Source organism: Amycolatopsis decaplanina DSM 44594, assembly GCF_000342005.1.
In the GTDB taxonomy this organism is placed as follows: domain Bacteria; phylum Actinomycetota; class Actinomycetes; order Mycobacteriales; family Pseudonocardiaceae; genus Amycolatopsis; species Amycolatopsis decaplanina.
This window is the reverse complement of the sequence record NZ_AOHO01000081.1, coordinates 1-47,073: the sequence shown is the minus strand read 5'-3', so window position 1 is coordinate 47,073 and position 47,073 is coordinate 1. Positions and strand designations below refer to the sequence as shown.

Sequence of the window (47,073 nt, the reverse complement as noted above, 5' to 3'; positions counted from 1 at the left end):
CAACTCCTCAAAACCCACGATCCCCGCAACCCCCGAAATCCAGGGTGTTGCGGGGATCGCTAGAACCCGCCCACCGGCGACGGGCCCCTCACCATGCCCACCCAGCGGACAGCGCTGTAAGGCAAAGGTGGCTTCATGGTGCGAAAGAGGCTTTCGCGATGTCGGCGGAGGCGGCGTGGAGGGTAGGTCCAGGTGGTCGGCGCGTGGTGGGCCTCGTGAGTGGTTAGGACGGTTAGAACCGCCCTTACCACTCACGACCTCCGGGACCCACCATTCACCGCGGGGACAATGAGCGAACCCGCACCAAATCCACTCGGTCGGCGCCACGGGCCTGGCGGCGCACAAGTCCCTGATCAACCCTCGCATTCAACCTGCCTGCGAACGCCAGATCCCGAAGCAGGCCTCCATCAGAACCTCGAGAACACACAACCAAGTACATGAAGCACGCCGTCGACATGCTCTCTGGTGTCACTGAAGCGAACGTGACGCGGCGCCTGTCTTGTCCCTCACGAGAACTCGTGATTCGCGCGCGCCAGGAATCGTCACCCGACACGCCGGACGTTGACGTCTTTCCCGAAACCGGCACGGTTGACGGGAACACCTACGCCAAAGACGGAGCCAAAAGACAAGAGCCCGCCACCGAACCGGCGACAGGCTCCCCCACAGCGAAGAAAAGGTCCCGCTTCCGCTCAGCGAAGGCTGGGGGTTCCTGCGAGCAGGAAGCGGGAGTTTGTGGCCGGTACGGGGGCCGCCTCTCGGCGAGTGGCTCAACACGGCTCCGGCCGAACCGGTGTTCCGTGAAGGCAAGGGTTGAGGCCCGGGGGCACCATCCGTACCGACACTCTCTACAACGCACCACTTTTCGAAATGTTCCCCGGCACCGAGCCCGAATCGCTGTGACCCGCGTCTACACCCGAATGCGGGAAAAAGACCCGCTCCCGCTCAGCGAAGGCCTGGGGTCGCCCGCGAGCGGAAGCGAGAGCCAACAATCCGTCCAACGCATCGGCACGCGAAAATGTTCCCGAACAAGCGTAGTGACCTACCTCAACCCACGGCCGCAGCGATCTCGATCAAGTATTTACCAGGTAACAAAAAGACCCGCTCCCGCTCAGCGAAGGCCTGGGGGTCGCCTGCGAGCGGAAGCGGGAGCGAAGGCCGATACGGTGGGCCGCCTCTCGGCGAAAGGCACGACATGGCTCCGGCCGGACCGGTATTCCATGAAGGCGAAGGGTGAGGCCCGGGGGCACCATCCGTACCGACATCCTCTACAACGCCACGACTCGGAAAATGTTCCCGGCGGAACGAGTGACGAACGTCAACACACGAACGCGATAACGCTCAGCAGGGCGGCGGGACCTGGGCGACGAGTTCCTCAGGAGCGGAAAGCCGCCATGCCTCGTAGACCAATTCGGTGAGCTCGTCGGATTCGATGCCGTCGAGGTAGACCACCACCCAGCCGAATCCCCCGGCCGTGAACTGGACCTCGAAGACGTCGGGCCGCTCGGCCACGAGGGCCTCCTGCTCCGAGAGGGTCTGCTTCAGCCCGACGGTCTGGGTCCGCGGCCAGTAGTAGCCGAACCGCTTCCCGCGAACGCTGAACGACTCCCACTCCTTCGCTTCGGAAAGCTCGACGTCGGCGAGCGCCTTCAGCATCCGGTGGAACTCGTCACTCGACACGCTCATCTTGAACCCCAAACCCCAGGAACTCCGTCAGCCCCAGTCTAAACGCCCGTCCGGGCACATCGTCCTTTGAGGACGCCCATCGGCCGCGAGACGACGAACCGTCCCGAACGGTAGATTCACCCGAGGGAGATCCACTCGATCCGGGGAGCTGCGAAATGGACCGGCCTGTCACTGCGGCGGAACTGTTCGACGCCATCGGTTCCGCCTACGAAGACGTCTTCGGACGGGCCCCGGCGGTCGACAAGGCGGTGCGGCATCTGCTGGACACCTTGTCGCCGTCGTCGAGAGTGCTCGACATCGGCAGCGGAACCGGCAGGCCGGTGGCCGAGGACCTGTCCTCCGCCGGGCATCGGGTGACGGGGCTCGACGTGTCTTCGGTGATGATCGATCTCGCGCGTGAGCAAGTCCCGGCCGCCACCTTCGTCCACGCTGACGTGCGCGAATGGACCTCACCGCCCGAGACCTGGGAGGCCGTTTGCGCCTTCTTCCCGTTCCTGCAGATGCCTCGCAAGGACACCGAAGCCGTGCTCGCCGACATCGCGCGCTGGCTGGTGCCGGGTGGTCTTTTCGCGCTGGTCACCGTCCCGCGGGACGCCGAGGACGTGCCGGCGGAGTTCTTCGGGCGCACCTTTCTCGAGACCAGTTTCGCACCCGAGGACCTCGTCCGGCGGGTCGAGGCGGCCGGGCTGGAGGTCACCGGCACCCATTCGGAAATCTTCACCGCGGACGAGCCGGGGACACCGCCGGAGGAGCACCTGCTGATCACCGCCCGCCGCCCGGGCTAACGTTGCGTTCATGCCGGTCATCAGCGTGATCACCCCGGTCCACCCGCCGAGCTTGCCGTACCTGGCCGAGGCGTACGCATCGCTCGCCGCGCAGGAACTCCCGCCGGGCTGGACCTGGGAATGGCTGGTCCAGGAGGACGGCGAGACCGGTCTGCTCGACGGCGTCCTCCCCGCCGACGAGCGGGTACTCCCCGGCTCGGGTCGCCGGGGCGGTCCCGGAGTGGCGCGGATGATGGCCCTGTCCCGCGGCTCCGGGGAGTTGATCAAGGCGCTCGACGCCGACGACCTTCTGGCGCCCGGCGCGCTCGCGCGGGACATCTCGGCGCTGGAGGACCCCGCGATCGACTGGACCACCTGCCGGGTCCTCGACCTCCTCCCGGACGGGACCACGGCCGGCGTCGACAGCGATCCCGAGGAGGGCCGGATCGAACGAGGGGCGATCCTTCGGTACTGGCAGCGCAACGACTACGTGTCGCCCGTGGTCGCCGGGACCTTGTGCATCCGCCGCGACCTGCTGCTGGATCTGGGCGGCTGGATGGCGCTGCCCGCGTCGGAGGACACCGGGCTGATCCTCGCCGCCAACGCCTGCTCCGATGGCTACTTCGTCTCCACGTGCGGCATGTTCTACCGGAAGTGGGCCGGGCAGGTCACCCGGTCCGCGGCGCACAACGACGACGGCGAACGGCTCGCGCGGATGCGGCTGATCGGGGAACGCGCCGAGGTCATGTTGGCGCGCCGACGATGTCGGGCAACGCCTTCGCGCACAGATCCCGTGTCTGATCCCGGGTGGCTGGAGTACTAGGGCTTGAGCAGTCCGTCGAAGAGGGCGTCCACCAGAGCGCGGGGAACGCTCGCACCCGTCAGTGCCCGGTAGACGATCGGGCCGACGACGGCGTCGAGCGTCGCGTCGAGGTCGAGCTTGGGTGAAACCTCGCCGGCCTCGATTCCGCGCGCGAGGAGGTCGCGTTCCAGCTCCCGGCGGGGGCCGAGATAGCGGTCGTGAAGGCTCTTGGCCGTTTCGGGACTGTGCTGCGCCTCGGCGAGGAGCGCGAGGAGGACCTTGCCGGCCGGATCGCGGGTGACGAACCGCGCGAAACCGCGGAAGTAGCCGCGGATGCTGTCCTCAGCCGATTTCTCCGCCGGGACAGGGAAGCGCTTTTCACTGTCCTCGATGAGCGTGTCGAGGAGGACCTCGACCTTCGACGGCCACCAGCGGTAGATCGTCTGCTTGGCGACGCCCGCTCGGCGAGCGATCGCCTCGATGGTCAGCCGCGCGAAGCCGTGCTCGACGAGAAGGTCGTCCGCGGCATGGAGCACGGCCAGGCGGGCGCCCTCGTCGCGCTGGTTGCCGGAGCGCGCCCTGCGGGGCTGCGAATTCACGGCTGGCATGCGGCCACAGTACCTCTCAGCACGGCCGCGCCCTGTCGAGAGGGCCCGTGCTACCGTCCAGACGCAACGTCGCGTCTAGACAAAATTCCACCATCAAGGAGTTTTCGTGCCCAATACCTCCGACCGCCGAGCTCTCGTCATCGGCGCCTCGCGTGGCCTGGGGCTGGCCCTCGCCGAGGAGCTCGTACGGCGTGACTGGCAGGTCGTCGCCACGACACGCCAAAGCGGTGGCGGCCTTCAGGAGAAAGCCGACGCCTCGAACGGGCGGCTGCGGGTCGAATCGCTGGAGATGACCAGCGACGAGCAGCTGGCCGCCCTGCGTGAGCGCCTCGACGGCACCAAACTCGACCTGCTGTTCGTCAACGCCGCGATCGACCGCGGGAATCTTCCGATCACCGAGGTCTCGACCGAGACGTTCGCTGAAGTCATGATCACCAACGCGTTGAGCCCCCTGCGCGCGCTCGAAGCCCTCCGCGATCTGGTCGTACCCGGTGGCACCGTCGCGGTCATGTCGTCCAGGCAGGGCAGCATCTCGCTGAACACGAGGCCAGGATTCGAGGCCTACAAGGCCAGCAAGGCCGCGCTCAACCAGCTGATGCGCAGCTACTCCACCCGGTACGCCGAAGACGGGCAGACCAAACTCCTCATCCACCCCGGCCACAACCAGACGCCACTCGGCGGCTCCGGCGCTCCTCTCGCCCCCGAGGAGAGCATGCCCGCCGTCGTCGACGTCCTCGAAGCACAGGCAGGCGCGCCGGGTCTGCAGTTCCTGGATCTCTACGGCAAAGTGGTGCCTTGGTAGAACCCGGTCACATCTCCCTTCGGGGATCCGTCAGTGCGGTGAAAGCAAGACGGAAATCTGAAGGAGAACAGTATGGAAACCCGGATCCCGAACCCCGCTCTCTCGAACCCCGGCACCCTGAAGGCTTTGATCGCGCTGGCGGAGTCGGCCGGGGACACCGGTGTCCCGAAGACCACGCACTACCTCATGCACGTCCGCGCGAGCCAGATCAACGGGTGCAGCGGTTGCCTGGAGATGCACACCAAGGAACTGCGCGAGGCGGGCGAGCCCGACGAGCGGATCTTCACCGTGGCGGCGTGGCGCGACACGGCCTACTTCACCGACGCCGAACGTGCGGCGCTCGCGCTGGCCGAGGCCCTCACCCGTATCGCGGACCGGGCCGACCCGGTCGACGACGAGATCTGGAACGAGGCGGCTCACCACTACGACGAAACGCAGCTCGCGAGCCTGGTCCTCTCCATCGCCGCCATCAACACCTGGAACCGGCTCAACGTCGCCACGCGGCAGATCGCCGGCGCCGCCTGATCGGCCTACTCGGCCTGCCGTAGCTCCACACAGCACTCGGCCGTGCCGGGAACGAGGGCAGCCTCCACGTTCCCGGCGCGCACGCCGTTCAGGAAACCCGCCAGGAAGGCCTGGTTGATCCCACAGACCAGTTCCGGGGCCTCCGCGGCCAGCGGATGGAACGGGCAGTTCCGCAGCCGGACGCAGGTTCTGCTGTCCCTGCTCGGTTCGAAGCCGTAGCGGCGAAGCACTCCTTCGGCCACGGTGAGCGCACGTTCCGTGCCGAGCCTCCCGGGTCGCGTCCGAGCGCGTTCCTCCTCACCCAGTGCGAAGCCGCGCTCCCCCGCCACCCGCCGCACGGCTTCCTTCGCGGTCTCGCCGGTCCCTTCGGCGAGCACGGCCTCGGCGAGGATGCCTGCCAGGATCTCGTGACGCCGGGCGGGAAGCTGCACCTGAATGGCCTCGTCGACGGGTTCGTAGACCTTCGGCCTGCGCCCCACCTTCACCACCGGACCGGCCGCGAAGCCGAATCTGAGCAGTCCGGCCGCCACGAGCTTGTCGAGATGGAAGGCGGCGAGCTTGCGGGAGATCCCGACCGCGGCCGCCGCTTCGTCCCGAGTGACGGGGCGTCTCACATGCCGGGCGTAGGCGTACATGCCGCGACGGAGGTCGTCGTCGAGCGCCGCCACCGCGGCGATTGCGGGGGCGTCGAGGCCGTCCGGGTCGGGCACTGTCACGTTCACCACGATATCGCCTATCGCAACCGGCGGAACATCCTCCAGGGCGGATCTACCATGTAGGATGAGCCGACGGGTAGCAAAAAGCCCAAACTTCTTGGTTTAATACACTGGGGATCGCGCTCAGCCTAGGAGGCCCAATGTCCACTCCCGCCTTGCGCGTCGTACACGAAACCGGGCCGGGGCCGGACCTGGCGGCCGCCGAGGCCGCGGCCGCCGATCTCCTCACCGCACTGGGCATTTCGCTGGACTCCGAGAGCCTCCACGGCACCCCGGGCCGGATGGCGCGCGCGTACGCCGAGCTGTTCACCCCTCGGCCGTTCGACCTCACGACCTTCCCCAACGACGAGGGCTACGACGAACTCGTCCTCGCCAGGGGGATCCCGGTGCGATCCGTCTGTGAGCACCATCTGCTCCCGTTCGTCGGGGTCGCGCACGTGGGTTACCTGCCCGGCGAGCGGATCCTCGGCCTGTCCAAGCTGGCCAGGATCGTCGAGCACTTCGCCTGCCGTCCGCAGGTTCAGGAGCGGCTCACCAAACAGATCGCCGACTGGCTCGAGGAGCAGCTCGAGCCCCGTGGAGTCGGCGTGGTGATCGAGGCGGAGCACTCGTGCATGACCCTGCGCGGTGTCCAGGCCGTCGGTTCGAGCACCGTCACCTCCACCCTGCTCGGCACGCTGCGCGAAGACGCCCGTTCGCGGCAGGAATTCTTCGCGCTCACCGGCATCAACGGCTGACAGCGGGTTCTTCCGCGTAGGCCGCGGAGACGACCGAGCGGTCGAACACCCGCCAGGTGAGCGCGGAAACGATCATCGCCACCACGAAACCGGCCCAGTACGGCGTCGTCAGCCCGAACTTCGACGCCACCGCGCCGCCGAGCAGCGCGCCGACGCAATTGCCGCCCGCGATGATGAACAGGCTGGTGCTGCCGACCCGGCCGAGCATCTCCGGCGGGGTGAGCCGCTGGCGCAGGGAACTGCCGACGATGCCCCACAGCGCGCCGTGCACCCCGAACAGGAACAACGTCACCCCGACCACCGGCGCGCTCGTGCTCGTCGCCAGCACCAGGTGGGTACCGGCCTCGATCAGCAGCCCGACCCGCAACGTCCAGGTCGGCGTGCACCAGGCGATCAGCCGGGCACCCGCGACCGAGCCGAACAGCCCGCCCACCGCCATGCAGGTGAAGAGCAGGCCGTATCCGACGGAACCCAGTTGCAGCCGCTCCTTCGCCAGCAGTACCAGTACCGAGGTGGCCGCGACGAGCGTCAGGTTCAGCATGCCGATCAACCCGACCATGGTCCGCAGCAGGCGCTGACCGGCCAGCCACCGGAACCCCTCGGCCACCTCCGACCGCATCGAGCGCCGCGCGACCGGCTCACCGGGATCGTCGCCGGGCCGCGATCGATAGGCGCCGACGATCAGCCCGAGCAGCAGTGCGCTGACCGCGTACGTGCCGGCGTTGACGTAGAACGGAATGCTCGCCGCGATGCCGAACAGGAATCCGCTCAGCGGCCCGGAAAGCATGCCGTGGGCCAGCGTCGTCCCGGCGTACAGCCGCCCGTTCGCCCGCTCCAGCAACGCCTTCGGGACGATCGCGGGCAGCATCGCCCCGCTCGCCGTCCGGAACACGACCTCGCTCGAATTGATCACGAAGAGAACGGCGTACAGCAGCGCGATACTGACGTTCCCTGTCGTGATCGCGACAGCCAGCAGTGCGACGGCGGGCACGCGGATCCAGTCCAGGGTGATCATCAGCTTCCGCCGGTCCACCCGGTCGACCAGCACCCCGCCCGGTAGCGAGAACAGCAGCCAAGGCAGCCACGCCACCGCGAACCCGCCCGAGACCACGAGCGGTTCGTCGGTGCGGGAGGCGATCAGCAACGGAGCCGCCACCGTCGCGAGACCGCTGCCCAGCGCGGAGGTCGTACTCGCCGCCCAGAGTTTCGCGTACCTGCCGTCGAGCCGTTCCCCAGTCATGAGATCCAACGTAGCGACCGGTGACCGAGCGGAGGCGGAGTTTCACCCACAGCTGAGTAGCCGCCCTCTAGACTGCCCTTCCGTTCGGCCTTGGGAGGGGTAGGTACGGGTGGACGCTCACGGCCCGGTTCGGGTCTTCATTTCTTACGCGCGCGACTCGGGCAAGCACGTCGAGACGGTTCGACGGTTGGCCACCTTCCTCCGGGAGGAGGCCGGAATCGACGTGTCACTGCACGAGTGGGCGGGCGTCCCCGGACACGCCTGGTCAGCATGGGCGGCCGACCAGATCGGCAAGACGGACTTCATCCTGGCCATCGCCTCGGCGGAGTACCGGCGTCTCATCGACAGCGGGAATCGCTTCGATCCGCCACCGGTGAACGAAGACCTCTTGAAGAGCGCCAAGCTCCAGTGGATCTTGCCGGTCATGCTGCCTGGCCAGCCACTGGAGTACATCCCTGATTCCCTTTCGCCCTACACCAGTTACGTGCTCAACGTCCAGGACTTCACCAGGGACGGTGCCGCGGCCCTGCTGACCACGTTGACCGAACGCGAAATCAGCTGGCCTCCTGCCCCAGCTGATCCACCGCTCGATCCGTTCGCCGCGCACGTCGCCGATTACCGGCCCGACACCGACGACGGCGTCGACCGCCTCGGCATCGGCGCCGACGTGCGCATGCTCGCCGACCTGGTGGTGTCCCGGATGATCACCCCTCCCCTGTCGATCGGCCTGTTCGGCAGCTGGGGTTCGGGCAAGAGCTTCTTCATGCGCCAGATGCGACTGCGCGTCCGCGAACTCGCCGATTCCGCGCGGGCGGCCGAAACCGAGGCGGGCACGCACGGGAAGTCCGTGTCCTCCTACTGTTCGAGCGTCCGCCAGATCAGTTTCAACGCCTGGCACTACAGCGAAGCGAACCTTCTCGCCAGTCTCGCCACCCACATCTTCGACAACCTCGCCGCGAGCGGCGCCGAGAACGACCTTCAGCGCCAAGCCGACCTGCTCGCGGAACGCCGCAAGACCGAGGAGACCCTGCTCGGCAGGCTCAGCGCGGTCCGCCTCGAACGCAGAACCTTGACGGCCCGGCAGAAGCAGGCGAACCGAAGGCGACGGAAGCCGCGTGAGTACGTCCGCGCGGTCTTCGACAGTCTTACGGAGGCGGACAAGGCATGGATCGCGTCGAGGATCGGTGTCGATCAGCCGACCGCCGAGGATCTCGAACGGCTTGCCCAGGAGACCGGCGGACTGCGTTCGGACGTCGCCGAATTCCGGCGACGGCTGCGGCGGGATCCGGTTCCGTTGCTGGTCCTGATCGGCGGGCTGGTGGCGGTCCTGGTCGTCACGCTGCTCGTCGGCCGGTCGCAGGTCTCCGGAGTGCTCGGCGGGCTCACGGTGGTGAGTTCCGCGCTGACCGTCGTCCTGCGGATGCGCGCCAGCGCGGACCGGATCCACCAGGCGCTCGGCAAACTCGGCGGTCCGTCCGAAGAGGACGAAGAGACCGAGCGGCGCCTTGCCGAACTGGATGCCGAATCCGACCGGCTGGAAAAAGCCGTCACCGAACTGGCGCCCGGACAGGACCTGGTGTCGTTCGCCGAGTCCCGGGTTTCGGACTACGTCGAGCACTTGGGCGTGGTCTCGTTGCTGCGCAAGGATCTCGAGACGTTCGCGACCATGCTCGCCGAGGTACCGCACGGTTCCGGGAAGATCGAACGCACCGTGCTCTACATCGACGACCTCGACCGCTGCCCGCCCAAGGTCGTCGTCCAGGTCCTCGAAGCCATCCATCTCCTGCTGGCGCTGCCGGTGTTCGTCGTCGTGGTGGGCGTCGACTCCCGCTGGCTCAAGAAGGCCGTCGAGCAGCATTACGAGGAGATGCTCGGCGACGATCCGGAATCCTTCGCCGAGAACTACCTCGAGAAGATCTTCCAGGTGCCGTTCACGTTGTCCCCCATGGACGATCCAGGGTTCGCGGGGCTCGTGCGCGGGCTCGCCGACACGCAGCTCCAGGACGCCACTCCGTCGCCCGCGCCCGCCGGAACGGATCGGGCCACCGGCGACCGCCCTTCTCCGGTCGCGACCGATCCTCCTCCTCGCGTGGAAGCGCCGGAACCGTCGTCCGAACAGTCCACAATAGACGTACGACCTCCTCGACTGGTGATATCCACGGCGGAACTGGACTTCCTGCCGACGCTGGCCCCGCTCATCCGGTCCCCGCGGGCCGCGAAGAGACTCTTGAACCTGTACCGCCTGCTGCGGGCGCGTTTCGCCGGAGAGGAACTGGCCGGCTTCCTCGCCGACGGCGACCGCGAGGCACCGTTCCGCGCGGTACTGGTACTGCTCGCGGTCCACGTCGGACATCCGGAGGCCGTCCGATGGTTCACCGGCCTCGACGCGACGGACCCTGACGACAGCGCTCTCGAGATCGTGTCGTCGATGAACGACCACGAACTGCGGCCGAAGCTCGAACGCGGCCTGTCCGGCGAATCGTGGCCACTGCTGGCCGCGTCCTATCAGCGCTGGTTGCCGCTGGTGAACCGGTTCTCGTTCGCCCGCGACGACTGATCCCGCGACCGCTCGATGTCGGGTCCCCGGTAGAGCCGCTCCGGGATCTTCGCCAATGTCGACGGATGGACCTGCGGGCCGAGGCCGTAGAGCTTCTGGAAGCTCATGATCAGCGGCCGCCACCGGTCGGGGTCGATCCGGTCGTCGGTGCCCGGCATCCGCACGTCGTCGTGGACGTGGACGCGCAGCACGCGGACCTCGAACACGAGAACGCCGCCGCGTTGTTTCGGGTCGTCCTCGGCGAGAGGGTGGACGGCCTCGACGACGGCTTCCATCGTCACCGGGCATTCCGCGACGCGCGGCGGCCGGACCGTTTCCGAGGTGACCGGGGTGAGCCCGGCGCGGGCGAACTTGTCCGCTTCGTGCCGGTAGCCGCGCTCGTACTTGCGGGCCGGGACGGGATCCGATCCGGTGGTCAGCGCCAGCCTGTCGACGGCGGCCGCCAGCGCGTCGGAAGGGAGATTCAGAACACATTCACGGTTGCGCATGAGATTCTGCGCCGTCTTGGATTTCGCGCCCAGTCCGAGCATGCCCCGCCACCCCAGCCAGAACGCCGACGACATCGGGGCGAGGTTCGGGGCACCCGCCTGGTCGACCGTCGAGAGGAGCACCACCGGGGTGCCGAAGTAGAGGATTCCGGGCTCGATACGGGTGTGCGCGGCCTCGGCCGCCGAGGTGGTAACTGTCACGTTCGCCAGCTTCGCCGCCTCTCGTGCGGAAGGCTGGCGTGAATCGGACGTCGCGATCGACACCGTCGGCGGACGGCTTCGCGCCGCCCGAGCGCTTACCCTTTCCGTGGTGGTTCCTTTGAGCGGACACGAACCCGCGGTCGTTCGGAGTATTGCGTTCCGCCGATTGCTGGTAGGTTCGCCGAACTTGAACGACGGAGGAGGCGCCGGCAGCGGCCCGGTCAACACCCGAACGCGCGTGGTGAGGCGAATCGCATGCGAGACGATGTGGTCCAGGCGAGCTCGATTCTCGGGCATTCCCCCGGCCAGGTTTGGGAAGTGATCGGCGATCCCGAGTCCTACTCGAGGTTCGTCGCGGAGATCAGCTGGTGCGAGCTCCAGCGCCCCGCCGAACGCGGGCGCGGACCGAAATGCCTCGTCCGGCTGGAACCACGGCCGGGCACGCTCGTCGCCGGTGACATCGAAGCACGTGTCTGGCGGCCCGGTGAGCACGTCATGTGGTGCGGCGTCGAGGACGACAGCATCTGGGTCTCGGTCGAGCTGCGCCGAGCTCCCGGCGGCGGCACGGAACTCGTCGCCCAGCTGATGCTTCCGGCGCCGCACTCCCCTCTGGTGTCCGCCGCGTCCTTCAAACGCACCGTCCGCGCGGCGGCCCGGCGGATCGACCTGCACCTTTCGGGCCGGGCGGCCTCACCCCAAGAGGAACCGGCGCACACCAAGGCCACCACACTGCACACGGCGAGCACGCTGATCAAGGCCGGGGTGCTCGCGGCCGCGCGACCGGACAAGATCGCCCGGCAGCTCACCTCGCTGTCGCAATGGGGGGCCACCGTCGCGGGCGGCTACACCGCCAACGCCGCCCGCGTGCCCGATGACGTCGCGCTGTACGACGAACGCAACGTCCGGACGTTCAAACAGACGGCCGATCGCAGCAATCAGCTCGCGAACGCGCTGGCGGCACGCGGAGTGCATGCCCGTGACCGGATCGCCTTGCTGTGCCGCAACCACGCCACGATGGTCGAGTCGCTGATCGCGTGCAGCAAACTCGGCGCGGACGCGATCCTGCTGAACACCGGGCTTTCCGCCGGCGCGGTCGCGGACGTGATCGGCCTGCACAAACCGGTCGCGGTGCTCGCCGACGACGAGTTCTCGCGGATCATCGCCGACATCCCCGGCGATTTCCTGCGGCTGTCCACCTGGCCGGAAACCGAGAACGGTTACCCGACGATCGATCAGCTGATCGCCGGGGTTCCCGCCACCAAACTGAAACCGGTGGACCGGATCGGCAGGCTCGTCGTCCTCACATCGGGCACGACGGGAACTCCGAAAGGCGCGCGACGCCCGACTCCTAAGGGACTGTCGACATCGGCCGCCATGCTCGACCGGATCCCGCTCCACTCCGGCGACCGCTTCGTGGTGGCCGCGCCGCTGTTCCACAGCTGGGGGCTCGCCGGGATGCAGATCGGCATGGCCGTACGCGCTTCGTTGTCGCTGATCCGCCGGTTCGACGCCGAAGAGATACTGAGAACCATCGCCGAACATCGCTGTGGTGTGCTGTTCGCCGTCCCCATCATGTTGCAGCGCATCCTCGACCTGCCCGAGCGGATCCGCACCCGCTACGACCTCTCTTCGCTGCGGATCGTCGCCAGCAGCGGATCCGCGCTGCCGGGGGCGATCGTCACCGAGTTCATGGACACCTTCGGCGACGTGCTCTACAACTTCTACGGCTCGACAGAGGTTTCGTGGGCCAGTATCGCCACGCCCGAGGACTTGCGCGCCGCGCCGACCACCGCCGGCCGCTGCCCGCCCGGCACCCGCGTCGCCATCCTCGACGACGACCACAACCGTGTCCCGCCGGGCTGGGAGGGGCAGATCTTCGTCGGCAACGACATGCTGTTCGAGGGCTACACCGACGGCGCCGGCGTGCCCCGCGCGGAAAACCTCATGGCGACCGGCGACGTCGGCTACCAGGACGCCGCCGGACGCCTCTTCGTCACCGGCCGGGCGGACGAGATGATCGTGTCCGGTGGGGAGAACGTGTCCCCTCGCCCGGTCGAGGAGGCCATCGTCGCCCTGCCCGGCGTCCACGAAGCCGCCGTGATCGGAGTGCCGGATCGCGAGTTCGGGCAACGGTTCGCGGCGTACATCGTCCCGAAACGCGGCGCCCGGATGAGCGCGGACGACGTCCGCGCCTACATCCATCATCGGCTGGCCCGGTTCGCGGTTCCGCGGGACGTGTACTTCGTCGAGGAGTTGCCCCGGAACGCGACCGGGAAAGTGCTCAAGCGATTACTGAAGGACGAGACCTGGCCGATCGATCAGTAGCATGCCGCTCCCGCAAGAGAAACCGCTGGATCTTCCCGCTGGGCGTCTTGGGCAACTCCGCCACGAAGCACACCTCCCGCGGATACGCGTGAGCGGCGAACCGCGTCTTGACCGACTGCTGCAACTCGGACACCAGCGCGGCGTCGGCGGAGACACCGTCCCGCGTCACCACGTACGCCACGACCACCTCGCCGCGCAGCGCGTCCGGGACACCGACGACGGCACATTCGGCCACCGCGGAATGCTGCTGCAGAACGCTTTCCACGTCGAACGGGCCGATACGGTAACCCGCCATCAGGATGACGTCGTCGTCCCGCGAGGCGAAGGTCAGGTAACCGGACTCGTCCTTGGCGGCCACGTCGCCGGTGTAGTACCAACGGCCGTCGGGACTGAAGCGCGCGGCGGTGCGCTCGGGAGCGTCGCGGTAGCCCCGGAACCACACCAACGGACTCGCCGGGAGGTCCACGGCGACGCGTCCGCGTTCTCCAGGCCCGGCCGGCACGTCGGCGTCTTCGCGGAGGACCTCGACGGCGAAGCCTGGCAGGACGCGTCCCATCGAGCCGGGTTTGACCTCCGAACGGAGGTCCGGATGCCATGCGTTGCCCACGACCATGCCGAGTTCCGTCTGTCCATAGTGGTCGTAAACGCCGACGCCGAGCTTCGACGACGCCCACTCCAGGACGTCCGGGGTCAGCGGTTCACCCGCCGACGAACAGTGCCGCAGACGAAGGCCTTCCGGCACCGGGGCGGCCGAGTTCCGGAGCGCGCGGTACACCGTGGGCGCGGCGGCGAAGTTGGTGACGCCGAACCGCTCCAGCACCGCCCACGTCAGTTCGGCGGAGAAACCCGCGTGCAGCAACAGGCTCCGCCTGCCGGTCGCCATCGGCGTCATGATCGCGTAGTACAGACCGTAGGCCCAGCCGGGGTCGGCGGCGTTCCAGAAGACGTCGTCGGCGCGGACGTCGAGCGCGAAGTCTTGATACGCCTGGAAACCCGCGAGCGCGCGCAGGGGAATCGGGACGGCTTTGGGCGTTCCCGTGGTCCCGGAGGTGAACAGCTCGACCAGGACCCCGGAGCCACCGGTCACCGCGGCTCCCGGCAACGGCGCGGCGTCCGCCAGCATCTCCCGGAACGACAGATCGCCCGGGTCACCGTCGCCGACGACCACGATCCGCCGCGAGGGGTCGGCGGGCAGATCCTCGGACGGCGCCAGTTTCGAACGCTGACCGGCGTCGGCGATGACGACCTTCGTGCCGTTCCCGGTGATACGCAGCGCGATGGCGGGCGGCGCGAACGCGGTGAACAGCGGGACGTGCACCGCGCCCAGCCGCCAGATCGCGAGCAGCGCCACGACCAGTTCCGCCGACTTGCCCATCAGGGTCGCGACCCGGTCCCCGGGCCCGACACCGAGGCCGAGCAGCGCCCCGGCGAACCGCTCCGACCGCTCCCGCAGTTCGCCGTAGGTGAGATCGTGGCTGGTCAGATCCGCTTCGACCACGGTGAACGCGACCGCCTCCGCCCGATGCCGGTCGCACAACAGCGTCGCCGCACCGGCCCGCTCGTCGTCGTAGACCTCGAGCAACCGCCGGACGTGAGCTTCGGTCATCGTTTCTCCCGGGACGTTGGCGAAGGCGTACAGTTCCGGAAATCGTGCGGGCGGGCCCGATCCGTCCACCACCCCCGATCGAGGGGGATCACCGAGGAGGGTGAGCCGATGCCGGTCGACGACGCCCAGCTCCTCGGCGCGGTCTCGGACCTGCGCCGGGACACCGGCCTGCCCGTCGGCTTCGCCGGGATCGCCGGTGCCTCACCACGGATGCGGCTGACCGCGTTCCTCGGCAACCGGGGCACCGCTCTCAACGGCCTGTCCGTCCGCGCGGGCTGCGGCCTCGGCGGCAAGGCACTCGCGTTGACCCGGCCGGTGGTCGCCAACGACTACCACAGCGCCACCACGATCAGTCACGACTACGACGAGCCGGTCCGCGACGAGGGCATCCACTCGGTGCTCGCGATCCCCGTCGTCGTGCGCCGCCGTGTCCGCGCAGTGCTCTACGGTGGTCTGCGCGACGAGGCCGTCCTCTCCGACCGGACGATCACCGCCGCCCTGCACGCCGCGCGCGATCTCGAACAGACCTTGGCCGTCGAGGACGAGATCGAGAAGCGGCTGGCCGAGGCGGGGCCGCTGGCCGAGCACCGCGAGGACGCCGCGCCGCGCGAACGGCTGCGCGAGGTCTACGGAGAGCTACGGGCACTCTCCGGCCAGATCGACGACAGCGTTCTCCGTGACCGGCTCGACGCGGTGTGCGAGAACCTCACCGTTGCGGCTTCTCCGCTGGTACGCCTGGCACCGAGGGAACTGGACACCGTCGCGCTCGTCGCGCTCGGCCTGACGAACGCCGAGATCGCGCACCGGCTGGGCCTGACCGCGGAGACGGTCAAGAGCTACCTGCGGGAGGCGATGCGGAAGCTCGACGCGAACTCCCGGTTGCAGGCCGTCACGCACGCCCGTCGAGCCGGCCTGCTTCCCTGACTCAGGACGGCGACGGCTGTCGCTCAGCAGGCCGTTGCCCTTCTGCTGCTCCGCAGCAGGTCGGGACTCGTGAGTGGTAATGACGGTTAGAACCGTCCTAGCCACTCACGAGTCCCTGGAATCGGCGCGGGTGCCGCGGCCGCGCTGGTGGCCTCGGGTGGCATCGCCGAGGCGACCCAGGCCGGCGCTCCCGGCGACGCGGAACTCGCCCGGTTCCTGCCCGGTGGTTTCCGCAGCGAGTACGCCCAGGTCAACGGGGTCCGGCTGCACTACGTCGCCGAGGAGTAGCCGCGGACGGTCATCGACCAACTGCCGACCTTCCTCGGGTGAGGCATATACCCCGGATGGGTCACCGGCGCCCGCCGAAAGGCTTGATTCACTCAGTCAGGTGAAAGGCGCCGCCAGGCGTCATACTCGCGGCAAGGGCCCCTCTTCTCTGGTGTGTCGGTACCGGCCGGACAGCCCCCCGAACGGCCGGTACCGGCATGGAAGTTCAGCTCAACCGATCCACCAGCGGGCCTTGTAGATCCACGCGCCGTGCAGCGCCAGCTCGGCGCGTGGAAAGGCCAGCCGGACGGTGTCGGTGCACCACGTGCACAGATGACCGTCCTGCACCGAGGCCGTCAGGATCTGCCCGGTCCGAGGGTTCGTCGACACACTCTTCACATGCGGCCGGTCGATTTCTCGCGCGCCCGCGTAGCGCCGGCTGAACCCGCCACTCGTCTTCGCGAACTGGTAGACCCCCGCTTCCGTGGTCACCCACAGCAGATCCGACCGGTGCGGAACCGGCTGGAGGTCGTGCCCGCCCTTGGCCGGCACTGCCCCTGTGAAGCGGTGTAGATCCGCACCCAGCCACCGGTGCTGGCCGCCACCGCGACGTTCCCGTCCGGCAGCAGTTCGATGCTGTGCGGGTTGGCGCGTCCGCCGACATTCGCCGCCCAGTACGCCCGGTCGCCCGCCGGATACGGCACGACGGCCGCGAATCCACCCGACGCCGACGTCAGCAGGTACTTCTCGCCACCTCGTTCGGCGAGCTTCGCGTCGCTCGGGTTGCTCCACGCGGCCGCCAGGTCCGCCAGGTCCGCCAGCCCGTTGGCGGCGCTCGGTGCCCACGCCCAGCTCACCTTCCGGTCCTGCCAGGAGGCCCGGTCGGAGGGCAGGACCAGGATCCGCTTGGACGCCTGCGCCGATCGGAAACGTGGGTGCCGGCAAGCGGTCAGGACCGCGGCGGGCACCGGTCGGCGCGGGCATGGCGGCCGCCACCGCCTGGCCGGCATGGGTCGCTAACGGGATATTCATCACGGGCTCCGAGGAAAGTGATTGGTCCACCTTGGGCCGGGGTATCCGGCGACCGCAACGGCCGCCGGTCACGACTTCCGAGGAACTTCGCCCCGATTTCCCCCCCGGCAGCGATGACTTAGGACCCTGTGCCACGAGCGGTCGCGATGAGAGTCTCGAGGACCGGAACGGAGCCGACGATGACGGACAAATGGACGATCGACGTGTCGCTGCAGCACGAGTCGTACCGGGTGCGGGCGGAGGCGTTGCTCCGTCTCGAGGACGGTGGTGAGTTCGTCGGTGTCGGGATCGCGGAGGCCGGGCTGAGAAACGGTTCGACCTCCCAGATCGGTGCCTATCTCGCGGTGACGCGGGCGCTTTCGGATCTCACCGCGGAACTGCTGGAGACCGTCGCCTCCGACGTCGCCCGCTCGATCGAAGTCGACGGGATCTTCGCCGCGCAGTCGGCGAACTGAACACCGGTCAGCGCAAGGGGGCGGACCAGTCGACCCTGGTTCCGCCCTCTTCCATCGTCTCAGCCCGGAACGTCCCGCCCGCCTTCTCCGCGCGATCACGCAGATTCCGCAGTCCGCCCCAGCCGCCGGACTCGTCGCCGATCCCGGTGCCGTCGTCGGTGACCACGATCCGCAGGACATCGTCCTTCACGGCGACGCTCACCGAAACCCCGCTCGCCCGCGCGTGCCGGACCACGTTGCCGACCGCCTCCCGCACCACCGCCTCGGCGTGTTCGGCGAACGGGAGGGGAATCGAGTCCAACGGTCCGGACAGGCTGACCGTCGGCTGGATGGGGGTGTCGTCGGTGAGTTCGGTGATCGAGTCGTGGAGGCGGTGCCGCAGCCGTACGCCCTGCTGGCCCGCCTCGCCGCCGTGGAGATCGAAGATGGCCGTGCGGATCTCGTGCACGATCTCGTGCATCTGGTCGATGCTGGCGCCGATCCGCCGCCGCAGTTCCGGTGAGTTCGCCCGGCGGTGTGTGCTCTGCATGGCGAGACCGACCGCGAACAGCCGCTGGATCACGTGGTCGTGCAGATCCCTGGCGATCCGGTCCCGGTCGGCGAGCACGTCTAGTTCCCTGGCCGTGCGCTGCCGCGCGGCCAGCTGGAGCGCGAGCGCGGCCTGGTCCGCGAACGAGGCCACCACCGGCAGCTGGGCGAGCTCGAACGGGACCGCACCCGGGTTCCGCGCCGCCATCAGCACTCCGGACGTGCGTTCCCGTGCCCGGAGTGGCACCACGAGCGTCGGGCCGAGGCCGATCTCCCCCTCTGGACCGAGTACCAGTTCCGGAACGCTGCGCGGGGTCCGGTCACGGTAGACCGCCCCCGGCAACGACGCGGCGACGCTGATCCGCGCACCGGTCAGTTCCGCCGCCCGCGCGCCCGCGCAGACGGCGACGGCGAGTTCGTCGGCCTCGTCCTCCTCGTCCGCGCTGACGTCGAGCCTGCCGGAACCGGGCAGTGCCAGCAAAGTGAGGTCGGACCCGGTCAGTTCCAGCGCCCGGCCGGCGATCAGGTTGAGCGCGTCGACCGGGTCGGTGCCGCCCAGCAGCTCCGTGGTCACCTCACTGGTGGCGGCCTGCCACTGCTGGCGGATCCGCGCCTGCTCGTAGAGATGCGCGTTCTCGATGGCGATACCGGCCGCGGCGGCGAGTGCCTGGACGACCACCTCGTCGTCGTCGGTGAAACTCTCCCCGCGTTTTTCGGTGAGGTAGAGATTTCCGAACACCTCGTCGCGCACCCGGATCGGCACCCCGAGGAACGAGCGCATCGGCGGATGGCACGGCGGGAACCCGACCGACGCGGGATGCCGCGAGATGTCGGCCAGTCGCACCGGTTTCGCCTCGTCGATGACGAGACCCAGCAGCCCGTGACCTCTCGGAAGATGCCCTATCTGTTCTTTCGTCTCGCCGTCGATGCCGAGATAGACGAACTCGGCGAGCGAACCGTCGTCCGCGATCACCCCGAGGGCGCCATACGTGGCTTCGCCGAGATCGATCGCCGCCTGCACGATCCGGCGCAGCGTCGTGTCCAGCTCCAGCCCCGACGCGATGGCGAGCACCGCTTCGAGCAGGCCGTCCATCTTGTCGCGCGTACCGATGAGCCGCTCGATGCGGTCCTGGAGGTCCCGCAACACCTCACGAACCCGCAGCTGGGAAAGCGCGCCGGCGATCCGTTCGTCGCTTCCGCCCAGCCGGTCATGAGCCGACATCCTGCTGCGCCTCCGAAGATCGGGACGACTCGCGGCCGTGGTGACTTTCTCCTCTTTCGGCCCCGCACCGCGGGCGGGGACCGTCTCATCGAGACAACCGTATTGCCCGTGGCGCAGCGGCGGGGGGTAACCATGACCATACAAGTCACCAGGGTCGGACGTTTGAACTCCGAACAGGTGAATTCCGTGCTCCGGTCGGCCACACTGGCCCCGTCGACGCTCAACACCCAACCGTGGCTTTTCCGGTGCACCGGCACCGGGATCGAACTCCACGCCGATTCCGACCGTATCCTACCTGTCACGGACCCGGACGGTCGTCACCTCGTCCTCTCCTGCGGCGCCGCCCTGTTCACTCTCCGGACGGCGATTCACGCACTGGGCTTCCATCCGGCGACGACCCTGATGCCGAGCCGTGCCGATCCCGATCTGCTGGCCGTCGTCCGCCCGCTCGCCGAACGCACGCCGGATCCGAAGGTCGCCCGGCTCGCCCGGGCGATTCCCCGGCGCCGGACCAACCGGCGGCCGTTCCTGTCCAGTGTCGTCCCGAAACCCACGCTCGCCGCACTCCGCCACGCCACCGAACTCGAGCACGCGTGGATGCCGAGCCTCGAAGGCGAACAGTGCCGGCTCTTGCGTGACCTCGACGCCCGCGCCCGCCGGGAGCAGCTCGCCGACCCGGCGTTCATCGCCGAACTCGGCCGCTGGACCGAACTGGGCGCGAGCACTCGCGACGGGGTGCCTTCCTACGCGACCGAAGGCTCCCCCGCCGACGAAAGCTGGCTCCTGGACGAATTCGGCGAAGCCGGCAGCGATACGCGCCGAGCCCCGCTCGTCGTGGTGATCGGGTCGCTGACCGACGAACGGATCGACCGGTTGCAGGCCGGTCAGGCGCTGCAACGCGTGCTGCTCACCGCCACCGCCGCGGGACTCGACGCGTCGTTCATCTCGCCGTCGATCATGGTCCGCGAGGCACGCGCCGAACTCCGGCGGATTCTCGGCTGCGGGGTGTGGCCGCAGGTGTTGCTGCGCGTCGGCTACGGCTCGCCGCTGCCGTGGACGCCGCGCCGCCCGCTGGAGGACGTGCTGCTCGATACGCTCGTTTCCGCCCGAGGCGGGCCTGATCCGCGAGTACGTGCAGGACCCCTCCATTGCGTCTAGCGCAGTGGCACGGCAAAGTCGTCTATCCGCTGGTCAATTGGGTGATGGAGGGGGCTCGTCACGGTGGCCCGACACCTTCTCGACTGTCCACAGGGGACACATTCGAGGTGACCGTGTCCGATTCGGGCATTTTGCGAAGGGGTCGTGAGTGATCAGGGTCGTTCTAACGACCCTGATCACTCACGACCCCGATGACCTTTGTGGACACCGTCGGTTCAAGCCCTCTGTCATCTGCCCCGTTCGGAGGTCCACCTCGAATCACCAAGAGCGACATCGGCCAGCGTTTATGCGCCTTTGCCGGGACCCTGGCGCTTAGCGCGGTGAGGGGGTCCTTTCGTACTGGGGAAGGCTCACTGCCGGCGCAGTTCCGTGGCCAGCACGGCAGCCTGGGTACGCCGCTGCATACCGAGTTTCGTCAGCAGCCGGGACACGTAATTCTTCACGGTCTTCTCGGCGAGGAACATCCGCTCGGCGATCTGCCGGTTGGTCAGCCCCTCGCCGATCAGCTCCAGTAGCGTGCGCTCCTGCTCGGAAAGCCCGGCGAGCGGGCCCTTCTTCGCGGCGTCGTCTCGGAACTTCGCCATCAGCGTCGCGGCGGCCCGCGCGTCCAGCAGCGACCGGCCGAGGCCGACCTCCTTGACCGCGGCCACCAGGTCGATCCCCCGGATGTCCTTGATGACGTAACCGCACGCACCGGCCATGATCGCGTCCAGCATCGCCTGCTCGTCGGTGTACGACGTGAGCATCAGGCATTTCAGTTCGGGCATCTTGGATCTCAGTTCCCGCGCGAGTTCGACGCCGTTGCCGTCCGGCAGCCGCACGTCGAGCACCGCGACGTCCGGCCGCAACGCCGGGATCCTCGCCAGCGCCTGGGAAAAGGTGGCGGCCTGGCCGACCACGCACAGGCCGGCGTCCTCCTCGAGCATGTCCGCGACCCCTCGACGGACCACCTCGTGATCGTCGACCAGAAACACCCGGAGCATTCCGACCTCCACGGTTCCCCCTCCTCGGATGAGAGCGTACGGTGCACGGCCGGTCACTGCGACAGGCCAAAAGGCCCTGTTCGGCGGCCGTTCGAGTGGCTGCCGCCGACCGGGCCAGGTCCATTTGCATCATTCGAGTCAGGACGTTCTCTCCTTCCCGGAGCGGTTCCGCCGCTGCGACGATCACCCTCATGTCCGAGACCACGATTTCGCCGGCCCCTTCATCCGGCTCTCCCGACCCGGCCGACGACCTCGTGGCCATGCGCGACCGCGTCCGCTTCTACCGGACCCGTGCCGAGCAACTCCAGTACGCGCTCGACCACCGCCTTCCCATCGAGCAGGCGAAGGGAATCCTCGCCGAGCGTTACCAGATCGACATCGACGCGGCGTTCGAACTGCTACGCGCGTTCTGCCGCAACAACAACATGAAGATCCACGACGTCGCCAGGACGCTCATCGAGCAGCCGAACGAAGGCGATCGCCGGATCTCTTGCTGAGTCACGTCATGCTCGGCGGAGGGCCCGCGACCACCACCGGCGCCGCAGACCGCGCGGGCACGGACCGGGCGATGAACCGAACGCCACCCCGCAGACTCCGGGTGCTCGTCGCGGACGACAACCCGGTCATCGGTGACGCCCTGCGCGCCCTCTTGGAGGCCGAGCCGGACATCGAGGTGGTCGCCGTCGCGCTGGACGCCGGTGAAGCGGTCGCGCTCGCGGAACTGCTGGCCCCGGAGGTCGCCTTGCTGGACGTCCGGATCCCCGGCGGGGGTGGCGCGTGGATGGCCAGGGAGATCCGGCGGCGGGTGCCCCATACGCGGCTGATGGCGTTCTCCGCGCACAGCGACACCCGGTCCATCGCGCAGATGGCGTCCGCGGGCGTCACCGAGTACCTCGTGAAGGGCAGCCCCAACACCGAGATCCTCGCGGCCATCCGCCGCGTCTGCGCGAACAGCGCCAACGGGACCGAGTAGCCGGGTCGTCAATCCGCGAGCCAGCGTTCCATACAGGCCAGCAGTTCCTCCGCGTTCACGGGTTTGGTGACGTAGTCGCTCGCCCCGGCGGCAAGGCTCTTCTCACACTCCCCTTCCATCGCTTCCGCGGTCACCGTGATGATGGGCAGACCGGCGAACTTCGGCATCTCGCGGATCGCAGCCGTCGTCGCGTGGCCGTCCATCTCCGGCATCATCACGTCCATCAGGATCAGGTCGATGCCGTCGTCGGACAGCAGTTCCTCGATGCCCTTGCGGCCGTTGGGCGCGTGCACGACCGACAGTCCGTGCGGTTCGAGCATCCTCGAAATCGCGAACACGTTGCGGGCGTCGTCGTCGACGAGCAGGACCTTGCGCCCCTGCAGCCGTGGGGGGCCGGCGGGCGGCTCGGTGACCCGAGCCGTCTCATCGGGGGTCACCTCGAGCTGACGCGGCGGCGGCAAGATACTTTCGAGCTCACTCGCCGAGATGTGCAACATGATGCGCTCCCGCAGCATGTCCAGCGACGGCAGCAGTTGGACCGGATGCACCCGCGCGTGCGCTTGCAGCAACCTGTCCTGCGCGGCGCTGAGCTTGCGGGTCGCGTACCCCAGCACCGGGATCCCTACGTGATCCGGCCCCTCGGCGAGCCTTTTGAGGAACGTCAAGACACTCGTCCCGGGGATGCTGGTGTCGAGCACGACGCAGCGGTAGCTATCGCGTTTCAATTCCTCGAACGCGTCCGAAGGATCGGCCACCGCCCGGACCTGGACCGAGCCGTGACTGTCCGCGATGTCGGCCGCGACCCCGTGGGCGAGCAGGGTCAGCAGGCTGTTCTGCTCGCTTTCCACCACCAGCACCCGCCGCTCCGCCGCTACGGGGTCCACGGTGGACTCGTCGAGGCTCTCGGGTGCGGTGAACCTGGCCACCGGCAGGTAGAGGGTGAACGTGCTGCCCGTCCCCAGCACGCTGTCCGCCCGGATCTCGCCGCCGAGCAGGTAGGCGACCTCGCGGCTGATCGACAGGCCGAGCCCGGTGCCGCCGTACTTGCGGCTGGTGGTGCCGTCGGCCTGCTGGAAGGCGTCGAAGATCGAATCGAGGTTCTCCTCGGCGATCCCGATCCCGGTGTCCATGACGCTGAAAGCCACCAGGGATTCGTACGGGAGCCCTCCTGAAGGCGAAACGATGGTGTCGACCAGTTTGACCCGCAGCTCGACGCTGCCGTCTTCGGTGAACTTGACCGCGTTCGTCAGCAGGTTCCGCAGCACCTGCCGCAGTCGTTGCTCGTCGGTGAACAGCAGGTCCGGCACGTTGGGTTCGACGGTGATTTGGAAGTCGAGCCCCTTCTCCGCGGTCAGCGGATGGAAGGTCGTGCCGACGTAGTCGAGCAGCTGGCGCAACGGGAACGGCTCGTGGTGGATGTCCATCTTGCCGGCCTCGACCTTCGACAGGTCGAGAATGTCGTTGATCAGCTGCAGCAGATCGGTGCCCGCGGACTGGATCACCTTGGCGAACTCGACCTGTTTGGGCGTCAGATTACGGGTCGAGTTCTGCGAGAGGACTCCGGCGAGGATCAGCAGGCTGGTCAACGGGGTCCGGAGTTCGTGCGACATGTTGGCCAGGAACTCCGACTTGTACTTCGAGGCCAGCGCGAGCTGCTGCGCGCGTTCCTCGATCTCCTGGCGTGCCTGCTCCAGCTCGAAGTTCTTCACCTCGATGTCGCGGTTCTGCCGCGCGAGCAGTTCGGCCTTCTCCTCCAGTTCCGCGTTCGACACCTGCAGTTTCGCCTGCTGTGCTTGGAGTTCCTCCGAGCGAGCCTGTAGCTCCTCGGCGAGCCGCTGGGATTCCCCCAGCAGGGAGTCGGTCCGCGCGCCGGCGATGATCGTGTTGAGGTTGACCCCGATGGTCTCCATCAGCCGTTCGAGGAAGTCCCTGCGGACGGCGGTGAATTCGCCGAACGATGCCAGTTCGATGACGCCGAGCACCTGGTCCTCGAAGACGATCGGCAACACGATCAGGCTGACCGGCGGGGCTGAACCGAGGCTCGACGAGATCTTCACGAAGCCCGGCGGCGTCCGGTCGACCACGATCGGTCTCCTGGTCTGCGCGGCCTGCCCGATCAGTGACTGCCCCATCGCGAATTCCGAGGGCGCGTCCGGGTCCTCGCTGTGCCCGTAGCTGGTGACCAACCGCAGCCGGGTGCCATCCTCACCGGACTCGGTGAGGAACAACGTCCCGTGCTGGGCACCGACCAGCGGGGTCAGCTCGTTCATGATGAGCGTGGCCATCACCCGCAGGTCCCGGTGGCCCTGCATCAGGCCCGAGATCCTCGCCAGGTTGGTGGTGAGCCAACCCTGCTCCTCGTTCGCCAGCGTGGTCTCGCGCAGCGACTGGACCATCGCGTTCACCGAATCGGTGAGGTCCTTCCAGGTCCCCGAGGCCGAGGGCACCGCCGCCTGGCCGCCGAGCTTCCCGTCGGTTCCCACCTCGCGCGCGACCCGGGTGACCTCGGAGGTGAACAGCGCCAGCCGATCGACCATCCCGTTGAAGACGACCGCCATCTCGTCCATCAGGGCGTCCTCCGCCTGGGGCAGCCGGGTGCTGAAATCGCCGTCGCGAACGGCTTTCAGCCCCTCCAGCAGCCGCCGCAGACCTTGCTCGCCGATCGCCCCGCCCACCCGGACCGCTTCTCTCGATCCACGCTTGCTTCCCGGTTCCGGCATCGGGCTGCCTCCTTCGTTCCGACTGCCCCGAGGGTCCGGGGGGCGACCGTCATCTCCGCGCGGGCACGGGAGGGCCCAGCGGAATCCAGAAGGCCACCGACGTACCTTCGCCGGGCCTGCTGGAGATCCGGAACCAGCCTTGCGCCGCCTCAGCACGTTCGCGCATCGACGCCACCCCGATGTGCTCGCCCGACAACGCCTCGTGCGTGCTCTCGACCTCCAGCTTCATCCCGTCACCGTCGTCGGTGACCTCCGCCAGCAGACCGCCGTCCTGCTCCGTCAGCGAGACCACGACGGCGGTGGCGTTCGCGTGCTTCCGGACGTTCACCAACGCCTCCTGAAGGATCCGGAAAGCGGTCACGACGAGGTCAGGCGGCGGCTCGGTGGCGAGATCGTGCCGCAGCGTGCATTCCAGCCCCCAACCGGCGACGACCTCGTCGAGGTAGTCGCGGACGGAAGCGGCCAGGTCGTGGTCGTTCAGCGCGGGCGGGCGCAATTGGGCGACAAGGATCCGCAATCGCCGGACCGCCCCTTGAATCGCTTCGTCGAGTCGCATCAAAGCGGGATCGCGCCGTTGTGCGGCGAGCATCTGCAACCGCATGCTCACCGCGATCATCGACTGAATGGAATCGTCGTGAACATCCCACGCGATACGACGGCGTTCGGTTTCTTGCGCACGGACCAGATGCGCGAACGCCTGTCGCCGTTCGGTGCTTTCCTCCAGCGTTTTCCGGCGTTCGGTGAGGTCACGGGTCACCTTGCCGAAACCGATGAGGCAGCCCCGTTCGTCCCGCAAAGCGGTGATCACGGTGCTGGCCCAGAACCGTTCACCGCCGCGGCGGACGCGCCAGCCTTCGTCCTCGTGGCTCCCGATCTCCGCGGCGATCAGCAGTTCCGAGGCGGGTTTGCCCTCGGCGACGTCTTTCTCGGTGTAGAAAACGGAAAAATGACGGCCGAGGATCTCGTCCTCGGAATACCCCTTGATCCGTTCCGCCCCATGGTTCCAGGTGATCACCCTTCCATCGACGTCCAGCAGGTAAATGGCGTAGTCGACGACGCTGTGCATGAACAACTCGAAGAGCACAGCGCTGCGGTGATCAGGTGCCTGTTCCGATGGCAGCTTGGCCATAGTGCAGCTTGGCACTTGGATACGTCTCCCCGCTACGGCCGTTCGAGGAGGCCATTCTTGCGCGCGTGCGCCACGGCTTCGAGTTTCGAATGGGTCCCGGTCTTCACCAAGATCCGCTGCACGTGATTCCGCACGGTATTCCGCGCGAGCCGCAGCTCTTCGGCGATCCGATCGGTTCCCACGCCTTCGGCGATCAGCCCGAGCACCTGCCGCTCCCGCAGGGTCAGCACCGGTCCGAGTCCGCCGGAACCGCCGGCCAGCATCGCCAGCGCGCCGCTGAGCAGTTCCGGGTCGAAGACCACGTCACCTGCCGCGATGGTCCGGATCGCCGTGATCAGCTCGTCGAGGAGACCGGATTTCAGCAGCAGCCCGGCGCCGCCGACCTCGAGGATCCTGGCGGCGATGGCGCTGTTCGCGTCGCCGGTCAGCACCAGCACCCTGCTCAGCGGCGAGATCGCGCGGATTGCGGGGATCGCCTCGATCCCGTCACCGTCCGGCAGCCGCCGATCGAGCAGGACGATGTCGGGCAGATGCTCCTCCGCCGCGATCATCCCGTGCGCCAGTGACTGCACCGACGCCACCAGGTGGATCTCCGGGAATTCCTCGAAGGCCGCGCCCAGCGCTTCGGCCACCATCTTGTGGTCCTCGACCAGCAGCACCCGGATCGGGGCCGCGGCCGGGGGCAGAGCCTGCGGGGAGGTCGGGTTCTGCATGCACCTTCTCCGTCGATCGTGGTCTCGCCGGGACCATTGCCCGGCAGATTCCCGGGAATCGCGACCGGACACTGCGCGCGGCTCAGCAACCCCTGGGCCGTGCACCCGAGGCCGCCGCCGGAACCGGCGGACGTCCGCCGACAGCCTGCCCTCCGGCGCGGCGCCGGCACAGGGCATGAAGTCCCTTTCCCAACGGAAGATGGCTTTCGCGACGTGGCCGTCGGTGCCTGAGCCGGTGGTCCGGCGCATTGTCCCACCCCCTCCGGCCTGCCTGTGGTTTCGACGCGAACCCGTGACCCGCCGTATCCGCGCCCGGCGACCGAGTGAGGTCTTTGTGCCCTCCGTGGCACAACCTTCGGCGCTGACCGGCACGGCCCCCGGTACCTCATCGTCCAAGGTGACGACTACCGGACCGTGAGTGCGGGAAGAAGAGAGACCGGGACGTGACCACGAGAATCTGCGAGACCCGCCGCCGTCCCGGCACGAACGCCGTCGTCCGCCGGGCACCGGTCGCCGAACTCGGGCGGCCGCCGGGGGGCGAGGTGAAATCCGAGACGCACGCCTCCCTGCTCGACGACGTCCTGATCGCCATCCGGCATCTCGACGGCGCGGCCCTCGCCACGCGGTCGCGGCGGCGCTTCCCGCGATGGAACCCGCGAGACCGGCGTGTCCAGCGGCTGCGCGGCTGGCTCAGCGGCGTGCCCGGCTGACCGGACAGGCGCCCGTCACACCGGGTGCCCCCGGCCGATGCCGGACTCCATCGGCACGATCCGGGTCAGCGACGAGCGGGTCTTCAGTTCCATCGGCCTGTCCCGGCAGCGGGCCCCGCGAGGCGCGTACGGGTAGAAGGTGCCGTGCTCCCGGAGGTAGACCATGGTCAGCCTCGGATGACGCATGTCCCGCAACTCGGCGAAACCGACCGGCTCTTCCCAAGCAGGCTTCCCGACAGCGCCATGACTTCACCGCACCTTTCTCCTGCGTGAAGCCCGACCAGCTAGTGCGTGTCATTTTTCGACAGTTGTCACCGGTTTCGCCGCCGAAGAAGTTTCCGGGTGTCCAGTGTGCCTTCGACGACGCCGCGTGCGACCTCCGACAGCTTCCTGTTCGAACTGCGGGCGAAGGAACGCAAGCGGTGGAAGGCGGTGCCGACGTCGATTCCGGCGCGCTCGGCGAGCACGCCCTTCGCCTGCTCGATGACGACCCGGCTGTCGAGGGCCGTCTGCAACTGCTCCGAAAGCGTCCGATAGTGGCGCAATTCCCGTTGCTGCAGGAGACACAGCGTCGCGACGTCGGCGAGCGCCCGGCCCAGCCGGCGGTCTTCGACACTCAGAACCGCGGTTTCGGCGCTGAGAAAGGCGATCGAACCGAAGGTTTCATCCATCGCACGCAACGGAAGCGCGGAAACCGCGGCATAACCCTTCCCCGTGATCCTGGCGACGTAACCCGGCCAGCGCGAAACCTCGGCGGAAAGGTCGTGGACGGCGATGTCGTTCCCGGTTTCGAACGACTCGAGCGCGGGCCCTTCCTCCGCCACCGCGGGATAGCGTTCGAGTTCCAGCCCCGGCAGGAAGACTTCCGTGGAATCGATCGGCAACAGCCGTGCGCATTCGCTGGACAAGGTGTCCACGACCCGATCCGGCCCCAGATCTTCCGTGACACTCGCGGTCAAACTCGCGAACGCGGCACACACCGCGGGTTCCCGGTCCGATCCCGCGGCAATCTCCGCGCCCCAGCTATTCACCCGAGCGATTCTGGCCCGCACCGTGAGAACCGGCAACGACCAGATGGAGGATCCTGACAAAAGGCGTCACGCACAGCGACGACCTTTGATCTCGGCAAGATAACGATCGCGAGGTTATCAGTTACTCCGAAGTGAAAACGGCGGCACCGTGTTCGCCCTCAGCGCGCCCTCGTCCATAGTGGACTCCCCGATTCCCGCCTTGCCGATCCTCTCCGCGACGAGTGCGCCGGGATCGTCGAGCGCGTCGACCCTGCCGGTCACGAAGGCCCACTCATGCTCGTCCGAACCGTAGTAGAGAACGGTCCCGAACGACTCGGCGAACCGGCGCCACGACGCGATCAGCGTCTGATTGCGCCACAGCGTCGGGCAACCCGCCTGGCAGCCGACCACTCCCCCGTCGGTGAGCAGTGCCGTGCACCGGGCCAGGAAATCGGCACCGTACAGCCGGTTGTGCTGCGCCTCCGGATCGCCGTTCTCGTCCGGCAGGTCGATCACGACCACGTCGTAGGAGTCACCGCGCTCCTGAGCCTCGGCGAGGAACTCCCAGCCGTCGCGGTAGTGGACACGGACCTTCCCCTCCCCGCGCTCGGCACGGGCCAGATCGTCGAGGGTGTAGCCGTAGGGAAGGTGCTCGGCGCAGGCCCGCACCGCTTCGGCGTCGATGTCGACGTGATCGACCACCTCGGCCCCCGCCGCGACCGCGAGCTCGGAGGCGACCCCTTCGCTGGAGCCGATGATCAGCACCCACTCGACGCGTTCGGCGAGCAGCAGCGTCGGGACCATCAGCGCCTCGTGGTAGACGAGCTGACTCAGTTCGGTGCTCTGCCGTTCGTCGTCGCAGAACAGGGAGATACCCTGCGCGGTCCGTCCGATGAGGACATCCTGGAACGCCGTACGGCCCTCGAACAGGACCTCCTCGACATCCCAGTTCCGGGTGAGCCCCGCGCCCATCGGCTCGACGATCACTCGCTGCGCCATCAATTCTCTCCTCGTTCCACAGTGGACATCCGGACGGTGCCGGCGCCCAGCATCTTCGCCAGCAGCGCGACCGCGCGCTCCGGATCCGCCCGGTCCCCGCAGGTGAACACGTCCACGAACACCGAGCCGATCTCCGGATAGGTGTGCACCGACGCGTGCGATTCGGCCAACAGCGCGAGCACGGTGACCCCTTGCGGGGCGAAGGAATGCGACACGACTTCGCAGACCGTCGCCCCTGCCTCGGTCACCGCGTCGGCGAGGGTCTTCTTGAGGAGTACGGCGTCGTCGAGCAGCGACGGCTCGATCCCCTCGAACTCCGCGAGTACGTGGCGGCCGGCGAACCGGCCGACGAGTGGTCCTTCACCCGGCATCGGCGAACCTCCCCACACAATAGGTGCGCAACGGCTCGATTCCGTTGAAGGCGACGGACGAGTAGCTGGCGGTGTACGCCCCGGTGCCCGGGATGTCGAGCCGGTCGCCCGCCTTCAACGACCTCGGCAGCGCGCACGGCGTCCTCTGGTACAACACGTCGTCACCATCGCAGGTCGGCCCCGCGAGGACCACCGGCCCTTCCGGACCCTTGACGCCGACGGCCTCCAGCCGATACGCGACAGCTTCGTTCTCGCACTCCGCCATTCCGTTGTATCTGCCGACGTCGAGATAGACCCAGCGGCGTTCGTCGGCGGCGACGCGAGTGGTCACCAGGACGACCTCGGTCCTGATCAGCCCGGCGTCGGCGACGATCACCCGGCCCGGCTCCAGCAGCAACTCCGGTTCCGGCAGATGCTCTCGGCGGGCGGCGTGGATGGCTGTCGCGTAGTCCGTCAGCGACGGCACGGGTTCCCGGTGCTCGGTGGCGAACCCGCCGCCGATGTTGAGCCGCTCCAGGGCGACGCCGGCTTCGGCGGCGACCTTGGCCGCGGTCGCGATCCCGATCTCCCAGGCGGCCGGATCCGGCTGCTGTGAACCGACGTGGAAGGCGATTCCCGGCCGCAGCCCGGTTTCCACGGCCTGGCGGAGCAGCGTGGCGGCCACCGCCGGTTCGCAGCCGAACTTGTGACCGAACGGCGTGACCGAGTCCGGGCCACCGGTCAGCAGGCGGACCGAGACCAGCGAACCGGGCGCGTGCTCGGCAAGATTCGCCAGATCACCGGCGGAGTCCGTGGTGAACTCACGGACTCCGCGCCCGTAGGCGAAGGCGATGTCCGCCGGTTTCTTGATCGTGTTGCCGTAGGCCAGTTCCGCCGCCGTCGCGTCCCGGGACAGGCACAGCTCGATCTCGGCCGTGCCCGCCACGTCGAATCCCGCGCCGGTCGACGACACCGCGTCGAGTACCGCGGGAGCGGGATTCGCCTTGACCGCGTAGCGGATCAGCGCGTCCGGGAACACCTTCGAGACCGCGGCCGCACGCTCCGCGACCAGGTCGGTGTCCACGACCAGGCACGGTGTCGGCGGCTCGCGGTCCGCCAGGAACGCGCGGATCCGGTTCAGGCTTTCGGTCACACGCCCCAGGGTGTCAAAGGGCGATCACCGGCAGGGAACCCGGGGTCACGCCCGGGCGTCGCCCGAGGTCTGCTCCGGCAGTTCCACCCCGTGCTCGGCGGCCAGCCGCTCCAGGTTGGCCAGATCGGCGCCGACGGCCGAGGCCCGGTCCTCGTCCGAGGCCTGCTTGGCGATCTGGACGTCCTCCCTGGCCTGCCGCACCCGGTCCCGCAGATTCACCGCGAACTCGCTCATCGTGCACCCCCGATCTCCCGCATCTTGTCTGCTTTCACCCTAGGACCCTCCGAATCGGTCACCCACGTGATCTGCGTCATCACGGGTTCGTTCACGTCGGAGTGAAGCAGTATGACGGCCGGGCCCGCGTTGCGCAGATCAGCGGAGCACGGCTTTTTCACCGGGTTCCCGCACGACCGCCCGGCGGCCGATCACCGCGAGCGGGACGAGGGCGCACAGCCCGCCCGCGACGGCGACCAGAACGTATCCGCCCAGGCCGAACAGCTGCCCTGCGAGCAGGCTCGCCGCGGCCGAGGTCCCCCAGACGAACGCGTCGACCGTGCCCTGCGCGCTCGTCCGCTGAGCGGGCGGGAGATCGCGGCTGAGCATGCTGCTGCCGCCGACGAACACCAGATTCCAGCCGTAACCCAGCAAGAACATCGCGACCGGGATTCCCACGTGATGCGAATCGGGGGCGCCGATCGCGGTGACCGCCGCGACGGTGAGCGTGCCGATCCCGCCGAAGATGGCAGCTCGGCCACCCCAGCGGTCGGCGATCCAGCCGGACAGCGGCGCCAGCGCGAACATCCCGGCCAGATGGGCGCTCAGCACCCAGCCGACGACGTCGAGCCCCTGACCGTGCTGGTGCAGCTGGACGGGGGTCATCGTCATCACCGCCACCATGGCCAGCTGCGCGCCGACCATCGCCACGAGCGGCCCGAGGATCACCGGGTTCCGCATGGGCATCCGCTCCCGCCTCGACACCCGCTCCGCCGGTGCGGCGAGTCCTCGCGGCAGGGTGGCGACGGCGACCACGGCGATGGCCACGACGATCGCCCCGGCCGCGATCGGACCGGACAGGGCGGGTAGTTCGGCGGCTTCCGCCCTCGCCGCGGCGGGCGCGATCAGCGCGGGTCCCGCGACCGCGCCGACGGTCCCCGCCCAGACCATCGTGGACAGTGCGAAACCCTTGCGGTGCTCGGGCGAGAGGTCGGCGGCCGTGTACCGGGAGAGTTGCGCCCCGCTGTTGCCGAAGCCGATCAAGGGCATCCCGGCCACCAGCGCGAGCACGGACCCGCCGAGCGCACCGGCGAAGGAGATCAGCGCGCCCGCCACCGCGGTGCCGTACATCAGCACCAGCACGAACCGCCTGCCGTGGCGAGCGGCCAGTACTCCCGACGACAGCGAACCCACGGCGGAACCGAGTACCAGCACGGCGCTCGGGAGTCCGCTCCACGTGGCACCGGCGTGCTCGACCACGATCAACGCCGCCGTGGTGGACAGGCCGACGACCGCGGTACTGAGACAGGCGACGCCCATGAAGAGCGCGAACATCGGTTTCATGATTCAAAACTAGGGATTCCGGGTGCCGCGGCGAATAGGCTGACGAAGGCTTCGCGGGGGTGCGAGGCCCATCATGGAAGGAATCCGGGCGCGATGACCTTACGATCGGAAAGGGCGCTGGACGACCTCGACTGGCGGCTCCTCGAAACGCTCCAGAGCGACGGCCGGCTCTCGTTCAAGGAATTGGGCCGCCGTGTGAACCTCTCCGCCCCGGCGGTCGCCGAACGGGTCCGGAGGCTGGAGGAGGCGGGCGTCATCACCGGGTATCGCGCCCAGGTCGACGCGCGCCGCGCCGGGTACGGTCTGCAGGCGTTCGTCGAAATGCGCTGCTCACTCGGCAGCTGCCTGCTGCGCACCAGCAAGTCGGACGACTACCCCGAGGTGGTCGAACTGCACCGGCTCAGCGGCGACCGCTGCACCATGCTGAAGGTGCGGGTCGTGTCGCTCGAACATCTCGAAGGCCTCTTCGAGCGGCTGGGCGAACACGGCGAGATCAGGTCGTCGGTGGTGCTGTCGACCCAGTACGAGGGCAGGCCGGTCGGCCCACCGGTCGAGGACTACCTGAAGGCGACCAGGAGCGAGGGCTGGAGTGTCTGATCACCGAGGCCCCTCCCGGCCGTCGTCGCCGCGAGCGCGAGGAACTCCTCGCGCCCCTGCTCCGGGAAGACGGATCAGGAATCGAGAAGCGGAAGGCCCCCGAACTCACCTAGCGTGATCATCATCGAGGACGAACGGCTCGAGGCTGGTTAGATCGAGCCCGGTGAGGCTGACGGAACGTACACGCGGCCCACATGAGGATGGAGACATGATGCGCAAGACCACCAGGCCGCAGCCGCCCGAGGAACACCCCGCCGACAGCCACGACCTGATCCGCGTGGTGGGCGCGAACGAGAACAACCTCAAGAACGTCGCCGTCGAGCTGCCGAAGCGACGGCTGACGGTGTTCACCGGCGTCTCCGGATCGGGCAAGAGCTCCCTGGTCTTCGACACGATCGCGGCCGAGTCGCAGCGGCTGATCAACGAGACGTACAGCACCTTCGTGCAGGGCTTCATGCCGACACTGGCCCGGCCCGAGGTCGACGTGCTCGACGGCCTGACCACCGCGATCATCGTCGACCAGCAGCGGATGGGCTCGGACCCCCGCTCCACGGTCGGCACCGCCACCGACGCCTACGCGATGCTGCGCATCCTCTTCAGCCGGATCGGGAAGCCGCACATCGGCTCGCCACAGGCGTTCTCCTTCAACGTCGCCTCGATCTCCGGCGCGGGCGCCGTGACCGTCGAGAAGGGCGGGCGGACCACGAAGGAACGCCGCGAGTTCAGCATCACCGGCGGCATGTGCGCCCGGTGCGAGGGGCGGGGCCAGGTCAACGACATCGACCTCACCGCGCTGTACGACGACACCAAATCCCTCAACGAGAGCGCGCTGACGATCCCCGGTTTCTCCATGGAGGGCTGGTACGGCCGCATCCTGCGCGGCTGCGGTTTCTTCGACCCCGACAAGCCGATCAAGAAGTACACCAAGCGGCAACTGAACGATCTGCTCTACAAGGAGCCGGTCAAGCTCAAGATCGACGGCATCAACCTGACCTACTCGGGGCTGATCCCCACGATCCAGAAGTCGTTCCTGTCCAAGGACCGCGAAGCGATGCAGCCGCACATCCGCGCGTTCGTGGACCGGGCGGTCACCTTCGCCGTCTGCCCCGAATGCGACGGAAGCCGGCTCAGCGAACTCGCGCGGTCGTCGAAGATCAAGCGGATCAACATCGCCGACGCCTGCAAGATGCAGATCAGCGACCTCGCCGACTGGGTCCGCGGGCTCAAGGAGCCGTCGGTGGCGCCGCTGCTGGAGAAGCTGCAGCACACGCTCGACTCCTTCGTCGACATCGGACTCGGCTACCTCTCCCTCGACCGGCCGTCCGGCACGCTTTCGGGTGGTGAGGCGCAGCGCACGAAGATGATCCGGCACCTCGGCTCCTCGCTCACCGACGTCACCTACGTCTTCGACGAGCCCACCATCGGTCTGCACCCGCACGACATCCAGCGGATGAACAACCTGCTCCAGCAGTTGCGCGACAAGGGCAACACGGTGCTGGTCGTCGAACACAAGCCGGAGACCATCGCCATCGCCGACCACGTCGTCGACCTCGGCCCGGGCGCGGGCACCGCGGGCGGGACGATCTGCTTCGAGGGCACCGTCGAAGGCCTGCGCGCCAGCGACACCAGCACCGGCAGGCACCTCGACGACCGGGCGTCGCTCAAGGACAGCGTCCGCAAGCCGACCGGCAAACTGGAGATCCGCGGCGCGGACCGCCACAACCTCCGGAACGTGAACGTCGACGTCCCGCTCGGCGTTCTCTGCGTCGTCACCGGTGTCGCGGGTTCCGGCAAGAGTTCGCTGATCCACGGCTCGATCCCCGCCGCCGAGGGCGTGGTCTCGGTCGACCAGACCCCCATCCGCGGCTCGCGGCGGAGCAACCCGGCCACCTACACCGGTCTGCTCGAACCGATCCGCAAGGCCTTCGCCAAGGCCAACGGCGTGAAGCCGGCGCTGTTCAGCGCCAACTCCGAGGGCGCTTGCCCGAACTGCAACGGCGCGGGCGTCATCTACACCGATCTCGGCATCATGGCGGGTACCGCGACCACCTGCGAGGAATGCGACGGCAAACGGTTCCAGGCCTCGGTGCTGGAGTACACCTTCGGCGGCAAGAACATCAGCGAAGCACTCGAAATGCCGGTGTCCGAAGCCGTGAAGTTCTTCGGCGAGGGCGAGGGGCGCGTCCCCGCCGCGCACGCCATCCTCGGCAGGCTCGACGACGTCGGGCTCGGCTATCTCAGCCTTGGCCAGCCGCTCACCACGCTCTCCGGTGGTGAACGGCAGCGGTTGAAGCTCGCGACGCACATGGGCGACAAGGGCGGCGTCTACGTCCTCGACGAGCCGACCACCGGTCTGCACCTCGCCGACGTCGAGAACCTGCTCGGCCTGCTGGACCGGCTCGTCGACGCGGGCAAGTCCGTGATCGTGATCGAACACCACCAGGCGGTCATGGCGCACGCCGACTGGATCATCGACCTCGGCCCGGGCGCCGGCCACGACGGCGGCAAGATCGTCTTCGAGGGCACGCCGTCCGATCTCATCGCGAGCGCGTCGACGCTGACCGGCGAACACCTGGCGGCCTACGTCGGCAAGTGATCCTCGGCCCCGCATTTATTGAAGGGTAAGGCAAATGTGGCGTGGCTGGGTTGGCGGCGGGAGCAGAGGCGCCAAAGCGACCCGGCGCATTCTTGACTGTCCATAAGAGACACGGATCCCGATCAAAGTGCCCGATTTGCGCACTTCATGCGGGGGTCGCGAGTGGTAAAGAGCGTTAGAGCGGACCGGTATTTGCCTACCCACTGGAACCTGGGCCCACCTGGGTGTCCTCGGGCTGGATGAAGGGGGTGCGACGGGGGAGGATTCCGGACGTTGAACGTCCGGAATCCTCCCCGCTCGGCCGGTGGCGTGGTCCTGGTCTTGATCAAGTCCGAGAGCGGATCGTCGTGAGTTGATGAAAGCGTAGGTAGGTAAATACCGGTCCGCTCTAACGCTCTTTACCACTCACGACCCCCGCGCGGAACTAGGCATATGGGCATCGATCGGATATTTTGCCACCAGAAAGTGTCCCATGTGGTCACTCGATGCACGGCCGGCCTCGTCTGCCAGTCCAGAACAGCGTGGCGAAGGACTCTCTGCCCAGCTTGAAGTCAGCGAAGAAGGCTTTCACGGCAGGAGGGTCGGTCACGACACATTTGCCTTACTCCTCAGCGGTCCTCTAAATGCGGGACCTCACTGACTGGCTTTCGCGACCTCGCCGGGCCGGGCCCCTGCATTCCCGACCGCATTTAGCCCTCTAAATGCGGTCGGAGGCCGTCACTCGGCTTCGGCGTCGAGTCCGTCGCGGTCCGCCCATTCGAGCAAGGTGTCGAGCGAGTACGCCGTGTCGTCGATGCCCGCGTGCAGGTCGCCGAGTTCGGCGAAGCGCGCGGGCACGGTGGCGATGGTGAACTCACGCGGTTCGACGTCGTCGATCTCGTCCCATCCGATCGGGGTCGAGACGACGGCTTCGGGCACGCCGCGAACCGAGTAGGCGCTCGCGATGGTGTGGTCGCGGGCGTTCTGGTTGTAGTCCACGAACAGCTTCGAGGGATCTCGGTCCTTGCGCCACCAGGTTGTGGTGACCTCGTCTGGCATCCGGCGCTCGACCTCGCGCGCGAAGGCGAGCGCGGCCCGGCGTACCTCCTGGAAACCCCACCGCGGTTCGATCCGCACATAGACGTGCATGCCCTGCCCGCCGGAGGTCTTCGGCCAGCCGGTGATGCCGAGTTCGTTCAGGATCTCGCGAACGGTATGGGCGACCTTCCGCACGGTGGAGAACGAGCAGCCGGGCATCGGATCGAGGTCGATCCGCCACTCGTCGGGGCGTTCGGTGTCGGCGCGGCGGGAGTTCCACGGGTGGAACTCGACGGTGGACATCTGCACCGCCCAGATCACGTCGGCGGGATGCGTGACGCACAGTTCGTAGGCGTGCCTGCCGGACGGGAAGTCGACGCGGACGGTCTGCAGCCAGTCGGGGGCTCCGTTCGGAACCCGCTTCTGGTGGACCTTCTCCCCCGAGACGCCGGATGGGAACCGGTGCAGCATGCACGGCCGTTCCCGCAGCGCACGCACGATCCCGTCACCGACCGCGAGGTAGTAGCGGACGAGGTCGAGCTTGGTCTCGCCCCGCGCCGGGAAGTAGACGCGATCCGGGTTGGAGACGCGCACCGTCCGGTCGCCGACCTCGATCTCCACCGCCGAGCTTTTCGCCATACAGGCAAACTAGCCCGAAAGTCACCGGTCCGCGTCCGCTCGATCCGGATCAGCGCTCTGCCAGGATGACGGCACGGCACCACGGACACGCGCCGAGGCACTGTCCCGCGAGCGCATCGTCGAGGCCGCCGTCGAACTGCTCGACGCGGACGGCGAACGCGGGCTGACCTTCCGGACGTTGACCGAACGCCTCGCCACCGGTCCCGGAGCGATCTACTGGCATGTGCCGAACAAGGGCGCGCTGCTCGACGCCGCGACCGCGTCCGTCGTCGCCACCGCCATGGCCGTCGAGGTCACGGGCTCACCCCAGCGGGAGATCCGTGCCATCGCATTGGGTTTGTTCGAGGCGATCGAGCGGCACCCGTGGCTATCCCCCCAGCTCGCCCTCCGGCTTTCCCGCAGCCCTTGGAGTTCGGTGACACCGCGGATCTTCGAAAGCATCGGGCAACGGGTCAGCGCGCTGGGAGTCCCCGAGTCCACCTGGTTCACGGCGACCTCGGCGCTGGTGCACTACATTTTCGGCGCCGCCGGCCAGAACGCGGCGAACTCCCAGGTGCTCGGGCTCGGGGTGGACCGCGCCGAATTCCTCCGCGCCACGGCGAACGCGTGGGAAGAACTCGATCCCGGCGAGTTCCCCTTCCTCCGCTCCATCGCCGACGAAGCCCGCGATCACGACGACCGGGAGCAGTTCCTCACCGGAATCGATCTCATCCTCACCGGCATCACCGGCGCCGAGCCCGGTGGATCGACGCGGCCATGACCGCGAACACCGCACCGAGGAACGTCACGTCCACCGCCGGCACCCAGCGCACGTCACCGCCTTTGAGCACGTACGCGCCGACGGGTCGCGCGGCGAGGATGAAACCGCCGCCTTCGCCTTCCTTACCTTGTTCGGCACCGTGCCCGCCGCCACCGCCGCCGATGACGCTCGCGGCCGGGATGACCACGACGCCGTCCTTCTCCACGGGCTCGCCGTAGACGCGCCGGACGGTGAGGTTGTCACGCATGACACCGACGATCTTCTCGAGTCCCATCAGGCCCCCACCCTGTCCAGTTCCAGCGCGATCGCGCCACGCAGGAGGTCGCGCGCCCGGTCCAGGTCCATCGAACCGGAAAGCCACCGCTCGCTGAGCCCTTCGACGAGGCCGGTGAGCCGTTCCGCGGCGTCTTCGGCCTTGACCCCGGCGCAGTCGACGCGCCGGATCACCTCGGCGACCTCGTCCACCCAGATCCGGGTCGACTCCGCCAACGGTTCGCGCAGTTCCGGGGTGAAGACGGCGCTGGCCCGCAGTTCGCCCCAGGCGGTGCTGTTCTCCCGCACCGCCTGCGTGTCCTGAAGTTCCCCGAACAGCAGGAGTTCCAGCTCGGCGCGGGGATCCGCCGCCTCGGCCGCGGCCTCTTCGGTGTACGCCGCGGCGCGATCGCTGACGAACTCCAGCGTCTTCCGCAGCAGCCCGGCGCGGTTGGTGAAGTGGTAGTAGATCAGCGACGTCGAGATCCCGGCCTCGGCCGCGATCTTCTCGACCCGCAGGCCCCGCACACCGCTGCGCGCGATCACCCGCACGGCCGCTTCCAAGATCTTCTGCTGACGTTCGAACACGGGGGCTCACCCTAGCGGTTTCATCCTGACTGAATTTTCAGTCAGGATGCTATCGTGTCACCACCGGTCCGACCAAGGAGTGCAGAGTGTTCGATTCGTCCCTTCCCCGCCGCACGGTCCTGCGTGCGCTGACGGCGGTCGGCGCCGTCGTCGCCGGGAGCGCCGGGTGCTCGGAGAATCCGGCCGCATCGGCCCCGAAGACGGGCTCGCCGTCGCCCGCCGCCGCGGCGACACGCAGACTGGGCGCCGAATGGGAAAGCCACGCACGCACCTACCTGTCCTGGCCCGCGTCGAAGTCCATCTGGGCGGAGGACCTGCCCGCCGTCCGCGAGGAGATCGCCGGACTGGCCAAGGCGATCGCCGACCACGAACCGGCGGTGCTCCTCGCCAGGCCCGAGCACGCCGACGCCGCTCAGCAGGCGTGCGGCGACACCGTCGAGGTCGTCCCGATCCCGGTCGACGACCTGTGGGCGCGCGACACCGTCCCGGTCTTTGTGGAGGAGGCGGGCAAGGTCGCGGGGGTCGACTTCAACTTCAACGGCTGGGGCGGCAAACAGAAGCCGCACGACAAGGACAACGCCGTCGCGAGGTCCGTGCTGGGCAAGTACGGCCTGGCCCGTACCGAAACCTGGATCACCGCCGAGGGCGGTTCGTTCGAGACCGACGGCGCCGGCACGTTGATGGTCACCGAAAGCTCACTCGTCAACGACAACCGCAACAAGGGCAGAAGCCGACAGGAGATCGAAGACGAACTGAAGAAGGTGCTCGGCGTCCGGAAGGTCATCTGGTTCGCGGGGGTACGCGGCGAGGACATCACCGACGCCCATGTCGACTGCCTGGCCCGGTTCACCGCTCCCGGCGTCGTTCTGCTGGACAAGGCGGCGCCCGGCACCCCGCCCGATTCGTGGTCCCGCGCGGCCGATCAGGCGAGGTCGGTGCTCGCGAGCGCCACCGACGCCGACGGCAAATCCTTCGAGGTCATCGACCTCGTCCAGCCGGATCCGGACAAGGTCGAAGGCTACGGCGAGGACAGCGTGATCTCGTACGCCAACTTCTACATCGCGAACAAGTCGGTCTTCGTGCCGAAGTTCGGCGACACCGCGGCGGACGAACGCGCCCAGCAAATCCTGCGCGAACAGTTCCCCGGCCGCGAGATCGTGCCGGTGAAGATCTCGACCATCGCCTCGGGCGGCGGCGGGATCCACTGCTCCACGCACGACCAGCCGGGTCAGCCTTCCTGAGGCAGCACCGACATCACTTCGGACACCGGGCGCAAATGCTCCTCCAGCAACCGTGACGCCTCTTTCACGTCGTGGTCGTTCAGGGCGGCGACCAGCGCCCGGTGTTCCTCGTTGATCACCGTCAGCCGTTCCGGGCGCGCCTCCAGCGCGCGGACCGTGACCCGCTGCTGCCGTGAACGAAGGGTGTCGTAAAGCTCGGTCAGGACGGTGTTGCCCGCGGCGTTGACGATGGCGCGATGGAATCGGCGGTCCAGCCCCGAAACGGCGAACCAGTCGCGTTCGGCGCCCGCGCTCGCCATCGCTTCGATGAGTTCCGGCAGTTCGGCGGGGGCGCCTGCCCGGTTCGCGCAGAGCGCCGCGATGGCGTGACCTTCGATCAGCCGCCTGCTCTGGTAGACCTCTTCCAGTTCCCTGGCGGTGACAGTGCGCACCTGCGCGCCCTTGCGCGGCAGGAGGCTGATGAACCGCTCCGCGGCCAGGCGATGGAACGCCTCCCGCACCGGCGTCCTGGAGACGCCGACGACGCCGGAGACCCACATCTCGTCGAGGAAGCGGCCACCTTCCAGCTCACCCGAGATGATTCCGTCGCGCAGCCACGTGTAGACCCGCTCGCGCGCCGGGCCGCCCCCTTCGGCGGTCACAGTCATCTCGTCCCCCTCCATGCCGTCACTTTCCGCGACAGAGCCTACACCTGGACCAGCCAAGTATCCATCATGTATACAAGAGTTCCACTCATTGGAAGGGGTCCCATGGTGCACGTCGCGGTGGCGCAGTTCGCGCCCGGCAACGACAAAGAGGCCAACCTCGCCCGTGTCGCCGCCCTCGTCGGCGAAGCGGCCGACCGCGGCGCGCGGGTGGTGGTGCTGCCCGAGTACTCGTTGTTCACCGTACCGACGATGAGCCGGGAATTCGTGACCTCGGCCGAAGAACTCGACGGCCCGTTCGTCACCGAACTGCGCGGTCTCGCCAAGGATCGGCAGATCACCGTCGTCGCGGGCATCAACGAAGCGCTCCCCGGCGGCGAGCGGATCTCGAACACGCTCGTCGCGGCCGGCCCCGACGGGGCGATCACCGCGCTCTACCGCAAGCTGCACCTGTACGACGCCTTCGGTTTCCGTGAATCGGAACTGGTCCGGCCCGGCGACATCGAAGCACCCGAGACCTTCGAGGTCGACGGGATCACCTTCGGTCTCCAGACCTGCTACGACCTCAGGTTCCCGGAGGTCACCCGCCGTCTGGTCGACGCGGGAGCGGACGCGGTGCTGCTGCCCGCGGAGTGGATGCCCGGTCCGCTCAAGGAGGACCACTGGACGACACTGGTCCGGGCGCGGGCGATCGAGAACACGATCTATCTCGTCGCGGCGGGACAGGCCGCACCGGCGGGCTCGGGGCACAGCATGATCGTCGACCCGATGGGCGTCGTCGTCGCCTCGCTCGGGGAGCGCACGGGAACCGCGACCGGTGAGGTCTCCGCCGAGCGGATCTCCGAGGTGCGCGCCAAGAACCCGGCGCTGGAACTGCGCCGGTTCGCCGTCACCCCGAAGTCCTGAGTATCTTCAGACCCGGAGGTCCGTTCGTGAAGACACGCCCTCGGGCGTGGTGACGCGGCTTCCGTTCGCCTGGGTGCCGGGTGGCCGCCCGGCACCCAGGCTCTTCTCACGGCACCAGCAGTCCCCAGTGCACGGCCCACGGTACGAACAGGACGGTCCCGGCCAGCAGCAGGCCGCCCCGGACTCCCCCGCTCCTTCGTCCGCCACCCGCCTTGGCGCGGTAGTCGTCCCGGTCGTGTTCGCCGGAGCCGTGCACCATGACGATGCCCGGCGCCGGGCCGCGGCGGGAAGCGGTGACGAGACCGCCACGACGGCCGCGAGCAACGCCGCGATCATCGCCTGCTCACCCGGACCACCTCGAGCGACGGCGACGCGAGAATGTCCTTCTCGCAGTACCGTTCGGTGACCCACTGCTTGCGCGAATACAACTCCGTCTGGTCGCTGTGGTGCGCGGACGCCGGATTCGCGGACTGCGAGTAGGTCAGCAGCGTCGTCGTGTCCGGGCAGCCGGTACCGTTGAACTCCACGACGTGCAGGTACGTCCCGCCGTGCGTGAACTCGGTGTAGCCGCGAGCAGGATCCCAAGGCCCGCCCAAGGAGTTGTAGACACCGCGTCCCGCGGCCCCGCCACCCAACGGGATCTTCCGGCCGTCACGGACGACGTAGTGGTTGTCGCCGTACGGCGCGTCGAGCGGGATGTTCGCTGCCTTCAACTGCGCGACGGCGTCGGAAAATGCCTTGCGGATCGCCGCGTTCCCCGTGTCGAGGGTATTCGGCGTGTGGACCGGATCCTTGACGTCGAAAGGAATCCTCCAGATCTCCGGCCCCATCCGATCCACCAGGGACCAGAACCTGTCGAACAGCAGCGCGCCCCGGCTGCCGGTGTCCGAACGACCGTCCCAGCCCGCCAGCGCCGCGCAAGCGGCGTCCATTCCCGGCATCGTGCGGCACATCGCGACGACGTCCACCCGGACGAGTTCGGCGGCGTGGTCCCGGTTCGAGAACATCAGGTCCCGCATCGCCTGCCCCGTGAAGCCGCCCTTCTTCAGCTGGTCGGCGATTTCGACGAAGCCGCCGCGCGTCCGCATGTTCTGTTCGTAGCGGGCCGGGCCCACGATCCTGGGAAAGCCGGTCTTCGGCTCGGCGGGATTGAACAACCAGTAGCTGTCGTTCGAGTTCGCCAGGTAGTCGGACCGGCTCAGACTGGGCAGGCCGGACGGGCCGAAGACGCCCGGCCGCACCGCGTCACGGTCGCGGCCCCACGCGCAGGCCGTTCTGGAACCGTCGAGCACCGCGACCCCGTCGGCATCGAACAGTTCCTTGCCCAGCGGGGTGTTGCAGCGCGCCGCCTTCTCGTCGGTGACGTGCGGGACCCCGTGGATCTGACTGAACTCCACCCGGCCGCGATCGTCGGTGGCGAGGATGTTCATCCACGGCAGCCCTTGTGTCTCGCGGACCGCGCCGATCATCTCCCCCGCCGTCCGGCCTCGGGCGATCGCGAACATCGAGTTCGTCATCCCGAGATTCCCGGCGTTGGCGTCCGCGATCGCGAACGCGCTCGACGCCGTCCACGGCAGTTTCCGCTGCCCGAGCCGGGTCGTCACCGGACCGTACCTCGTCGTCCACTGTGGACGTACGACGCGCTCCAGGGTGCCGTCCGCCTTTCGCGACAGGACACTCACGTCGTCGCGCCGCATCCGCTCGGGCTTCCCGTCGACAAGGTAGGTCGTCGGCGAGCCGGGCACGAGCTTCAGTTCGAACAACGTGTACGTGCGTGTCGTGTCGGTGGCGGTGCCGCTCCAGGCGGCGGTTTCGTTGTGTCCCAGCCACATGAGCGGGATGCCGGGGATGCCGGCTCCGCTGACGTCGAGCTTTCCGGGCAAGGTCACCTGCGACTGCCAAAGCCTGGTCCCGCTCAGCTGCCACGGCAGGTGCGGATTGGCCAGCGAGACACCGCGTCCGTTCGCCGACGCGGCCGAACCGATCGCGATCGCGTTGCTGCCGATCCCGGTCTCCCCGAGCATCTGCTCGGTACCGCCGCCCGCGGGCGGGGCACCCGGCAGCGACGCGGTGATCGAGTCCGCGACGCCGCCCTGTCCGAAGATCATGCCGACCGCGTGGCTGTGCCGGTGGACGTCGAGTTCGGTGATCGGCTTCAGCCAGCCGGCGCCCCGGCAGGCCGGGTCGGTGATCTCAACGGTGCGCAGGTACTTGTTGACGCCCTCGACGTAACCGCGGATCAGTTCGCGGACCTCGCGGTACGGTCCGCGCGGCGCGGGTGCCGACAGGAGTCGCTCGATCACGCCGCTTTCGTTCAGACCTTGGAAGTACAGGTCGCTGGCGAGGTTCGTGCTCGCCTGGCTCACCCCGCTCGTCGGCGCCGCGTCCGGCCCGAGCCAGCGGGAACGCTCGGCCCGCGTCGTGACCGCGACGTCCGCGATCGCGCAGATGTTGTCCTTGGCCGCGGCGAACCCCTGCCCGAAGCCCAGGTTCAGCCAGTCGTTCGCGACGATGTGCGGGATGCCGTACTCGGTGTAGCGGATGATGGCGTCCGGCCGGGATACCCCATCCGGCGGTTGCGCGGCCGCCGCCGTCCCCGCCGCGAGCAGGCTCGCCGCGGCGCAGACGGCGGCGATTCTCTTCCAGAGCAGCATGCTGCTCCCCCTTTGCATGTGGAGTCGTTCGTGAAGACACGCCGTCCGGCGTGGTGACGCGATGCCTGTGGTCGAGTGGCCGCTCTCCCACCGGTTTTCACTTCCCTTTCCGCACCTTCCCCTCCGGATCCGGGAACGCCGTCCAGCGCACGAGCACCTTCCGCGCGTCCGGGCCGGGTTCCGGCCGCCAATAGCGGCGAAGCAGATCCAGGTACTCCTCCCAGAACTCCTTGAGCTCTTCGAGGTTCACGTAGACCGAGCCGCGTGAGAACACCAACGCGTCACCCCATTCGCCCAGCTCACCGCGACGTTCGAGGAAACGCGCCAGCTGTTCGAGATCCTCGGTGAACGCCGCGCGCTGCGCCTCGTCGAACACCGCGCGCATCTCGTCGTTCTGCTCGCTGTGCCGAGGCCAGCGGATGTCGCGGGGCCGGGCGCGCCACCAGCGCTCCTTGCCGTGCGCAAGCTCCGGCGCTTCGTCGACGAAGTCGTACTTCGCCAGTTCCCGCAGGTGATAGCTGGTCGCGCCCGAACTCTCCCCCAGCTCTTTGGCCAGCTTCGTCGCCGTCGCGGGCCCACGGCCCAGTGCCTCCATGATCCGGCGGCGCAACGGGTGCATGACCGCCTTGAGCACGGCGGCGTCGGCGATCTCTTCGGGTGGCGGCGGACCGGTCATGACCCCAAGGTAGCCATGCAAAGGAGATTGTGCAAAGAAGTCTTTGCACGCAGTTCGAGCCGCTTCCGCGAAGTGACCGGGGATTCTGCTGATGTTTCGGTGAACTCGGCGTGAAATTGACAACTTCGCTACGAAGGTCTTGTGCCGGGCGGACGAAAACTCGACAGGTTCGCAGGTTTTTCGTTGCGTCGTCCCCGAAATTCGGTTGCATCGGATAGTTTTGCCCAGAGTCGACCTTGCGGGAGAGAACATGCCGAAGCACCGCCCTCGACAGACGGACAAGCTGTCCGCCCGGCACCGGACGGCCTTCGCGCTCGCCGGTGGCGCGCTCGCCGTCCTGCCCGCGGTCACCGCGTCGGCGGTTCCGGACACCCCGATCGCCGCGCCGAAACCGGCCGTACCGCAGAACCAGGCCGCGGCCTGGCAACCACCGGCGGGCACGGTGCCGGAGATCGCCGTCGACGGCAGCCTCCCCGAGCCACCCACCCCGGATCCGCTGACCGTCCCGGGCGGCACCGGCAACGTCGGCGGCTCGTTCGCGCCGTCGGGCGCGCTCGGCATCCCCGCCAGCATGATGAAGGCGTACAAGAACGCGGCCGACATCCTCGCGAAGGAACTGCCCGGCTGCCACATCGACTGGGCACTGATCGCGAGCATCGGCCGCATCGAGTCCAACCACGCTCGCGGCGGTTACGTGGACGCGAAGGGCAACACCCTCGAACCGATCCTCGGTCCGCAGCTCAACGGCGCGGGTCCGTTCGCGGCCATCCCGGACACCGACGGCGGCAAGTACGACGGTGACACGGTGTGGGACCGCGCCGTCGGCCCGACACAGTTCATCCCGTCCACGTGGAAGGGCTACGCCTCCGACGGCAACGGCGACGGCGAGTCCAATCCGAACAACATCTACGACGCGACGCTGGGCTCGGGCCGCTACCTCTGCTCCGGAGGTGTCGACCTGACGTCCGAGCAGACCCAGCGCGTGGCCGTGTACCGCTACAACCACTCGCTGTCCTATGTGGACACCGTGATCCGCTGGGCCGCCGCCTACCGTGGCGGCGTCGCGACGATGCCGGACAGCCAGGTGCCCGTCGGTACCCCCGAGTCCCCGGACGTCGCCGCCGGCACGCCCAGTGGCCAGGTCCCGGTGCCGACCCTGCCCGGCACTCCCCCGCCCGGCACGACCACGCCTCCGCCGACCCCGTTGCCCGGCACGTCGTTCCCGCCGAGCAGCAGCACGCCGCCGACCAGCACTTCGCCCTCGAAGCCGACCAGCACACCGCCTTCGTCGACGCCTCCCTCGTCGACATCTCCCTCGTCGACGCCGCCTTCGAGCACTCCTCCGTCATCGACGCCTCCGCCGTCCAGCACCACGACCACCCCGCCGCCCTCCTCGACCCCGGCCGGCAACACCGGCGAGACGACCCCGACCAGCACCACTTCGCCCACCCCGTAACGCCTCGTGAGTGGTAAGGACGGTTAGAACCGTCCTTGTTACTGGTCAGGTGGTTGTGGGGTTGGTTGGTAGCCAGGGGTTTCCGGTGATGGCGTCGCGGAGTGCGGTCA

At 68.2% G+C, this 47,073-nt stretch carries 47 protein-coding genes; 20 read left to right on the top strand and 27 right to left on the bottom strand.

Translation table 11 applies throughout. The annotated features are described in order from the left end of the window. Positions 1–1,338 precede the first annotated feature (1,338 nt). Positions 1,339–1,683, bottom strand: a complete 345-nt coding sequence (locus H074_RS37285; protein ID WP_039924477.1) for an MmcQ/YjbR family DNA-binding protein — start codon at positions 1,681–1,683, stop codon at positions 1,339–1,341. Positions 1,684–1,838: 155 nt separating this feature from the next. Between H074_RS37285 and H074_RS37280 the strand changes: the two genes are divergently transcribed. Together H074_RS37280 and H074_RS37275 are read left to right on the top strand one after the other, a co-directional pair. Continuing rightward, positions 1,839–2,468, top strand: a complete 630-nt coding sequence (locus H074_RS37280) for a class I SAM-dependent DNA methyltransferase (protein WP_007035279.1) — start codon at positions 1,839–1,841, stop codon at positions 2,466–2,468. A gap of 10 nt (positions 2,469–2,478) precedes the next feature. Beyond that, on the top strand, positions 2,479–3,270 hold the full coding sequence (locus H074_RS37275) for a glycosyltransferase (RefSeq protein WP_007035278.1): 792 nt from the start codon (positions 2,479–2,481) through the stop codon (positions 3,268–3,270). Here H074_RS37275 and H074_RS37270 read toward each other — a convergent pair. Further along, entirely contained in the window at positions 3,267–3,857 is a 591-nt protein-coding gene (locus H074_RS37270) for a TetR/AcrR family transcriptional regulator (RefSeq protein WP_007035277.1), read from the bottom strand. The two genes, H074_RS37275 and H074_RS37270, sit on opposite strands and share 4 nt — an antisense overlap. 106 nt (positions 3,858–3,963) lie before the next feature. Here H074_RS37270 and H074_RS37265 point away from each other — a divergent pair, with 106 nt between their 5' ends. Together H074_RS37265 and H074_RS37260 are read left to right on the top strand one after the other, a co-directional pair. After that, on the top strand, positions 3,964–4,659 hold the full coding sequence (locus H074_RS37265) for an SDR family NAD(P)-dependent oxidoreductase (RefSeq protein ID WP_007035276.1): 696 nt from the start codon (positions 3,964–3,966) through the stop codon (positions 4,657–4,659). Positions 4,660–4,731: 72 nt separating this feature from the next. Then, a complete protein-coding gene (locus H074_RS37260) occupies positions 4,732–5,184 on the top strand; it encodes a carboxymuconolactone decarboxylase family protein (RefSeq protein WP_007035275.1) in 453 nt (150 codons plus the stop codon). Positions 5,185–5,189: 5 nt separating this feature from the next. Here H074_RS37260 and H074_RS37255 read toward each other — a convergent pair whose 3' ends face one another. Next, positions 5,190–5,906, bottom strand: a complete 717-nt coding sequence (locus H074_RS37255) for a helix-turn-helix transcriptional regulator (RefSeq protein WP_007035274.1) — start codon at positions 5,904–5,906, stop codon at positions 5,190–5,192. A 134-nt stretch (positions 5,907–6,040) separates the two neighbouring features. On the opposite strand from H074_RS37255, the gene folE reads away from it, so the two are divergent. After that, a complete protein-coding gene (gene folE, locus H074_RS37250) occupies positions 6,041–6,637 on the top strand; it encodes a GTP cyclohydrolase I FolE (RefSeq protein WP_007035273.1) in 597 nt (198 codons plus the stop codon). On the opposite strand, the gene H074_RS37245 is transcribed toward folE, so the two are convergent. Next, positions 6,627–7,877 carry an MFS transporter gene (locus H074_RS37245; RefSeq protein ID WP_007035272.1) on the bottom strand — a complete coding sequence of 417 codons (1,251 nt, stop codon included), beginning with the start codon at positions 7,875–7,877 and terminating at the stop codon, positions 6,627–6,629. The two genes, folE and H074_RS37245, sit on opposite strands and share 11 nt — an antisense overlap. A gap of 109 nt (positions 7,878–7,986) precedes the next feature. Between H074_RS37245 and H074_RS37240 the strand changes: the two genes are divergently transcribed. Continuing rightward, complete coding sequence (locus tag H074_RS37240; protein ID WP_007035271.1) at positions 7,987–10,434, top strand: P-loop NTPase fold protein; 2,448 nt, start codon at positions 7,987–7,989, stop codon at positions 10,432–10,434. Here H074_RS37240 and H074_RS37235 read toward each other — a convergent pair. Beyond that, a complete protein-coding gene (locus H074_RS37235; RefSeq protein ID WP_235096981.1) occupies positions 10,383–11,123 on the bottom strand; it encodes a flavin reductase family protein in 741 nt (246 codons plus the stop codon). The two genes, H074_RS37240 and H074_RS37235, sit on opposite strands and share 52 nt — an antisense overlap. A gap of 255 nt (positions 11,124–11,378) precedes the next feature. On the opposite strand from H074_RS37235, the gene H074_RS37230 reads away from it, so the two are divergent. Continuing rightward, positions 11,379–13,448 carry an AMP-binding protein gene (locus tag H074_RS37230; protein ID WP_007035269.1) on the top strand — a complete coding sequence of 690 codons (2,070 nt, stop codon included), beginning with the start codon at positions 11,379–11,381 and terminating at the stop codon, positions 13,446–13,448. Here H074_RS37230 and H074_RS37225 read toward each other — a convergent pair. Continuing rightward, positions 13,405–15,054 (bottom strand): AMP-binding protein, encoded by a 1,650-nt coding sequence (locus H074_RS37225; protein ID WP_039924469.1) that lies wholly within the window; start codon positions 15,052–15,054, stop codon positions 13,405–13,407. The genes H074_RS37230 and H074_RS37225 overlap by 44 nt on opposite strands. A 108-nt stretch (positions 15,055–15,162) precedes the next feature. Here H074_RS37225 and H074_RS37220 point away from each other — a divergent pair, with 108 nt between their 5' ends. Further along, a complete protein-coding gene (locus H074_RS37220; protein ID WP_007035267.1) occupies positions 15,163–15,978 on the top strand; it encodes a helix-turn-helix transcriptional regulator in 816 nt (271 codons plus the stop codon). 147 nt (positions 15,979–16,125) lie between these two features. Continuing rightward, on the top strand, positions 16,126–16,266 hold the full coding sequence (locus H074_RS40575) for a hypothetical protein (RefSeq protein WP_235096980.1): 141 nt from the start codon (positions 16,126–16,128) through the stop codon (positions 16,264–16,266). A gap of 210 nt (positions 16,267–16,476) precedes the next feature. Here the strand turns inward: H074_RS40575 and H074_RS41915 are convergent, their stop codons facing one another. Further along, positions 16,477–16,737 carry a hypothetical protein gene (locus H074_RS41915; RefSeq protein WP_007035266.1) on the bottom strand — a complete coding sequence of 87 codons (261 nt, stop codon included), beginning with the start codon at positions 16,735–16,737 and terminating at the stop codon, positions 16,477–16,479. Further along, positions 16,734–17,102 (bottom strand): DUF6528 family protein, encoded by a 369-nt coding sequence (locus H074_RS41910; protein WP_235096979.1) that lies wholly within the window; start codon positions 17,100–17,102, stop codon positions 16,734–16,736. The genes H074_RS41915 and H074_RS41910 overlap by 4 nt, the downstream gene beginning before the upstream one ends. Before the next feature lie 354 nt (positions 17,103–17,456). Between H074_RS41910 and H074_RS37210 the strand changes: the two genes are divergently transcribed. Further along, a complete protein-coding gene (locus H074_RS37210; RefSeq protein ID WP_007035264.1) occupies positions 17,457–17,732 on the top strand; it encodes a dsRBD fold-containing protein in 276 nt (91 codons plus the stop codon). 7 nt (positions 17,733–17,739) lie between these two features. On the opposite strand, the gene H074_RS37205 is transcribed toward H074_RS37210, so the two are convergent. Beyond that, on the bottom strand, positions 17,740–19,482 hold the full coding sequence (locus H074_RS37205) for a GAF domain-containing sensor histidine kinase (RefSeq protein ID WP_007035263.1): 1,743 nt from the start codon (positions 19,480–19,482) through the stop codon (positions 17,740–17,742). Positions 19,483–19,614: 132 nt separating this feature from the next. Here H074_RS37205 and H074_RS37200 point away from each other — a divergent pair, with 132 nt between their 5' ends. Next, positions 19,615–20,640, top strand: a complete 1,026-nt coding sequence (locus H074_RS37200; RefSeq protein ID WP_063705501.1) for an Acg family FMN-binding oxidoreductase — start codon at positions 19,615–19,617, stop codon at positions 20,638–20,640. 350 nt (positions 20,641–20,990) lie between these two features. On the opposite strand, the gene H074_RS37195 is transcribed toward H074_RS37200, so the two are convergent. Then, positions 20,991–21,623 (bottom strand): response regulator, encoded by a 633-nt coding sequence (locus H074_RS37195; protein WP_039924463.1) that lies wholly within the window; start codon positions 21,621–21,623, stop codon positions 20,991–20,993. Between the two features lie 191 nt (positions 21,624–21,814). Here H074_RS37195 and H074_RS37190 point away from each other — a divergent pair, with 191 nt between their 5' ends. Together H074_RS37190 and H074_RS37185 are read left to right on the top strand one after the other, a co-directional pair. Then, entirely contained in the window at positions 21,815–22,120 is a 306-nt protein-coding gene (locus H074_RS37190; protein ID WP_007035260.1) for an ANTAR domain-containing protein, read from the top strand. Positions 22,121–22,221: 101 nt separating this feature from the next. Further along, a complete protein-coding gene (locus tag H074_RS37185; RefSeq protein WP_039924460.1) occupies positions 22,222–22,596 on the top strand; it encodes a response regulator in 375 nt (124 codons plus the stop codon). An 8-nt stretch (positions 22,597–22,604) separates the two neighbouring features. Here the strand turns inward: H074_RS37185 and H074_RS37180 are convergent, their stop codons facing one another. The 3 genes from H074_RS37180 to H074_RS37170 are packed head-to-tail and all read right to left on the bottom strand — an operon-like array spanning position 22,605 to position 27,158. After that, positions 22,605–25,316: a response regulator gene (locus tag H074_RS37180; protein WP_007035258.1), complete on the bottom strand. Its 2,712-nt coding sequence runs from the start codon at positions 25,314–25,316 to the stop codon at positions 22,605–22,607. A 49-nt stretch (positions 25,317–25,365) separates the two neighbouring features. Then, positions 25,366–26,445, bottom strand: a complete 1,080-nt coding sequence (locus H074_RS37175) for a PAS domain-containing sensor histidine kinase (RefSeq protein WP_051072090.1) — start codon at positions 26,443–26,445, stop codon at positions 25,366–25,368. Between the two features lie 32 nt (positions 26,446–26,477). Continuing rightward, the gene (locus H074_RS37170; protein ID WP_007035256.1) at positions 26,478–27,158 is read right to left on the bottom strand and encodes a response regulator; all 681 of its coding nucleotides are present in this window, start codon (positions 27,156–27,158) and stop codon (positions 26,478–26,480) included. A 443-nt stretch (positions 27,159–27,601) separates the two neighbouring features. On the opposite strand from H074_RS37170, the gene H074_RS37165 reads away from it, so the two are divergent. Continuing rightward, on the top strand, positions 27,602–27,868 hold the full coding sequence (locus tag H074_RS37165; protein WP_007035255.1) for a hypothetical protein: 267 nt from the start codon (positions 27,602–27,604) through the stop codon (positions 27,866–27,868). A 15-nt stretch (positions 27,869–27,883) separates the two neighbouring features. Here H074_RS37165 and pspAB read toward each other — a convergent pair whose 3' ends face one another. The 7 genes from pspAB to H074_RS37130 form a co-directional block, all read right to left on the bottom strand. Continuing rightward, positions 27,884–28,054, bottom strand: coding sequence for a PspA-associated protein PspAB (pspAB, locus tag H074_RS40055; protein WP_007035254.1), 171 nt, complete (start codon positions 28,052–28,054; stop codon positions 27,884–27,886). Between the two features lie 125 nt (positions 28,055–28,179). After that, on the bottom strand, positions 28,180–28,785 hold the full coding sequence (locus H074_RS37155; RefSeq protein ID WP_235096977.1) for a GAF and ANTAR domain-containing protein: 606 nt from the start codon (positions 28,783–28,785) through the stop codon (positions 28,180–28,182). Between the two features lie 231 nt (positions 28,786–29,016). Then, the gene (locus H074_RS37150; protein WP_007035252.1) at positions 29,017–29,877 is read right to left on the bottom strand and encodes a spermidine synthase; all 861 of its coding nucleotides are present in this window, start codon (positions 29,875–29,877) and stop codon (positions 29,017–29,019) included. Next, positions 29,877–30,248 (bottom strand): adenosylmethionine decarboxylase, encoded by a 372-nt coding sequence (gene speD / locus H074_RS37145; protein ID WP_007035251.1) that lies wholly within the window; start codon positions 30,246–30,248, stop codon positions 29,877–29,879. Before speD ends, H074_RS37150 begins: the two co-directional genes overlap by 1 nt. Continuing rightward, a complete protein-coding gene (locus H074_RS37140; RefSeq protein WP_007035250.1) occupies positions 30,238–31,380 on the bottom strand; it encodes a type III PLP-dependent enzyme in 1,143 nt (380 codons plus the stop codon). The genes speD and H074_RS37140 overlap by 11 nt, the downstream gene beginning before the upstream one ends. 45 nt (positions 31,381–31,425) lie before the next feature. Then, positions 31,426–31,614: a hypothetical protein gene (locus H074_RS37135; protein WP_007035249.1), complete on the bottom strand. Its 189-nt coding sequence runs from the start codon at positions 31,612–31,614 to the stop codon at positions 31,426–31,428. Between the two features lie 138 nt (positions 31,615–31,752). Beyond that, a complete protein-coding gene (locus H074_RS37130) occupies positions 31,753–32,937 on the bottom strand; it encodes an MFS transporter (RefSeq protein ID WP_007035248.1) in 1,185 nt (394 codons plus the stop codon). Between the two features lie 93 nt (positions 32,938–33,030). Here H074_RS37130 and H074_RS37125 point away from each other — a divergent pair, with 93 nt between their 5' ends. After that, the gene (locus H074_RS37125; RefSeq protein WP_007035247.1) at positions 33,031–33,534 is read left to right on the top strand and encodes an Lrp/AsnC family transcriptional regulator; all 504 of its coding nucleotides are present in this window, start codon (positions 33,031–33,033) and stop codon (positions 33,532–33,534) included. 211 nt (positions 33,535–33,745) lie between these two features. Next, positions 33,746–36,130 (top strand): ATP-binding cassette domain-containing protein, encoded by a 2,385-nt coding sequence (locus H074_RS37120; protein ID WP_039924447.1) that lies wholly within the window; start codon positions 33,746–33,748, stop codon positions 36,128–36,130. 717 nt (positions 36,131–36,847) lie between these two features. On the opposite strand, the gene ligD is transcribed toward H074_RS37120, so the two are convergent. After that, positions 36,848–37,786: a non-homologous end-joining DNA ligase gene (gene ligD, locus H074_RS37115; protein ID WP_039924444.1), complete on the bottom strand. Its 939-nt coding sequence runs from the start codon at positions 37,784–37,786 to the stop codon at positions 36,848–36,850. 100 nt (positions 37,787–37,886) lie between these two features. On the opposite strand from ligD, the gene H074_RS37110 reads away from it, so the two are divergent. Beyond that, the gene (locus tag H074_RS37110; protein WP_039924442.1) at positions 37,887–38,546 is read left to right on the top strand and encodes a TetR/AcrR family transcriptional regulator; all 660 of its coding nucleotides are present in this window, start codon (positions 37,887–37,889) and stop codon (positions 38,544–38,546) included. Here H074_RS37110 and H074_RS37105 read toward each other — a convergent pair. Further along, positions 38,509–38,820, bottom strand: a complete 312-nt coding sequence (locus tag H074_RS37105; RefSeq protein WP_007035243.1) for a hypothetical protein — start codon at positions 38,818–38,820, stop codon at positions 38,509–38,511. The two genes, H074_RS37110 and H074_RS37105, sit on opposite strands and share 38 nt — an antisense overlap. Beyond that, on the bottom strand, positions 38,820–39,386 hold the full coding sequence (locus H074_RS37100) for a TetR/AcrR family transcriptional regulator (RefSeq protein ID WP_007035242.1): 567 nt from the start codon (positions 39,384–39,386) through the stop codon (positions 38,820–38,822). The genes H074_RS37105 and H074_RS37100 overlap by 1 nt, the downstream gene beginning before the upstream one ends. A gap of 86 nt (positions 39,387–39,472) precedes the next feature. On the opposite strand from H074_RS37100, the gene H074_RS37095 reads away from it, so the two are divergent. Further along, positions 39,473–40,627, top strand: a complete 1,155-nt coding sequence (locus tag H074_RS37095) for an agmatine deiminase family protein (RefSeq protein WP_007035241.1) — start codon at positions 39,473–39,475, stop codon at positions 40,625–40,627. Here the strand turns inward: H074_RS37095 and H074_RS37090 are convergent. After that, on the bottom strand, positions 40,615–41,274 hold the full coding sequence (locus H074_RS37090; protein WP_235096976.1) for a GntR family transcriptional regulator: 660 nt from the start codon (positions 41,272–41,274) through the stop codon (positions 40,615–40,617). The two genes, H074_RS37095 and H074_RS37090, sit on opposite strands and share 13 nt — an antisense overlap. A gap of 102 nt (positions 41,275–41,376) precedes the next feature. Between H074_RS37090 and H074_RS37085 the strand changes: the two genes are divergently transcribed. Further along, positions 41,377–42,177, top strand: coding sequence for a carbon-nitrogen hydrolase family protein (locus H074_RS37085; RefSeq protein ID WP_007035239.1), 801 nt, complete (start codon positions 41,377–41,379; stop codon positions 42,175–42,177). A gap of 106 nt (positions 42,178–42,283) precedes the next feature. Here the strand turns inward: H074_RS37085 and H074_RS41235 are convergent, their stop codons facing one another. The 3 genes from H074_RS41235 to H074_RS37075 all read right to left on the bottom strand — a co-directional run bounded on the left by H074_RS41235 (position 42,284) and on the right by H074_RS37075 (position 45,507). Beyond that, positions 42,284–42,436 (bottom strand): hypothetical protein, encoded by a 153-nt coding sequence (locus H074_RS41235; protein ID WP_167333198.1) that lies wholly within the window; start codon positions 42,434–42,436, stop codon positions 42,284–42,286. A 73-nt stretch (positions 42,437–42,509) separates the two neighbouring features. Continuing rightward, complete coding sequence (locus tag H074_RS37080; RefSeq protein ID WP_007035238.1) at positions 42,510–44,831, bottom strand: penicillin acylase family protein; 2,322 nt, start codon at positions 44,829–44,831, stop codon at positions 42,510–42,512. A 97-nt stretch (positions 44,832–44,928) separates the two neighbouring features. Then, positions 44,929–45,507 carry an ArsR/SmtB family transcription factor gene (locus tag H074_RS37075; protein ID WP_007035237.1) on the bottom strand — a complete coding sequence of 193 codons (579 nt, stop codon included), beginning with the start codon at positions 45,505–45,507 and terminating at the stop codon, positions 44,929–44,931. Positions 45,508–45,757: 250 nt separating this feature from the next. Here H074_RS37075 and H074_RS37070 point away from each other — a divergent pair, with 250 nt between their 5' ends. After that, positions 45,758–46,963 (top strand): lytic transglycosylase domain-containing protein, encoded by a 1,206-nt coding sequence (locus H074_RS37070; RefSeq protein ID WP_007035236.1) that lies wholly within the window; start codon positions 45,758–45,760, stop codon positions 46,961–46,963. Positions 46,964–47,073: the final 110 nt, after the last annotated feature.

Bases quoted from the DNA above. Each gene is read 5' to 3' on its own strand.
- H074_RS37285 (WP_039924477.1), bottom strand. From the start codon at position 1,683: ATGAGCGTGTCGAGTGACGAGTTCCACCGGATGCTGAAGGCGCTCGCC.
- H074_RS37280 (WP_007035279.1), top strand. From the start codon at position 1,839: ATGGACCGGCCTGTCACTGCGGCGGAACTGTTCGACGCCATCGGTTCC.
- H074_RS37275 (WP_007035278.1), top strand. From the start codon at position 2,479: ATGCCGGTCATCAGCGTGATCACCCCGGTCCACCCGCCGAGCTTGCCG.
- H074_RS37270 (WP_007035277.1), bottom strand. From the start codon at position 3,857: ATGCCAGCCGTGAATTCGCAGCCCCGCAGGGCGCGCTCCGGCAACCAG.
- H074_RS37260 (WP_007035275.1), top strand. From the start codon at position 4,732: ATGGAAACCCGGATCCCGAACCCCGCTCTCTCGAACCCCGGCACCCTG.
- folE (WP_007035273.1), top strand. From the start codon at position 6,041: ATGTCCACTCCCGCCTTGCGCGTCGTACACGAAACCGGGCCGGGGCCG.
- H074_RS37245 (WP_007035272.1), bottom strand. From the start codon at position 7,877: ATGACTGGGGAACGGCTCGACGGCAGGTACGCGAAACTCTGGGCGGCG.
- H074_RS37230 (WP_007035269.1), top strand. From the start codon at position 11,379: ATGCGAGACGATGTGGTCCAGGCGAGCTCGATTCTCGGGCATTCCCCC.
- H074_RS37225 (WP_039924469.1), bottom strand. From the start codon at position 15,054: ATGACCGAAGCTCACGTCCGGCGGTTGCTCGAGGTCTACGACGACGAG.
- H074_RS37220 (WP_007035267.1), top strand. From the start codon at position 15,163: ATGCCGGTCGACGACGCCCAGCTCCTCGGCGCGGTCTCGGACCTGCGC.
- H074_RS37210 (WP_007035264.1), top strand. From the start codon at position 17,457: ATGACGGACAAATGGACGATCGACGTGTCGCTGCAGCACGAGTCGTAC.
- H074_RS37205 (WP_007035263.1), bottom strand. From the start codon at position 19,482: ATGTCGGCTCATGACCGGCTGGGCGGAAGCGACGAACGGATCGCCGGC.
- H074_RS37200 (WP_063705501.1), top strand. From the start codon at position 19,615: ATGACCATACAAGTCACCAGGGTCGGACGTTTGAACTCCGAACAGGTG.
- H074_RS37195 (WP_039924463.1), bottom strand. From the start codon at position 21,623: ATGCTCCGGGTGTTTCTGGTCGACGATCACGAGGTGGTCCGTCGAGGG.
- H074_RS37190 (WP_007035260.1), top strand. From the start codon at position 21,815: ATGTCCGAGACCACGATTTCGCCGGCCCCTTCATCCGGCTCTCCCGAC.
- H074_RS37180 (WP_007035258.1), bottom strand. From the start codon at position 25,316: ATGCCGGAACCGGGAAGCAAGCGTGGATCGAGAGAAGCGGTCCGGGTG.
- H074_RS37175 (WP_051072090.1), bottom strand. From the start codon at position 26,445: ATGGCCAAGCTGCCATCGGAACAGGCACCTGATCACCGCAGCGCTGTG.
- H074_RS37170 (WP_007035256.1), bottom strand. From the start codon at position 27,158: ATGCAGAACCCGACCTCCCCGCAGGCTCTGCCCCCGGCCGCGGCCCCG.
- pspAB (WP_007035254.1), bottom strand. From the start codon at position 28,054: ATGCGTCATCCGAGGCTGACCATGGTCTACCTCCGGGAGCACGGCACC.
- H074_RS37150 (WP_007035252.1), bottom strand. From the start codon at position 29,877: ATGGCGCAGCGAGTGATCGTCGAGCCGATGGGCGCGGGGCTCACCCGG.
- speD (WP_007035251.1), bottom strand. From the start codon at position 30,248: ATGCCGGGTGAAGGACCACTCGTCGGCCGGTTCGCCGGCCGCCACGTA.
- H074_RS37135 (WP_007035249.1), bottom strand. From the start codon at position 31,614: ATGAGCGAGTTCGCGGTGAATCTGCGGGACCGGGTGCGGCAGGCCAGG.
- H074_RS37130 (WP_007035248.1), bottom strand. From the start codon at position 32,937: ATGAAACCGATGTTCGCGCTCTTCATGGGCGTCGCCTGTCTCAGTACC.
- H074_RS37125 (WP_007035247.1), top strand. From the start codon at position 33,031: ATGACCTTACGATCGGAAAGGGCGCTGGACGACCTCGACTGGCGGCTC.
- H074_RS37120 (WP_039924447.1), top strand. From the start codon at position 33,746: ATGCGCAAGACCACCAGGCCGCAGCCGCCCGAGGAACACCCCGCCGAC.
- ligD (WP_039924444.1), bottom strand. From the start codon at position 37,786: ATGGCGAAAAGCTCGGCGGTGGAGATCGAGGTCGGCGACCGGACGGTG.
- H074_RS37105 (WP_007035243.1), bottom strand. From the start codon at position 38,820: ATGGGACTCGAGAAGATCGTCGGTGTCATGCGTGACAACCTCACCGTC.
- H074_RS37090 (WP_235096976.1), bottom strand. From the start codon at position 41,274: ATGACTGTGACCGCCGAAGGGGGCGGCCCGGCGCGCGAGCGGGTCTAC.
- H074_RS37085 (WP_007035239.1), top strand. From the start codon at position 41,377: ATGGTGCACGTCGCGGTGGCGCAGTTCGCGCCCGGCAACGACAAAGAG.
- H074_RS41235 (WP_167333198.1), bottom strand. From the start codon at position 42,436: ATGGTGCACGGCTCCGGCGAACACGACCGGGACGACTACCGCGCCAAG.
- H074_RS37080 (WP_007035238.1), bottom strand. From the start codon at position 44,831: ATGCTGCTCTGGAAGAGAATCGCCGCCGTCTGCGCCGCGGCGAGCCTG.
- H074_RS37075 (WP_007035237.1), bottom strand. From the start codon at position 45,507: ATGACCGGTCCGCCGCCACCCGAAGAGATCGCCGACGCCGCCGTGCTC.
- H074_RS37070 (WP_007035236.1), top strand. From the start codon at position 45,758: ATGCCGAAGCACCGCCCTCGACAGACGGACAAGCTGTCCGCCCGGCAC.